Raw genomic sequence first — 57,671 nt, 5'->3', positions numbered from 1 at the left:
CATATCCAGCAGCATACGCACGGAATTGCCCGGCCCCACCTGCGTCAGCGGGTCGCCAAAGACCATCCACGGCGGCACGGGGGGCGCACCCTGCTGCCACCCCGCGACCTGACGGGCGGGCGTGGGGCAGGCCATGCGCCGCACCACCATGACCACACCCCCCACCACAGCCACCAGCAGGCACAGCCGCGCGGGATGCAGCACCGCCGCCCCGTCGGGCGACGCCAGCGCGACATTGTCCCCGGCCCCTGCCGTCCCTGCGCCCGCCAGAAGCCCCAGCCAGTATCCCGGCCAGACGGACACGCACAGCACCGGCAGGGCCGCCAGCACGATGGCCGCCATGTCCCGCCCCGACGGATCAGCAGCACCCGCCCCGCGCGGCGTGCGTGGCCTGCCGCACAGCATGACCGCCACGATGCGCACAAGCGCCAGCATGCGCACCGCCCACCCGATCCCTAGTGCCAGCAGTGCGAGCAGCAACGGCAGGTCCCCGCCCAGCCCCCCGCCACGCGGCATGGCCGCCAGCAGGCGCAGCAGCATCCAGATTATGGAGAAACCCAGCAGCGGCGGCAGTCCGCTTTCCGCCAGCAGCCCGATGGAAAACAGGGCCGACAGGCGCGGCATCAGCACACCCAGACCACCCAGACGGGTCAATATCAGGGCACCGGCCTCGCGTTCCATCACATCCATCGCACGCGCCATGAACATCCATGTCAGCAGCATGCCAGCCACCAGCATGAACGTACGGCTGGCGCAGACGGCCATGGCGGGCAGGTCATCGGCACGGGCCAGCAGCCCCAGCCCCGCCAGCACGATCACCAGCGCCCCCGTGCCCCCCATCAGTCCCGTCATGACCCTGCGCCCGTCCCCCGCACACAGCGCCCGCCACGAAGCCGTCATGTACAGCAGGCAGCCGGCGACGATCAGCACGCCACCCCACCGCATGTCCCCCACCATGCCGCCAGCAGGCAAATGCCGCCACAGCGCCATGGCCGCGACCATCGCGGCAATATCCGCCATATGGAAGGGACGCAGGCCACGCGGCGACACGCGCAGCGAAAAGGACAGGCCCAGCAGCCCCCGCGTGGCAACCCAGCACAGCCCGGGCAGCAGCCAGCCCGCCGGACGCGGAAACAGCAGCACCGCCGCCATGAGCAGCAGGGCAATCAGGTCCGGCGCCTGCCGCGCCATATCATCGTGCGGGCCATCCCTGCGTGCGATCAGGATCCATCCCGCCCCCACGCAGGACAGGGGTGGCCCGCCGATCACGGCAAGTGCCGCCCCCGCGCAGGCCGCAGCACCGCGCGCGCCGGACGCCGCCACCCCGACAATGCCCAGCGGCACCAGCAGGGCAACATCATGCACGTCACCTGAAAAACCGGGCCATGGCGCAATGCCGCCCGGCAATTCCAGCCCGAGGCAGGACAGGATGGCCATGATGCACAGCGCCACCCACCCGCAGCGCAGGACAGGCACCATCGTGGCCATCTGCCGTAAACCACAGGCTGGCGGCACGCTGGCCACCGCTAGCAGCAGCACGGTCACGACAAGGATGACAGGAATGATGACAGCCCTCCCGCTTGCGCCCGGAAGGCCGGGCGGGTCAGATCATGGCCAGCGGCTCCTTGCGGCGCGGCGGCGCTATGGCTTCATCAATCTCCGCCAGATCATCGCGCGTCAAGGTGATCTCGGTTGCTGCGAAGTTTTCATGCTGGTGACGCGGGCTGCCCGCCTTGGGAATGGCCAGCACGTTTTCCTGTCGCAGCACCCATGCCAGCGCAATCTGCGCCGTCGTGGCCGGCCCGAGGGACGTGCTGTGCCGCTTTGCTATGCGCCTGAGCACCGGCGCGCGCAGCAGGTCACCCCCCTGCCCCAGCGGGGAATAGGCCATGGTCACGACGCCTGCATCACGGTCACGCTGCAGCAGGTCGAATTCCACGCCACGGTAATCAAGGCTGTACAGCACCTGGTTTGCGGCGCACGGCGTGCTGGCCGGTGTGCTTTCGACCTCCATCATGCCATCAGCATCGAAGTTGGATACGCCCCAGCTCCGGATCAGGCCCGCATCAATCAGGTCACTGAATCCCGCCAGCGTTTCCTCCAGCGGCACGCTGCCGGGCCAGTGCAGCAGGTAAAGGTCAAGGAAATCGGTGCCCAGCCGTTTGAGTGATGCTTCACACGCCCGGCGCACGCCCGTACGCGATGCGTTGGAGGGCACGACCTTGCTGACAAGGAACACGTCGTCGCGCCGTCCCCTTATCGCCTCGCCCACCAGTTTTTCGGAACGGCCGGAGCCATACATTTCCGCCGTGTCCACCACGCGGATCCCCGCGTCGAGACCTGCGTGAATGCTCTTTATCTCATCCGCGCGGCGGCTGTCGCTGTCCCCCATGTTCCATGTGCCCATGCCCAGCGCGGGCACCGTGGTTTCATTGGGGAAAGTAACCGTCTTCATTACGCAACCTGCCTTTCGTCCATGCCGCCACCCCGCAGCGGGGCCTGCGGCTATTTACGACGCGCCCAGCCTCTGGGCTGCTGTTGCCAGTAGCTCAGGTCATGACCACCATCACGCCATGCCACCCAGCGTCTGCGCGCACTGGCGACGGCGGCCTCATCATGGCCATCAAACAGGTCGAACACCCGTTCGAAAGGGGACAGGTCGGCAACTTCCACCCCGTCAAGCAGGAAGGCGAAGGTCGCACCGTTGGGCATGTCCTGACCATCCGTCAGCCAGATCGGCTGCCATGGCCCATGCCCCATGGCCTGTGTGCCATGGGGAAGCCACAGCGGGTCGGTCGACCGCCACAGCCCGTCATCAAGCTCCTGCACCCGTTCTGCCGTGGCGCAGCGGACCACCGCCCGCTTTCCCGCCGCAAGCGTCCGGCCCAGCAGCGCGGGCAGGACCGCCAGCGCCGGTGAACGCGTCAGGTGATAGAAGCCGATCTGCGCCATGGAGTTCCCTGTTCCGATCCGGCCTGCCGCGCGGGGCAGGCATTACCCTTCGTAATACGTGCCGACCATGCGATCGAGCAGGCGCACGCCAAAGCCGGTCGCCCCCCGGGGCGCATGCGACGTCGCCTTGGACGTAAACGCCGTGCCCGCGATGTCCAGATGCGCCCACGGCACGTCGTTCACAAAGCATTCAAGGAACTTGGCCGCCGTGATCGACCCGCCGGGACGCCCGCCGATGTTCTTGAGGTCAGCAATGTCCGAACGCAGCAGTTCAAGGTAGCTGGCGTCCATGGGCATGCGCCACAGCTTCTCGCCCGTCTGTTCCCCCGTGGTCGCCAGATGGCCTGCCAGGCCGTCATTGTTGGAGAACAGGCCCGCGCGCTCGACACCCAGGCTGACCACGATCGCCCCGGTCAGGGTGGCAAGGTTGACCATGATGCGCGGCTTGAAGCGGTCCTGCGTGTACCATAGCACGTCCGCCAGCACGAGACGGCCTTCGGCATCGGTGTTCAGCACTTCGACCGTCTGGCCCGCTGCCGTGCGCACCACGTCGCCCGGACGCTGCGCATTGCCCGACAGCATGTTTTCCACCAGCCCCACGACACCGACGGCGTTCACCTTCGCCTTGCGGCCCGCAAGTGCCGCCATGGTGCCGACCACTGCGGCGGCTCCCGCCATGTCGGTTTTCATTTCATCCATGCCGGCCGCCGGCTTGATCGAGATGCCGCCCGAATCAAAGGTCACGCCCTTCCCGACGAAGGCCACCGGCGCGGTCCCGTCCGTGCCGCCATTCCAGCGCATGATGACCGTGCGCGGCGGCGCGTCACTGCCCTGCGCCACCCCCAGCAGGGCGCCAAACCCCAGCTTGTGCATGGCGTCGCGGTCCAGCACCTCCACTTCCACCCCAAGGTCACGCAGGGCGAGAATGCGCTGTTCGAACTCCGGCGGGCGCAGCATGTTCGCGGGTTCGGATACAAGGTCACGGCACAGGAACACCCCGCGCGCCACCGCCGAAAGCGGCTGCCATGCCGCCTGTGCCGCGGCAGGATCGGCGCAGGCCACGGTCACGGCTGTCAGCGGGCCCGCATCGCCCTTGCGCGGCTGGGTACGGTACGAATCGAAACGGTAGCTGCCCAGCACGACACCCAGCGCCACATGGGCGGTCAGGTCGGGGGCGATGCCATCGGCCACGACCACGCCGGACGTACCCGCATCGGACAGGGCGCGGGCGGCCGCCACACCGGCCTGTTCTGCCACGGTGCCATCCAGCGCGTCCACGGCACCCAGCCCCACCAGGATCACGCGGTCATATCCCGCCCCGGGCGCCAGCACGACACAGGTTTTCGCGGCGTCGAAGCCGAATCCTGTGGCTTTCGCAGCCCGGGTCAGCGCGCCGCCCACCGCGGCGTCCAGCGTAGCAAGGGCACCCGCGGGCGCCCCGCCGGATACGGCAAGGATGGCAATGGTGCCACTGGCGGGCAGGCTTGCGTCGGAAAAGGCGATATCGAGCATATGGATCACGGTGCTCCGCTTCGAAGGTGTTGGGCAGACAGGATAAATTCCTGCACCAGCACGCCGCGCCCCGGACCGACACCACCCTGTCCGCGGCCATCGGCACCGATAAGGACATGACGGCGCGCCGTGAGTAAGCTAATGCGAACAGCATGAATACGCCATCCATGCCAGCATATGAGGACGGATTCCTTCTGGATCTGGCCCTGCGCCTTGCCAGTGAAGCCGCCGACCTGATCCGCACCATCCGCGCGCGCGGGTTCGCAACCAAGGTCAAGACCGACAGTTCCCCCGTGACCGAGGCCGACCACGCGGCGGAAAAGCATATCCTTGCGGGCCTGCGTACCCATGCCCCCGCCATTCCCGTCGTGGCGGAGGAGGAGGTCGCAGCCGGCATCATGACAGATACCGGGCGCGAGTTCTGGCTGGTGGACCCGCTGGATGGCACGCGGGAATTCGCGGCCGGGCGGGACGATTTCACCGTCAATATCGGCCTTGTGCGCGATGGGCGGCCGGTGCTGGGGGCCGTCGCACTTCCGGCCTATCACCAGCTTTATGGCGCAGGCGCGGGACGCGGGGCCTTCCGCATCGACGCCAGTGGCACGCAGGCCATCCATGTCCGCACACCTCCGGCGGAGGGGCTGACGGTGCTGGCGTCGCGCCATTACGCCGATGACCCGCGCCTGAAGGAATTCCTGGGCGGACAGGCCATCGCGCATCTGGGCAATATCGGCTCGGCGGCCAAATTCATCCGCGTGGCCGAAGGCGTGGCCGACCTCTATCCCCGCCTTGGCACCACCATGGAATGGGATACCGCCGCACCGCAGGCTGTTGTCGAAGCCGCTGGCGGGTCCATCACCACGCCCGATGGCAAGGTGCTGGGCTATGGCAAGCCCGGCTTCCGCAACCCGCATTTCCTGTGTCGCGGCGCGGCCTGATCCGGGGCCATGCACACACGCCTGTTGCATAACGACCCGCAGGGACTCGCCACTGCCGCCGCCATGCTGCGCGCGGGCGGACTGGTCGCCTTCGGGACGGAAACGGTTTACGGCCTTGGGGCGGATGCGGGCAATGATACGGCCGTCGCCGCCATCTATACCGCCAAGGGGCGGCCGGGCATCAACCCGCTGATCAGCCATTTCGCCAGCGCGGACGCTGCTTTTGAACAGGTTGAGGCCACGCCGCTGGCGCGCAGGCTGGCCGACCGGTTCTGGCCCGGTCCGCTGACAATGGTGCTGCCACGCGGAACGCATTGCGGCATATCCACCATCGCCACCGCCGGCCTGCCGACCGCCGCCGTACGGGTGCCTGCGGGGCAGACCACGCAGGCCCTGCTGGCGGCGTGCGGGTTTCCGGTCGTGGCCCCTTCGGCCAACCCGTCGGGCCGGGTCAGCCCGTCCGATGCGCAGCACGTGCTGGCGGGGCTGGATGGCCGCATTGACGCGGTCCTTGACTGCGGTCCATGCCGCGTGGGCGTGGAAAGCACGATCATCGACCTGTCCCGCGATGTCCCTGTCCTGCTGCGTCCCGGCGGCATCACGCTGGAGGCGCTGGAAGCGGCATGCGGCATGAAGCTGGCCCTGCCCGCGGGCAGCAATGACGCCCGTCCCACCGCCCCCGGCCAGCTGTCATCGCATTACGCGCCCGGCCTGCCGGTCCGTCTGGATGCCCGCAGCGTGGCCCCCGACGAGGCGCTTCTGGCGTTCGGCCCGCCCCTGCCCGGCAGCGCGCTGGTGTGGAACCTGAGTGCCACGGGTGATTTGCATGAAGCGGCCGCCCGCCTCTTCGCGGGGCTGCGGTTTCTTGATATGGAAGGTCACCGCCGGGGACTGGTCGGGATTGCGGTACAGCCTGTGCCCGGACACGGGCTGGGCCGTGCGATCCGTGACCGCCTGATCCGCGCGGCCTGCCCGCGACCGTAAAATAGTTTCAACCGCATGATCCGACCCCGGTGCCCCTGAGATGAGCGACACAATCGACCCCAAGGAACTGAAAATCCTTTCGGACATCCTCGCACTCGTGCTGGAGGAGCATGCAGGCCAGTCGGAAAATGCGCTGGCCGCCATCCGCGCGCGCGCGCAGAAAAATCAGGTAACCGGCGGGGCGCTGAAAAACCTGTTTGCCGCCATCGCCCCCAATCCCCCCAAAAAGGCCGCCGCGAAACCGCGCGCCCCCCGCGCGACAAAAGCCAGCGCCGCCGCCGCGAAAGAGATTCAGGAATCGCACCAGCGCATTTCCCAGCTGACGGAAAGCATCCGCAGGCTGGATACGGAAATACGCGACCTGAAAGTTGACAATTCGGCGCTGCGCGCGGAACTGAACCAGACGCGGCAGGCCCGCGCCGAAACGCAGGCCGTCCTGTCATCGGTGGTGCAGTCCCGTCCCCCCGTACGCCGTTCGGGCCTGCTGGTGGCGGCGGCGGTGGGCGCGCTGACCGGTTTCGTGCTGACCGAGACATGGCACCTGTTCATGTCCCCCAGCCCGGCGCAGGCCAGCGCCACCTACCCGCCCGTGCATCATCAGGGGCAGACCTACCTGCCACCGCCCTCCTTACCCTTTCATTCAGGAAGCATGCCGTCATGACCGTTCCCCCCCCAACCGCACCGGCACGGCAGGACCTGATCGCCCGTTTTACCGACATGCTGGGGCCCGTGGGCGTGATTACGGGTGAAACCGACACCGCATCCTACTGCACCGACTGGCGCAACCTGTACCACGGCCGCGCGCTGGCGGTGCTGCGTCCAGCCAATACGGAAGAACTGTCACAGCTTGTCCGGTTCTGCAGTGAACACGGCATCCCCATGGTGCCACAGGGCGGCAATACCAGCATGGTGGGCGGCGCCACACCGGATGACAGCGGGCACGAGGTCGTGGTCTGCCTGTCGCGCATGAACCATATCCGTGGCATCGACCCCCATGACCTGACCATGGAAGTCGAAGCCGGCGTCACACTGAAGGCGGCGCAGGACGCGGCGTGGGATGCGGGGTTCATGCTGCCGCTCTCCATCTCGTCCGAAGGGTCGGCGCAGATTGGCGGCGTGCTGGCGACGAATGCGGGCGGCAACAACACGCTGCGCTACGGCAATGCGCGTGAACTGGTGCTGGGGCTGGAGGCGGTCATGCCCGATGGCGGCGTGTTCCATGGCCTGCGCCGCCTGCGCAAGGACAATACGGGGTATGCCCTGCGCCAGCTTCTGATCGGGTCCGAAGGCACGCTGGGGTTCATCACCACCGCCATCCTGCAACTTCACCCGCAGCCCCGCGCTATCGAGGCCGCACTGTGTGCCGTGGACGACGCCGATGCCGCGCTGAAGCTGCTGGGGCTGCTGCGCGCGCGCGATCCCGCCCTGCTGCAGGCGTTCGAGTTCATGTCCGGCACCGGCATGGACCTTGTCATCGACCTGATCCCGGGTGCTGCCCTGCCGCTGGGTGAGCGCGCACCCGCCTATGTGCTGCTGGAACTGGCGACCCCGCGTCCCGATGCCGATCTGCGTGAATATGCCGAGGAAGTGCTGGGCGAAGCCCTGGAGGAAGGCATCATCACCGATGCCGTCATTGCCGAAAGCGAAGGCCAGCGCGCCGGTCTGTGGAAACTGCGCGAGGAACATGCCGAAGCCCAGCGGCGCGCGGGGGCCAGCGTCAAGAATGACGTATCGGTGCCCGTGACCCACGTGCCCGAACTGATCGCACGCGCCAGTGCCGCATGCGAAAAGCTGATTCCGGGCTGCCGTCCCGCCCCGTTCGGCCACATGGGCGATGGCAACATCCACTTCAATGTCGTCCAGCCCGAAGGCATGGCGGCGGATGCCTTTCTGGCCCGCAGCCACGACATAATGGACACGGTGGCGGCGATCGTGAAGGATCTGGACGGTTCATTTTCGGCCGAACATGGCGTGGGGCAGCTCAAGCCCTACATGATGCCGTCATGGCGGGGCGGGGCGGAGCTGGAGGCCATGCGCCATATCAAGGCCGCCCTTGACCCCCGGAATGTCATGAACCCCGGAAAGGTGCTGCCGCCTGTCACATCCGGGACATGACGCCGGGCGCGTCCACACGGCCGGCATCTGAGCGTACCTGTCCCCGCCGCATGAGGGGATCACCCCTTTTGCACGGGCGGGAACAGGGTTAGACAGGGGCATGCCTGCCGTCCGCCCTGTCCCTGACCGCCTTGCGCCGCGCCTGTCGATTCTGGACAGCTACATGCTGCGCCAGCTCCTGCTGGCGCTGGTGGCGACCACGGGCGCTCTCGTGACACTGATCTGGCTGACGCAGTCCCTGCACTTCGTGTCGCTGGTGGTGGGGCGCGGGCTGTCGCTGCGCGTGTTCTTGGAACTGACCAGCCTGCTGATCCCTTCCTTCATCGCGGTCATCCTGCCGATTACCACGTTCGTGGTGGTGCAGTTCGTCTATCAGCGCCTGGGCACCGACCGGGAACTGACGGTCATGCAGGCCGCTGGCCTGTCGCCCGCCATGATGGCGCGACCGGGCCTGGCCTGCGCCGCCATTGCGACAGCCACGTGCCTGGTGCTGAATGTCTGGATCGTGCCGGTTTCCTACCACGCCTTCCGGCAGTATGAATTCCAGATCCGCAACCGCATGGCCGCCTTTCTGGTGCAGGATGGTGTGTTTACGCAGGTGTCGGACAACATGACCGTGTACATCCGCGCGCGCGACAAGGACGGCACGCTGCATGGCATCATGGTGGAAGACGACCGCACCCCCGGCGCCGAAGCCACCATACTGGCGGAAGAAGGCAATCTGGTCATCCTCAACGACCAGCCGCGCGTGGTCCTGTTCAACGGATCGCGGCAGGAAATCGACAGCCATACCGGGCGGCTGAACGTGCTGACCTTCACCCGCAACACGATCGACCTGTCCAGTCCGCACACCGCGCATACGCGCCTGCCCGATGCCAATGAACTGCCGATTTCACAGCTTCTGCACCCGGACATGCGCCAGTATTCGCGCAGGGACGAAAGCAAGATGTTCATCGAGGCCTGGCGCCGGCTGAGCAGCCCCTTCTGCGCCTTTTCCTTTGCCATGATCGGACTGGTGGGGGCCATGGGCGGCAGCTATTCCCGGCAGGCCAGCATCATCCGGCCTGTCCTGGCCATCCTTGCCGTTGTCGCGGTACAGGCGCTGACGCTGCTGGTGCAGAACCTTGCATCGCGCAACCTGCAGCTCATGCCACTCATGTGGATCTGTTCGATCGGCCCGGGCGTGATCTGCGCGGGCGTCCTGTTCTGGCCGGAATTCCGCGCCGATCGTGAAGCCCGGGCGATTACGGGCGCCACACGGTCATGAAGCTTGCCTTTACGCTGTCGCTGTACATCGCCCGTCAGTTTACCTACGCCACCCTGTCGGTGATCGCCTTCCTGACCGGGCTGATCACCATGTTCGACTTCATCGACCTGCTGCGCCGGGTTTCAACCCGGCCCAATGTGCCGACATCGCTGGTCAGTGAAATCGCCTTCCTGCACATTCCCTTTGCCTGTCTTGAAATCCTGCCCTTTGGCGTGCTGCTGGGGGGGATCATCTGTTTCTGGCGTCTGGCGCGGTCATCGGAACTGGTGGTGGCGCGGGCGGCGGGCATTTCGGCGTGGCAGTTCCTGGCGGGGCCGGTCACCTGCGCGGTGCTGATCGGGACAGTGGCCACGACCTGCATTTCCCCCCTGTCATCCGTCATGTACCGCCGGGCGGAAATGCTGGACCGGCAGTACCTGCGCGACAATAATGGCAAGTCCCTCAACCTCAGCGGTGGCACCCTGTGGCTGCGGCAGGGGGATAACGGATTGGTGGACCATGGGGTGGACATCATCCATGCGCGGCATGTCAGGCTGACGGGGAACGTGCTGCATATCGGCGGCATCACCATTTTCCGGCTTGGCCCGGATGACGGCCTGCTGACCCGTATCGAGGCCGATAGCGGTTATCTGGGCAAGGACCGCTGGGTTCTGGAATCCGCCCGGCAGCTGCGCCCTGATGAACTGCCGGTCGATATGGGGCACCTGACGCTGCATGCCGACCTGACGCTGGCGGGGGTGGAAGAAAGCTTCGCCTCCCCCGATACGCTGTCCGTCTGGGCGCTGCCGGGGTTCATCCGCCAGCTGAACCGGTCGGGATTTTCCACCATCCGCCACCGGCTGCATTTCCAGACGCTGCTCACGCTGCCAGTCCTGTCCGGTACCATGGCGCTGGTGGCGGCCGGGTTTTCCATGCGGCCCGCGCGGCGGGGCGGGGTCATCCGCATGATCAGTTTTGGCGTGGCGGCGGGTTTCGCGTTGTTTGCGCTATCTAAAATTGCCGCGCAGTTTGGTGAAACGGGTACGTTGCCCCCCCTTCTGGCCGCCTGGGCCCCCACCGGGGCCGGGCTTTGTCTTGCAGTCACGCTACTTCTTCATCTAGAGGACGGTTAATGGACCGTCCCGCCCCTTCCACGCGCGCGCCGTCACTGACACGGCTTACTGCCGTTCTGCGGCAGTTTCCGCGCGGGTTGCTGCTTTCAGCCACCATGCTGGGGGGCATGATGTGCGCGCTGGGCCCGCGTGATGCCCATGCCGACGCCCCGCCCGACGGGCCGCGGCGCAGCATGCCCATCCACGCCCCCAAGAGCCAGCCACAGTCGCCCGCCAACTTTTCCGGCACGGTGTCCAATACCGACCCGATGACATTCCAGGCCGACCATGTGGCCTATGACAGCCGCAACGGCATTGCGACTTGGACCGGCAATGTCCAGCTCTGGCAGAATGACCAGATCATGCGCGCCGACAAGGTGGTCTATGACCGCAATACCGGGGTGGCGTCCGCCCGGGGCAACGTGGCCATGGTGGAACCGGACGGCACGGTGCTGTTTACGGAATATGCCGAACTGAGCAACGGCATGCGCGACGGCATCATGACCCGCATGTATGCCCGCATGGAAGATAATGCGCGCATGGCGGCCAATGGCATGCGGCGCACCGGTGCCAAGGTCAATGACCTGACGCGCGTGGTCTATACGGCGTGCGAAATCTGTGCCCGCCACCCCGAACGCGCGCCGTTCTGGCAGTTGCGCGCGTATGACGCCACGCATGACCTGCAGCACAAGCGACTGGAATTCCGTGACGCCTTCGTGGATTTTTTCGGGGTGCCGATCTTCTACCTGCCCGCCTTCTCCATGACCGACCCGTCGGTACGGCGCCAGAGCGGCTTCCTGACCCCCGGCTTCACACCGCATGACCGTTATCTGGGCACGTATGTCACCATTCCCTATTACTGGGTCATTGACCGGCAGTCCGATGTCACGCTGCAGGGACTGTTTTCCACCCGCACCGGGCCGGAGCTTACGGCAAACTACCGCCGCTATTTCAGCAACGCGCGCCTGAACCTGACCGGTGGCATCGCGTATGACACGCATCGCGACATCGATTACATCAACACCTTCGGCCAGAACGTGGACAGCGCCGACAACCACGGCATACAGGGCTATATCTTCGCCAACGGCCAGGTTTCGATAAACCGGACATGGCGGGCGGGCGCCAACATCCGCTGGGCCAGTTCGCCCAACTTCATGCGTGACTACCGCGTCAGCGGATACGGGCAGGACACGCTCAATTCCAACATCTACCTGGAAGGGTTCGGGACGGGATCGTATTCGCGCATTGATGCCGAAGGGTATCAGGGCATGAACCAGGGCATCATCCATAACCAGGACCTGCCATGGGTGCTGCCGCGCTATACCTACAGCTATTTCGGGCAGCCCGACGCACTGGGCGGGCGGTTCAGCCTCGATACGACCGATTTCTACGTCTATCGTGAAAACGGGACATCGGACCAGCGCGGGCAGCTTTCGCTCAACTGGGACCGGCCGTTCCACAATTCGCTGGGGCAGATATGGAACCTGACGCTGCATGTTGAATCCGCCATCCACCGCGCGACCGAACTGAACCAGCAGCCCAACTATGCCCGCACCACCCGCGCACAGGTGGAGGGGCAGGTCCTGCCCACCGTGGGGCTGAAGATGAACTGGCCGTTCCTGCGCAGCTTCAACCACAATACCGGCACCCAGATCCTTGAACCCATCGTGCAGTTCCTGGCTGCGCCGAACACGGGTAACAGCACGTCACGCAACATTCCCAACGAAGACAGCCTGTCCTACGAATTTACGGATTCCACGCTGTTCGCGCTCAACCGCTATGCCGGCACGGACCGGCTGGATGGTGGCCTGCGCGCCAATGTCGGGCTGCACAACAACTGGACATGGAACGGCCATCAGATTGACGTGCTGATCGGTGAAAGCTTCCAGGAACATGTCGACCACAACCGCATCCCCTATTCCGGGCTGAGCCACCACCTGTCGGATGTGGTCATGGGCACGCATATGGTGCCCAACCAGTTCTTTGATTTTGATGGCAAGATGCGCCTCGACCCCTATGGCGGCAAGGTGGACTTCGCCGATGCGCTGGGCAGCGCGGGCTTCCGCCATTTCCGTGTGACGGGTGGCTATCTGTTCGAACCGGTCACGCCCTATTATTATTATGTCAGGCAGCCGTATGACACGGCAGCGCCCGATATTTACTACAAGCCGGTCAGCGAGCTTACGGTCGGGGCTGCCTCCAACTGGGACAACTGGCACATTGCCGCCTACCTGCGCCGCAGCCTGTCGCGCAAGGAAAGCGTGGCGGTGGGTGGCGACGCCGGTTACCAGAACGACTGTTTCGGGCTGGATGTCATGTATCTCAAGCAGTACACCACGATTGGTGGCCAACAGAGCAATTCAACCGTAATGTTCTCCCTTACGTTCAAAACCATCGGTACATTTGGTATTAATGGCTGACCTGATGCGCGAAAGACTGAGCCGGATGTCCTTCTTCCCCATGCCCCGTGGCGCTGTTTCCTTCCCCGCACCGAACCACGGCCGCGTGGGACGCACGCTGGCTGCGGCCCTGCTGGCCTGTGCAGCACTGGTCGGCCACGAACACGGTGCCGCCGCCAAATCCGCGCGCGCCATTGCCCAGCAGGCGCAGGCGGCGGAAGATCAGGATGCGATCATCGCCACCGTCAACGGCGCGGTGCTGACCAAGCGCGATGTCGATACGCGCGGGCGGCTGTTCGCGCTGTCATCGGGGCTGGATGTCAGCGATGACGTGATGCAGCGGCTGCGACCGCAGATCGTGCGGCAGCTGATTGATGAAAAACTGCGCATGCAGGAAATGCTCGACCGCCACATCAACGTGCCCATCCAGCAGATCGGGGATGCAATCGCCAATATTGAACAGCGCAATGGCATGCCCCAGAACGCCCTGCGCAACAAGCTGGCGGAAGACGGCGTCTCGCTGACCACGCTGATTGACCAGATCCGCGTACAGATCGGCTGGTCGCAGGTCCTGCGTCAGGAAACGGCCGAGCACGGCCGCATCACCGCATCTGAAATCGAGCAGCGTATGGCCGCGCTGAAGCGCGAGGACGGCAAGCCGGAATACATGATCAGTGAGATTTTCGTGCCGGTGGAAGACCCGCGCCATACGGAAAACGAACTGAAATTCACCGAAACCATCATTCAGGAACTGCGTGAGGGCGCGCCCTTCCCCATTGTCGCCGCCCAGTTCTCGCAGGGGCAGAGCGCGCTGGACGGCGGTATGATGGGCTGGACACAGGAAGACGGCCTTGACCCCCAGGTGGTGGACGTGGCGCGCAAGATGCCCGATGGCGCCATTTCAAACCCCATCCGCGTCGCGGGTGGATACGTGATCGCCACCATTGCGGAACGGCGGACGGTCGGCCACCAGATGGCGACGATCCTGACCATCCGGCAGGTCTTCTTCCCCTTTGATGAGCCACTGAACCCTGAAAACCCCACCGACCAGCAGAAATCGACACTGGACACCGCCACGGCATTCGCCAATGAAGCCAAGAACTGTGACCAGATGGAAGCCGAGAACAAGAAACTGGGGGAAAAGCACCCCAGTGATCCCGGCGAACTCATGATGAACCACCTCAACCCCCAGATGCGCGAGATACTCGAGCCCCTGATGCCGGGCAAGACCAGCAAGCCCCTAGTGTCGATGGATGGCATTCTGGTGCTGATGGTCTGCACCCGTGAAGAACGCAACATCGCCATCCAGACCCCCAGCCAGATCGCCGACCACCTGATGAACGAACGCGTGGAACAGACATCGCGCCAGCTGAACCGCGACCTGCAGCGTCGTGCGATCATCGACATGCGTTCCAAGACCTGATCGGTCATGACCATGACCGGATGCCCGTCGGGGCTTGAACCCCTGCGTGAAACCATTGCGCGCCACGAACTGGACGCACGCAAGGCGCTGGGCCAGCACTTCCTGCTGGACCCGGGCATTACGGCGCGCATCGCGTCGCTGGCAGGTAATCTGTCGGGCCAGCATGTTGTGGAGGTCGGTCCCGGCCCCGGTGGTCTGACCCGCGCGCTGCTGGATACCGATGCCGCCAGCATCGTGGCGGTGGAAGTGGATACACGGGCGGTTGCCGTCATTACGGAACTGGCCGCCCATGCGCCCGACCGTCTGCAGGTGATCGAAGCCGATGCCATGCGGTGCGACCTGACCACGCTGTGCCCCGCCCCGCGACAGGTCATCGCCAACCTGCCCTACAATGTCGGCACGCCCCTGCTGGTGGGGTGGCTGCGGCAGGCGGCGGAGTGGTCGCGGCTGACGCTCATGTTCCAGCAGGAAGTGGCCGAACGCATCTGTGCCGCCCCCGGTTCGGCCCATTACGGCAGGCTGGGCGTGCTGGCGCAATGGACGTGCCGCTGCGGGGTGCTCATGCATATTCCGCCTGGCGCGTTTTCCCCGCCGCCCAAGGTACATTCCGCCGTGGTTGGCCTGATCCCGCATGCAGACCAGCCCGATGCCGCACTGTTCCGCGCCATGGAACAGGTGACGGCGGCAGCATTTGGCCAGCGGCGCAAGATGCTGCGCGGGGCGCTGAAAGCCATCGGGGGAGAAGCGTTGCTGGATGAGGCCGGAATTGAAGGCAGCCGCCGGGCCGAGACGCTGGATATTGCCGAATTCGACCGCCTTGCCCGCCTTCATGCCCTCAGGGCCGCAACACTGTCCTGATCTGGCAGACCCACGGGCTGCGGGGCATACATGTAATCCCGCGACAGGGGCACGGCGTCGATTTCACGCACCATCTGCAGCTGGAAGTTCAGGTGCCCCTGCACGCGGAAGGCCAGTTCGGATACCACAAGATAGAATTCGAACATGCGGCAGAACCGTTCATCATAGAGCAATGCGACCTGCCGACGCCTTGCCGCGAACCGGCGGCGCCAGTGGGCAATGGTGCGCGCGTAATGCAGGCGCCAGATCTCGCAGTCCGTCAGCCATAGCCCGGCGCGCTCCACGGCGCTGACGGCCTCGCTGACCGCCGGTGAATAGCCGCCAGGGAAGATATAGCGGTCAATCCACGGGTTGGTGACGCCCGGCCCTTCCCTGCGCCCGATGGAATGCAGCACCATGACCCCATGGGGGTGCAGGGCAGCGCGCATGGTATCAAAAAACGCCGGATAATGGGCCACGCCCACATGTTCGAACATGCCGATGGAAATGATCCGGTCGTACTGCCTGCTGACGGCACGGTAATCCAGCAGTTCAAACCGCACGCGCCCGTCCAGCCCCGCCGCACGCGCACGCTGGCGCGCGATATGCAGCTGTTCCACCGACAGCGTGATGCCCGTGACCTGCGCATCGTAATCACGCGCCAGCGTCAGGGCCATGCCGCCCCACCCGCACCCGACATCCAGCACGGTCATGCCGGGACGTGACAGATGCAGCTTGGCCGCTAGATGGTGTTTCTTGGCCGCCTGCGCCTGCGCCAGCGTTTCGGTGCCCGTGGGGAAATAACCGCAGGAATACTGCATGTCCGCATCAAGGAAGAGACGGTACAGCCTGCTGTCCAGGTCATAATGATGCGCCACGTTCCGCCGGGCGCGCCGCAGGGTGTTATTCTGCAGCCATGTCCGCGCGATATAGCGCAGGGAACCGAAAATCCGCTCCCCCGCCGGGCTACGCCGCATGACATTGAGCATGAGCACGTGCATCAGATCATACAGCGTGCAGTCAACGGGGCGCAGCCTGCCCGCCATATAGGCTTCCCCCACCTTCAGCGCGGGATCAAGCAGCAGGGCGCGCACCGTTTCCCCATCCGCGATCCACATGCCCGCCCGTGGTCCGGGGCCGCCCACATACGCACGCCTGTCGCCCCCGGGATAATGGACATCCAGCCGCCCCAGGGTCACGAAGTGCGCAAAGGCCCGATCCAGCAATAGAGATGCCATCGCCCGCTCCCTCAACGCATGTGCGCCCGGCAAAAAGCCTGATGCACCCGCCCCGGAAACGGCAAAAGCCCGGAAGAGTTTCCTCTTCCGGGCTTTTGTAACCAGCCAGTCACCCCGGGGGCAACGGATCAGGTCAATCAGACAGCCGGGGTTTCCTCGACGGCGGTTTCTTCCGAAACCTCGCCTTCGGTTACCACGCCTTCTTCGGCCAGAACCTGCTCGTCGTCCTGATCGACGCCAATTTCTTCACCGCGTGCCTGACGTTCCGCTTCTTCTTCGGAACGGGCGACGTTCACGGTGACCTGCATGTTCACTTCCGGATGCAGGGCGACGCTGACTTCATACAGGCCAAGCTGCTTGATCGGCTCGGGCAGGATGACCTGGTTGCGGCTGATGGTCAGGCCGGCCTTGGTCGCTGCTTCCGCGATGTCACGCGTCGTAACGGAGCCATACAGGCTGCCGCTGTCACCAGCCTGACGGATCAGGATGACGGACAGGCCGTGCATACGCTCGGACAGGCGTTCGGCCTCCTCGCGGTTCTTGAGGTTCTGGGCCTCAAGCTGTGCACGTTCACGTTCGAAACGCTCGCGGTTGTGTGCGTTGGCGCGGATCGCCTTGCCCTGGGGCAGCAGGAAGTTACGGGCATAGCCCGGCTTCACCGTGACGATCTCGCCCATCTGGCCCAGCTTCTCGACGCGCTGGAGCAGGATGAGTTCTACTGCGGACATGTTTCTGCCTCCCTCAGCTTACAATGTAGGGCAGCAGGGCCAGGAAACGGGCGCGCTTGATGGCCTGGGCCAGTTCACGCTGCTTCTTGGCGGACACTGCCGTGATGCGGCTGGGAACGATCTTGCCACGCTCGGACAGGAAGCGGCTCAGCAGGCGCACGTCCTTGTAGTCGATCTTCGGCGCGTTGGGGCCGGAGAACGGGCAGGACTTGCGACGACGGTAGAACGGGCGACGCGCACCAACCGCAACGCGGCGGGCGGCGGGATTGATCTCGGTTGATTCGGACATCAGCTCTTACTCCGCTTCGGCAGTGGCGGTGGCGTTGGCGCGCTGCTGTTCTTCACGCTCGTTACGGGCGCGGAACTCTTCGCGGTCATCGAAATTGCGACGCGTGCCACGACCGCTTTCGAAACGGCCAGAGGGCTTGGGCCCACGGAAGCCACGCTCACGCTCGTCACCCTTGCGCGACAGGATGACGGACGGTGCTTCGTCAATCTCATCCACACGCAGGGTCAGCACGCGCAGAACGTCTTCGTTCAGGCTGAGCTGACGCTCGATTTCCTTGATGGCGCTGGAAGCCCCATCAAGACCCAGAAGCATGTAATGCCCCTTGCGGTTCTTCGTGATGCGGTACGCCAGCGTGCGCAGGCCCCAGTATTCACGCTTCTTGACGGAACCGGATTCCGCTTCAAGCTGGGCTGCGATGCCATCGGCAATGGCTTCGACCTGCTGCTGCGACACGTCATTACGTACAATCAGCACGGTTTCATACAACGGCATTGGAACTCCCTTCGGATCAGTTCAACCCCGGCATGGACGGACACGGTCCGCCATGTTGCCATGAAGGCACGGGTATAGCCGGGGACGATGCCACGCACCCGGCAGGGAAGAGGCGGTTTGAAACACAAACCCGCCAGACAGACAAGGAAAAAGTCAGTCAATCACCGTTTTTATCGGCTCCAGCCACGTAAAGACCGGTGTGGGACGGACATCCTGCGGGCGGTCATGGCGGAATCCGGTCACGGCCTTCACCACTTCCAGCGGAACATCCAGCATGCTGCCCGGGCCGCGCGGGTCCACCATTCCGCGCTGCACTGCGGCAAAGGCCCGCTTGTGCAGTTCGGGCACCGCGTCCGGCGCATCACCTTCTATATCCAGATCAAGATAATCGTTGTTGCGCCCGTCATGCTGGACGATCCAGATTTCTTCACCATTTTCATAGCCCGCCGCCTGGCTGACCGGATCGACCGTCGCGACATCGCACGTGATCAATCTGCCCTCACGGCACAGGGTCTTGCGATCATAATTGGAAATCAGGCCACTGTCGTTATTGGTGCGGATGACAAACCAGCCATTGGGCAGGTCCGCGATGGCATATGGCGCCTCATCATTCGGGTCCGGCTCGCCTGTATCACGCATGCCAAGGGCATCCAGCAGCGCAGCACGGTCAACACCATGAAATTTGTAAAAAGACAGATCGAAATCCATGCTCCCCCTCCTTCGGGTATGGGAGGGGAAATGGTTACGATTTCGTGTTATAACAGTTCTTGAAATCAAGATTCTGTGTACTAATGCCGATCTTTCTTCAGTCCAGACGCAGGCGATCCGGCACGTTCAGCCCCAGTGCGTCCGGAATGGTCCAGATTTCATGCAGGGTGCGCACCTTGCGAAAACCGGCCTTCTGGTAGTTGGGTAATGCACGCGGATGATCGGCAGAACATGTATTGACCCGCAGCACTGCCGGATTCATGGCCCACGCGCGCGCCACCATCTGGTGCAGGAATATCCGTCCGACGCCACGGCCGATCCATGCGGGCAGCAGACCGAAATAGGCAATGTTGATATCGGGACCGTAGCGGCTGTCGAGTTCGCAGAACCCTGCTGGCGCATCGCCATCATACAGCACATGCACGCCAATGCCGGGACTGGACAGAAGGACGGCCAGATCCGCATCGGACATGACCCGGCGCAGCCACCAGCAATACTCCCTACCCACCGCATCATACAGCCCGCGATACCACATGACACCGGGGCGGAAGGTCTGCCGGATGCTGAAACCATGCGGCAGGGCGGGCGGGATGCCGGGGGGTGGACGGTCCATGCACAGGAACGTCACATCCACCCCGGCCCGTGTTCCATCACCGCCCGGCCCATCCTGGGGGGCGGGGCATGGAACCTCAGTTATCATCAAGGAAGGAACGCAGCTTGCGGCTCCGGCTGGGGTGCTTGAGCTTGCGCAGGGCCTTGGCCTCGATCTGGCGGATACGTTCGCGCGTCACGTTGAACTGCTGACCCACTTCTTCCAGCGTGTGGTCGGTGTTCATGCCGATGCCAAAGCGCATGCGCAGCACGCGTTCTTCACGTGGAGTCAGCGAGGACAGAACCCGCGTCGTGGCCTCACGCAGGTTGGTCTGGATCGCGGCATCCAGCGGGATGACGGCGGCCTTGTCCTCGATGAAGTCGCCAAGATGGCTGTCTTCCTCATCCCCGATCGGGGTTTCGAGCGAGATCGGCTCCTTCGCGATCTTCAGCACCTTGCGCACCTTTTCCAGCGGCATGCCCAGCTTTTCGGCCAGTTCCTCAGGCGCGGGTTCACGCCCGATCTCATGCAGCATCTGGCGCGAGGTGCGGACCAGCTTGTTGATCGTCTCGATCATGTGGACCGGGATACGGATGGTCCGCGCCTGATCGGCGATGGAACGCGTAATGGCCTGCCGGATCCACCACGTGGCGTAGGTGGAGAACTTGTAGCCACGGCGGTATTCGAATTTGTCCACCGCCTTCATCAGGCCAATATTGCCTTCCTGAATCAGATCAAGGAACTGCAGGCCGCGATTGGTGTATTTCTTGGCGATCGAGATCACCAGCCGCAGGTTGGCCTCGATCATTTCCTTCTTGGCGCGCGCCGAATCCCGCTCCCCCCGCGACACGGTGGCGTAGACGCGACGGAATTCACCCACCGGCAGGCCGGTTTCCTGCGTCAGGTCGGCCACCTGGTTGCGCAGGCGGATCACTGTCTCGCCATGCTTGGCCAGGAAGTTCTTCCACGATTTGGCCGGCAGGGTGGCAACCATGTCCATCCAGCCGGGATCCAGTTCGCGGCCTCGGTATTTCAGCAGGAAGTCATCGCGTGACACGCGGGTGCTTTCCGCCAGTCGCAGCATACGCCCTTCCAGACCGTTCAGGCGCTGGAAGATTTCCTTCAGGTGTTCGACCAGCACCTCGATCCGCGCATTGTGCAGGTGGACCTGCTGCACCTTGCCCACCAGTTCCATGCGCAGGCGTTCATAGCGGCTTTCGTCATCGACGGAGATTTCCGCGCCCGCCGTGAACTTTTCCAGCCGTTCGGCCTGCACCTTGTGCAGGGCTGCGTACAGCGCCTCGACTTCCTCGAACTGCTCAAGGATTTCCGGCTTCAGCTTTTCCTCAAGCGCGGACAGCGACAGGCCGGCCCCTTCGCCTTCGCCCTCACCTTCGCCTTCGGTTTCCTCGGCCTCTTCGTTTTCAGCGCCTTCGCTTTCGCCAAAGGCCTCGTCGCCTTCCGCCGCCTCGGCGGGATCGTTGCCGCCGGACTGCATGGCCTCGAGGTCCACGATGTCACGCAGCAGCATTTCCCCGGCCTTGAGCCGTTCATGCCACGAAATGATGGCGCGGAAGGTCAGCGGGCTTTCGCACAGCCCGCCGATCATCTCGTCACGCCCGGCCTCGATGCGCTTGGCGATCGCGATTTCGCCCTCGCGCGACAGCAGTTCGACCGACCCCATTTCGCGCAGGTACATACGCACCGGGTCATCGGTGCGGCCCAGGCTTTCGGTATCGACGTTACCGGCGGCGGGTTCCTCGCTCTCGGTCTCTTCCTCGGCGGTATCGTCGCTCTTGGTTTCGGTGGCGGCCGGCGTTTCGGTCTCGTCGTTGTCTTCGTTTTCGACAACCTGCATGCCCATTTCCGACAGGGCCGCCATCACGTCCTCGATCTGCTCGGAGGACATCTGGTCCTGCGGCAGGACGGCATTGAGTTCGTCGAACGTGATGTAACCGCGTTCCTTACCGCGGGCGATCAGTTTCTTGACGGCGCCGGACCGGGTGTCCAGCAGGGTCGTATCGTTATCCTGGTCCCCCGAAGCCGTGTCCGTACCCGTGGCTGTCTTTGTCGCCATGCCCGATCAATCCCTACCCAGCAAATCCGTTTACGCACGCGCACACACCCTGCCCGCGCACAGCGGCCGCCCCCTTTCCGCCCGCCGGTATAGAGCGGGACAGGATACGGCCAATCATACCGTTTTCATCTGCTTTTGTCTGGTGCAGGTGGTCGATAACATGGCCGAAGTCAAGGGTTGGGGCGGTCCATTTCATGCAATCGGTCAATTTTCCGCCTCATTCGTCAAGGTCAGCCCCACCCCGGCGCAGGGTATCAAGCGCCAGCAGCCTGGTGCGCAGGCTGGCCCATGCGGCCTCATCCAGATCGCCTGCGCACATCCGTTCCGTATCCGCGCGGATTTCGGCGGCAAAGCGTTCAACATTCAACAAAGCGTAAAAGTGCCACCACTCATGCCGGGGGTCGGTGCCGAACAGGTCGTCATCACCATGCCCGCCCGCGCGCCGCCCGCGCGTCGCCCGCACGCGCTGGCACACATCGTCCAGACCGGCAGCGGACAGGAAGGCCGCCAGTTCACCCGGCGGCGGCAGTTCGCCACGCGCGTCATACAGGTCCAGCAGTTCCTCGCGCAGCGCGGCAAGGTCGGCGGGCAGTTCAAGGCGGCAATAGGCGTCCTGCACCTCATCCAGCACGCCGGGCTGTTCCAGTATGATCGCGCTGAGGATGCACTGGCGCTGCAGGTCCGCATTCATGGTGGCGACGGGGGACGTGGCCACGCTGGCCTTTTTCACACCTCCCCGTGCGCCGGAACGACGGAACGCCTGAAAAAAACTGTCCAGCAGGGTGGAACGGTATTCGGACGCCAGCGCCTTGTCGGGAATCAGGGCTGCCACATCCACCAGCCTGCGCCGCAGGGCCGCACGCTGTTCGGGGCCGGGGTTGCGCACGCCCTCGCTCAGCAGGTCGAACAGGACCTGCCCCATCGGGCGCGCGCCAGTGATCAGGGCCGCCATGGCGGCCGGGCCATCACGCCGCACAAGACTGTCGGGGTCCTCGCCTTCGGGCAGGACGCAGAACCGCAGGGTATGGTCCACGTTCAGCAGCGGCAGCGCGGTTTCCGCCGCCTTCACCGCCGCGCGCTGTCCCGCCGCATCCCCATCGAAACACAGCACCGGGGCCGGGGCGACCTGCCACAGGGCGTCAAGCTGTTCGGATGTCAGCGCCGTGCCAAGGGGGGCGACCGCGCCACGGAAGCCTGCCTGGTGCAGGGCGATCACGTCCATGTAGCCTTCGACCACCAGCAGGTCCGCTTCCGGCCCCGTGCCACGCACGGCCTCCCGCGCGCGGTCGAGGCCGAACAGCACCCGCCGCTTGGAGAAAATGGCGGTTTCCGGGCCATTGAGGTATTTGGGCTGGCCATCGCCCAATATGCGCCCGCCAAAGGACACCAGCCGCCCGCGCCGGTCGCGGATGGGAAAGGTCACGCGGTTGAAGAACAGCTCGCGCGATGGCGTGCCGTCATCATCCGCGCGCATCACGCCTGCGTCGCGCAGCATGACGGGCGTGATGTCCAGCGCCGCCATTTCCGCAACCAGCCCGCCACGCCCCTCCCCCGACCAGCCAAGGCCGAAGGCGGCAATGGTTTCGTCCGTCAGGCCACGCCCCTGCAGGTAGGCCAGCCCTTCGCGCCCCTCCGGCTGGTACAGCCTGCGCTGCCATGACGCCTGCACCGCTTCCAGCACCTCGCCCAGCGTGCGGGCGCGTTCGGCCTGCTCACGCTGGTTGCGGTCGGGCTTTGGCATCTCCATCCCGGCGGCGGTGGCCAGTTCCTCCACCGCTTCGGGGAAGGAACGGCCCTCGCTCTGCATCACGAAGGTGATGACATCGCCATGCGCCTGACAGCCAAAGCAGTGGTAATGGTCGTCATAGACATAGAACGATGGCGTCTTTTCCCCGTGGAAGGGGCAGCATGCCTTCCAGTTCTTTCCCGAGCGCACCAGCTTCGTCCGTCGCCCGATGATGGGGGCGATGGGCGTGCGGGCACGCAGTTCGTCAAGGAATGCGGGATCAAGCGCCATCGGGGCGTATGCCTCCCGCCTCAGGCGGCAAGCTGCGCGCGCACCACGGCGGACGCGCGCGCGGGGTCAAGGGCGGCACCAAACAGCTGCTTCAGCGCCGCCATCACCTTGCCCATGTCCTTCATGGAGGTGGCGTCGGTGCGTTCGATGGCTTCGCGCACGGCGGCCTCGATGGTGGCATCGTCAAGGTCGGGCGGCAGGTAGGCGCGGATGATCGCGATTTCGGCGTTTTCCTTGTCCGCCAGTTCCGGGCGGCCGCCCTTGGCATACATCGCCGCCGATTCCGTGCGGGACTTGATCATGCCACGCAGCATGGAGATCACGGCTTCATCGCTGACCTGGTCCTCGCCCTTGGCACGGCCCGCAATATCGACATCCTTCAGCTTTGCGGTGATCATGCGGATGGTGCCGACCTTTTCGCTCTGGCCTGCCTTCATGGCTGTCTTCAGGTCATCGGTGAAACGTGCGCGCAGGGACATGGCTGTCAACTCCTCTGCCCGGCGGGCGGGGCGGGATGCCCCGACCGTGCCGGGAATAATTTTCCCATCATCTCATTTGATCGGCATGTGGGAATTTTCTTCCCAATTACCAGAGACGCTGTTAGGCAATACTCCCGGAAGGGACATCATCCAATGCCGATGACGATAGAAAGTATTATCGAACGCCTTGGCGGCGCCGAACAGGCAGCCCGGCTGACAGGCGTCAGCACCGAGGCCATTCGCAAATGGCGGCAGGCCCGCGCCATTCCGCCCAAGCACTGGACCACCGTGCTGCGCGCGACCGGACTGTCACTGTCCGACCTGCAACCCGACACAGAATCCGACCGACCGGAGCCCATGATGAGCACGTCAAACCCGATCGCACCGGCCGACAGGCCCGAAGCCGCGACAGCCGCCCTGATCCTGGCGGATGGCACCATTCTGTGGGGGCGCGGATTCGGCGCGTACGGCACGGACCGCGCACTGGGCGAAATCTGCTTTTCCACCGGCATGACCGGGTACCAGGAAACGCTGACCGACCCGTCCTTCGCGGGGCAGATCATCACCTTCACCTTTCCCCATATCGGCAATACCGGCACCACGCCGGAAGATGATGAGGCCGCACGCGTGCATGCCCGCGCGCTGGTGGTCAAGGAAGACCTGACCGCGCCGGCCAACTGGCGTTCGACCGAATCGCTGGATGCATGGCTGAAGGCACAGGGCGTTCCGGGCATATGCGGCATCGACACCCGTGCGATTACGCGCCGCATCCGCGAAGGCGGCCCGCAGACGGCCATCGTGGCCTACCCCGCCGATGGGAAGTTCGACATTCCTGCCCTGCTGGCGCAGGTACGCGCATGGCCCGGGCTGGAGGGCATGGACCTTGCGGGCGAAGTCACCTGCGCCAAGGCCTATTCATGGGCCGAAGGCGTGTGGCAGTGGCCGCACGGCACCGCCGCACTGCCTGAAAAGCGCCGGAAGGTGGTTGCGGTCGATTACGGGGCCAAGCGCAACATCCTGCGCTGCCTTGCCACCGCCGGCTGCGACGTGACGGTGGTGCCCGCCACGACGACGGCGGAGGATATCCTCGCCCTCGACCCCGCGGGCGTGTTCCTGTCCAACGGGCCGGGTGATCCGGCGGCGACGGCGAAATACGCGGTCCCCGCCATCCGCGGCGTACTGGAAGCGGGCAAGCCGGTATTCGGTATCTGCCTTGGCCATCAGCTTCTGGCGCTGGCGCTGGGGGCCACGACCTACAAGCTGGCGCGCGGCCACCGTGGCGCCAACCAGCCAGTCAAGGACCTGGCGACGGGCAAGGTGGAAATCACCAGCCAGAACCATGGCTTTGCGGTGGATGACAAATCCCTGCCTGATGACGTACGCGCCACCCATACCAGCCTGTTTGACGGATCGAATGAAGGCATCGCCACCAGCCGTTACCCGGCATTTTCGGTGCAGTACCACCCCGAAGCCAGCCCCGGCCCGTCCGACAGCCATTACCTGTTCCGCCGTTTTGTCGATCTGATCGACACCACAACCAAGACCGCGTGAAAGCCGACCCATGCCAAAACGGACAGACATACGCTCCATCCTGATCATCGGCGCCGGCCCGATCGTTATCGGCCAGGCGTGCGAATTCGATTATTCCGGCGCACAGGCGTGCAAGGCGCTGAAGGAAGAGGGCTACCGCGTCATTCTGGTCAACTCCAACCCCGCCACGATCATGACCGATCCGGGGCTGGCGGACGCGACCTATATCGAGCCGATCACCCCAGAATTCGTCGAACGCATCATACTGCGTGAAAAGCCCGACGCCGTGTTGCCCACCATGGGCGGCCAGACCGCGCTGAACACGGCCATGGCGCTGGACAAATCGGGGTTCCTGAAAAAGCACAATGTCGAACTGATCGGCGCCAATGCCGAAGTGATCGACCGTGCCGAGGACCGGCAGAAATTCCGCGAGGCGATGGATGAAATCGGCATCGAAAGCCCGCGCAGCCTGATCGCCCATTCGCTGGAAGACGCGCGCAGCGCGCTGGCCACCGTCGGCCTGCCCGCGGTCATCCGCCCGTCATTCACCATGGGTGGATCGGGTGGTGGCATCGCCTACAACAGGGAGGAATTCGACCGCATCGTCTCCTCCGGGCTGGATGCCTCCCCCACCACGGAAGTCCTGATCGAGGAATCCGTGCTGGGCTGGAAGGAGTACGAGATGGAAGTCGTGCGCGACAGCGCCGACAACTGCATCATCATCTGCTCCATTGAAAACATCGACCCGATGGGCGTGCATACCGGCGATTCCATCACCGTCGCCCCCGCGCTGACGCTGACGGACAAGGAATACCAGCGCCTGCGTGACATGTCGCTGGCATGCCTGCGCAAGATTGGCGTGGAAACCGGCGGGTCGAACGTGCAGTTCGGCATCAATCCCGTCGATGGCCGTGTTGTCGTGATCGAAATGAACCCGCGCGTATCGCGGTCCTCCGCCCTTGCATCCAAGGCGACAGGCTTCCCGATCGCGAAGGTCGCGGCCAAGCTGGCGGTGGGCTACACGCTGGATGAACTGACCAACGACATTACCGGCAGCACGCCTGCGTCGTTCGAGCCGACGATTGACTACGTCGTGGTCAAGATCCCCCGGTTTACGTTCGAGAAATTCCCCGGCACCCCTGCCCTGCTGTCCACCAGCATGAAGTCGGTTGGCGAGGCGATGGCCATTGGCCGTTCCTTCCCCGAGGCGCTGCAGAAGGGCCTGCGGTCAATGGAAATCGGGCTGGCGGGCCTGGACCCGGTGGAAGCACCGGGCGATGGCGGCCCCGACGCCTTCCGCGCCGCCCTGTCGCAGCCGCGCCCCGAACGCATCCTGATGGCGGCGCAGGCCCTGCGCGCGGGGCTGAGCGTGGAAGACATCCACGACGCCTGCCGCTTCGAGCCGTGGTTCCTGCGCGAACTGGCCAAGATCGTTGCGGCCGAACACGCTGTGGTGCGTGATGGCCTGCCGGAAGATGCCGACAGCCTGCGCACACTCAAGGCAATGGGCTTTTCCGATATCCAGCTTGCGCGCCTGTCGGGCACCAATGCGGACGAAATCGCGAAGCTGCGCGAAAACCGGGGCGTGCTGCCAGTTTACAAGCGCATCGATACCTGTGCGGGTGAGTTCGCATCCCCCACGCCGTACATGTATTCGTCCTATGAAGGCGGATATGGCGTGCCGGAATGCGAAAGCCGCCCAACCGACCGCAAGAAGATCGTCATTCTTGGCGGCGGGCCAAACCGCATCGGACAGGGGATCGAGTTCGACTACTGCTGCGTCCATGCCGCCTACGCCCTGCGCGAGGCCGGGTTCGAGACGATCATGGTCAACTGCAACCCCGAAACCGTCTCGACCGACTACGACACGTCGGACCGCCTGTATTTCGAACCGCTGACGGGCGAAGACGTGATCGCCCTGATCCGTCGCGAACAGGAAAACGGCACCGTGCTGGGCTGCATTGTCCAGTATGGCGGGCAGACCCCGCTCAAGCTGTCCCGCGCGCTGGAAGCCGCCGGCATCCCGCTGCTGGGCACACCGGCGGACGCGATCGACCGGGCGGAGGACCGCGAACGCTTCCAGGCCATGCTGCACAGGCTGGGCCTGCGCCAGCCCGCCAACGGCATCGCCCGCAGCCCGGCGGAAGCCGAGGCGGTGGCAGAAAAGATCGGCTATCCCGTGGTGGTCCGCCCGTCCTACGTGCTGGGCGGACGCGCGATGGAAATCGTGCATGACCGCGCCAGCCTGCAGCGCTACATGCGCGTGGCACTGCAACTGGCGGGTGCGGAAGTGGCCAATGGCCCCGTGCTGATCGACCATTACCTGAACGATGCGATCGAGGCGGATGTGGACTGCATCGCCGATGGCAGCGAGGTGTATGTCGCCGGCGTCATGGAACATATCGAGGAAGCGGGCATCCATTCCGGTGACAGCGCATGTTCGCTGCCGCCCTACACCCTGTCGCCCGCCATCGTGACCGAACTGAAAAGCCAGACCGAGGCCATGGCCCGCGAACTGGGCATTGTCGGCCTGATGAACGTGCAGTACGCGATCAAGGGGCAGGAAATCTTCGTGCTGGAAGTCAACCCGCGCGCCTCGCGCACCGTGCCGTTCGTGGCCAAGGCCACGGGGGTTCCGGTCGCCAAGATCGGCGCGCGTGTCATGGCGGGCGCGAAGCTGGGCGAATTCCGCCTGGACGACCGCGCTGTCGCCCCGCATGTGGCGGTGAAGGAGGCGGTCTTCCCGTTCAACCGCTTCCCCGATGTCGATACGATCCTCGGCCCGGAAATGCGCTCCACCGGCGAGGTCATGGGCCTCGACGCCTCGTTCGAACGCGCCTTTGCCAAGTCACAGCTTGCCGCAGGCGTGAAGCTGCCGCTGTCGGGTACGGTGTTCCTGTCGGTGCGCGACAGCGACAAGCCCGCGGTCAAGTCCATTGGCCGCCTGCTGTCGGACATGGGTTTCCGCATCGTAGCGACACGCGGCACGGCAAAGTGCCTGCGTGAAGCGGGCGTGAACGTGGATGTGGTGAACAAGGTGCTGGAAGGCCGCCCGAACTGTGTCGACGCCATCCGCTCGGGCGATGTCCAGATGGTCATCAACACCGCACAGGGTGCGCAGGCCGTCAGCGACAGCTTCGACATCCGCCGCTCCGCGCTGACGCATGGCATTCCGCATTACACCACCATCGCGGGCGCGCGCGCCGCGACCCATGCCATTGCGGCCATGCGCGAGGGGGTTCTTGAAGTCGCGCCCCTTCAATCCTATTTTAAGGGATCATTCTGAGCGTATCGTACCAAAACGGGTGGCCACCGGTCCCAAAACCGGCGGCCACCCGCGTTGCATTGGTGCGATGGGCCCGGAGACGGCAACCAACAGTCAGTTGTGGAAACTGACCTTCACCTCGGGGACAAACCTTGCAGAAATTTCCGATGACAGGCCCCGGCCTGGAACGGCTTGAAGACGAACTGCGCAAGCTCAAGAGTGAAGAACGCCCCGCGATCATTCGCGCGATCGCCGAAGCGCGGAGCCATGGCGATCTTTCGGAAAACGCGGAATACCACGCAGCCCGCGAACGCCAGTCCTTTACCGAAGGCCGCATTCAGGAACTGGAGGAAATCGTCTCCTCCGCCGAAGTGATCGACCCTGCCTCCCTGTCAGGCGACCAGGTAAAATTCGGCGCACGCGTCAAACTGGTGGATGAAGAAACCGACAAGGAAGCGACCTACCAGATCGTGGGCGTGTACGAAGCCGACATCAAGCAGGGGCTTCTGTCCATTTCCTCGCCGCTTGCCAAATCACTGATCGGCAAAAGCATTGGTGACACCGTGTCCGTCCCCGCCCCCGGCGGCGACCGGACGTACGAAATCCTGGAAGTCATCTACCGCTAGGCGCACCCGACCGTGATCACGCTTGAAGACATCACCGCCGCCGCACAGCGGATAAAGGGGCGCGTGCTGCATACGCCCACCGTGCCGTGCCAGACACTTTCACGCGCGACCGGCGCGGATATCGTGCTCAAGCTCGATAACCTGCAGGCTGTCGGTTCATTCAAGGAACGCGGGGCCGCCAACAAGCTGGCCCTGCTGACCCCGCGCGAACGTGAACGGGGCGTCATTACCGTTTCGGCCGGCAACCATGCACAGGGCGTTGCCCGTCATGCTTCCCTGCTGGGTATTGACGCGGTGATCGTCATGCCGCGCTTCACGCCCGTGGCCAAGGTCACGCGCACCGCCGCATGGGGGGCGACCGTGGTGCTGGAAGGCGACAACTTCGCCGAGGCGACGGCCCACGCCAACATGCTGTGCCAGCGCGAGGGGCGGGTGTTCGTCCACCCGTATGACGATCCCGAAGTCATGGCCGGACAGGGTACCTTTGCCCTTGAACTGTTCGAGGATGCAGGGCCGCTGGATACCTTCGTCTGCCCCATTGGCGGTGGCGGCCTGCTGTCGGGCTGCGCGGTCGCGGGGCGTGCGCTGCAGCCCGACATGGATATCGTAGGCGTGCAGGTGGAAAACTATTCCTCCCTCGCCGGTTTCCCCGGTGATGAGGTACTGCCGCCGGGCGGGGCCACCATAGCCGAGGGCATCGCGGTGCTGCAGATCGGTCGGCAGCCGCTGGAAGTCATTCGCGAACTGGTATCGAATGTGCTGGTCGTGCCCGAAAGTGCGATCGAGACCGCGATCACCATGCTGGCGGAAGGGGCCAAGCAGGTCAGCGAGGGCGCGGGCGCAACAGCCCTTGCCGCCGTGCTGACCTACCCCGAACTGTTCCGTGGCAAGCGGGTGGCGCTGCCGGTGACGGGTGGCAATATCGACAGCCGCATTCTGGCCAATACGCTGCTGCGTTCGCTGCTGCGTGACGGGCGGCTTCTGTGCCTGAAAATGGAAATACCCGACCGCCCCGGCGTGCTGGCCGATATTTCGCGCAAGATCAGCGATGAAGGCGGCAACATCATTGAGGTCTCGCACCAGCGCCTGTTTACGACGCCCAGCGTGCAGGCCGCCGAGCTTGAAGTCATGATCGAGGCCCGTGATCCCGACCATGCCCGCGCGCTGGAAGCGGAACTGGCCAAGACCTATATCGTGCGCCGCGCCTGAATCTGCGGGTTCAGGCAATACCACGACATAAAAAAACCTGCGGGGCACATACCCCGCAGGTTTTTTGAATTTGACAGACAATTAAACGTTTTCGGGTATCGGCTTTTTTAAAGAGCGGCATTCTTTAAATGCTTTTGAAAAAAAGCTTTACCAAAAACTTTTATTATTTTGTCCCGAACAGACGGTCGCCCGCATCCCCAAGGCCGGGGCGGATATAACCATGTTCATCCAGTCCCCGGTCAATGGCGCAGGTCACGATGCGCACATCCGGGTGGGCCTTGCGCAGGCACGCGATCCCTTCGGGGGATGCCAGCAGGCAGACAAAGACCATGCGCGCGCAGCCCGCCTGCTTCAGCCGGTCGATTGCAGCAACGGCGCTGTGCCCCGTCGCCAGCATGGGATCGACCACCAGGCAGATGCGGTTGCCGACATCATCAGGCAGCTTCAGATAATATTCGACCGGTTCCAGCGTTTCAGGGTCACGGTACAGCCCGACATGGCCGATCCGTGCCGAAGGCACCAGATCCAGCAGCCCGTCAAGAATACCGTTTCCCGCCCGGAGGATGGAAATCAGGCACAGCTTCTTGCCCGCAAGCCGCCATGCCTGCATGCGTTCCATGGGGGTGTCGATTTCCACGGGTTCCAGCGGCAGATCCCGCATGGCCTCATACCCGATCAGCAGGCTGAGTTCGCGCGCAAGGTTCCGGAATTCACCGGTCGAGGTCTGGCGTTCGCGCATGAGTGTCAGCTTGTGCTGCACCAGCGGGTGGCTGACGACAATCACGTCATCATCATGCGTGGCGGATGCCTGGGTCATATCTGTTCCTTCAATGCCATTTCATTTCCGTGATAAGGTAGCGCCATCACGCGGGACGAAAGTCAATGCCAGTCCGTTCATGCAATAGCGCAGACCGGTCGGCGGCGGCCCGTCGGGAAACACATGACCCAGATGGCCATGGCAGTGGCCGCAGTGCACTTCCGTCCGGGTCATGCCGTGGCTGGTGTCGGTCGTGGTGCCCACGGCACCCGGAATCGCCTCAAAAAATGAGGGCCACCCACTTCCGCTTTCGTATTTCGCACCGGAACGGAACAGCGGCGTCCCGCATCCCGCGCAACGATATTCTCCGGCACGCTTTTCATTGTTCAGCGGGCTGGAACCGGGGCGCTCGGTCCCGTGTTCGCGCAAGATGCGCAGCTGTTCCGGGGTCAGGCAGCCACACTGCGCCCCACTGGTGTTGGCGGTATCGGTCATGACGATTTCCTTCCTCCGGCAGACAGGCATTTCATGCCTGCTTTTTTTAGGGCATCATGCCACCCAAAATAAAACAGGGAGACAATAACCCATGAACGACCAGGCACGCGCACACAAGGCACCCCGTCCCGTCATGCTGGCCATCCTTGATGGCTTCGGCTGGCGCGAGGACCCGGCGGACAACGCCGTCCGGTCCGCCCATACCCCCACATTCGACAGGCTGTGGCAGGCGGGGCCGCATGCCTTCCTAAAAACCTGTGGGGAGGACGTCGGCCTGCCGCAAGGGCAGATGGGCAATTCCGAGGTCGGTCACCTGAATATCGGCGCGGGCCGGGTGGTGATGCAGGAACTGCCGCGCATTTCTACCGGCCTTGCGGACGGGTCGGTCGCACGTGGCGCGGTCATGCAGGATTTCATTGCCGCGCTGAAAAAAAGCGGTGGCACCTGCCATCTGCTCGGCCTTGTCTCCCCCGGCGGGGTCCATGCCCATCAGGACCATGCCATAGCCCTTGCCCGCATCGTGCGCGAAGCCGGTGTGCCCGTGACATTCCATATCTTTACCGACGGTCGGGACACCGCCCCGCAGTCCGGGCATGGCTATGTCAGCCATGTGCTGTCCGCCCTGCCCGATGGCGTGCGTATCGGCACCGTATCCGGCCGGTATTACGCCATGGACCGTGACCGCCGCTGGGACCGGGTGGAAAAAACCTACAATGCCATTGTCGCGGGGGCGGGTCCGCGGGCGGGCGACGCGCTGGAGGTACTGGACCGCGCCTATGAAGCAGGCATAACGGATGAATTCGTAATCCCTACCGTGATCGGGGAATATGGCGGCATGCGCGACGGGGATGGCGTGCTCAGCTTCAATTTCCGCGCCGATCGTATCCGGCAGCTGCTCGATGCCCTGCTGGAACCGAATTTCGAAGGCTTCCGGCGCACCAGGCTGGTCAACCTTGCCGCCGTGACCGGCATGACACGCTACAGCGACCGGCTGGCGGAACTGATAACCGTGCTGTTCCCGCCGCAGGAACTGCATGACCTGCTGGGCGATGTGGTATCGGCCGCCGGCCTGAAGCAGATCCGCATGGCCGAGACCGAGAAATATCCCCACGTCACTTATTTCCTCAATGGCGGACGCGAAGGCGAACTGCCGGGCGAGGATCGGGTGATGGTTCCCTCCCCCAAGGTCGCGACCTATGACCTGCAGCCCGAAATGTCCGCGCCGGAACTGACCGACCGCGCGGTCGAGGCCATAAAAAGCGGTAAATACGACCTGATCGTGCTGAACTTCGCCAATGCCGACATGGTGGGCCATACTGGCGTGCTGTCGGCCGCGATCAAGGCGGTCGAGGCCGTGGACCACGGGCTGGGCCGCATTGCGGACGCCATTCACCATATGGGCGGCGCGCTGCTGGTCACGGCAGATCACGGCAATGCCGAAACCATGTTCGACCCCGAAACCAACGGCCCGCACACGGCCCATACGCTCAATGTGGTACCGGTCGTCCTGACCGGGGTGAAGGGGGCGGCACTGCATGACGGTCGCCTGGCCGACCTTGCGCCCACGCTGTTGCAGCTTATGGGCCTGCCCCAGCCTGCGGCCATGACCGGCCGCTCCCTGCTGGATGGGGCCACGCCATCCTGACATCCGGCCTCCTGACCCTGACGACCCGCTGGCGTGGCCGGGTCGCCTGCGGGGCCGTTCTGGCCTGCTGCATGGCGACAGCGGCATGGGGTGCGTCCACGCTCCATACGCCAGCCGCGACGACACCCGCCCATACCGCCACCCATGTGCCCACCGCGCGCGAACAGCGCATACGCCAGCAGCTGGAAGCCGCGCGGAGCGCGCGTGAAAACCTGATCGCGCGCCAGCAGCAGCAGGCGCACGATCTGGAAGAACGCCGCAAGGTGGAACAGGAAGCCCGCGAACAGGCCCGTCAGGATGCGCAGAAAGCCGCCAGCCTGTCCGCCGCTACGGTCGACGCGACCGCCCGCCTGCAGCGCACCGAACAGCAGGCCGCCGATCTGGACAGCCGCATTACCGACCTGCACACCGAACAGGCCGCCCTGCGCCAGCAGCTTGCCCGCGAGATCGCGCGCCTGTCGCCCCTGCTGCCGCTGGCGGAACGCCTGTCGCTTTATCCTGCCGACACGCTTCTGGCCGTACCCCTGCCTGCCGACCGCGCGGTTACCGGGCTGCTGGTGGTGCATGGCATGATGGGGGATATCGCCAACCAGACACGCGCCATCCATGACCGCCGCACCCGGCTTACGCAACTGGACGGCGAACTGGCCCAGCAGCAGCAGCAGATGCGTCAGGTCGTCAGCGAACGCGAAAGCCAGCGCGACACGGTCAACCGCGCGGCCCATGCGGCGCTGGAGGCGCAGCAGCGCTCCAACGCCGCCGCCGCCAGCGCGGCACAGGCCGTCGAGGATGCGGCACGCCGGGCGTCCAGCGTGCAGGACGCCATCGCCCGGATCGAGGCGACGGAAGAACAGGCGGAAAAAAATCTGGAAGAAGCCGCCCGCGCCGCCGAACGCGCCCACAACATGCAGGCAGCCGCCGCCGCCCGCAGGCAGGCGCATGAAATGGCCACGGGCGCAGGCCCCGGTATTACGCCCGCCACCAGCGCCAGCGCAGGCGCGCCCGTGGCGGGCACGGTACTGACGGCATGGGGCCACCCCACCGAAAGTGGCCCGTCGACAGGCATTACCTATGCGCCGCCATCACGTGCGACCGTGCGCGCCCCCTGCACGGGCCGTATTGATTTCGCGGGCGCGTTCCGCACCTATGGCCAGATGATGATCCTTGATTGCGGCAAGCATTACCGTTTCGTCCTGGCGGGGCTGGGGGAAATCGCAGTGGCGGCGGGCCAGCAGGTCAGCCATGGTGCTGCGGTGGGACAGATGCCGCAATGGAGTGGTGGCGGCAGCAGGCCCACCCTGTTCGTGCAATTGCGCCACGGGGGCAGCACCGTCAATCCGGCCCCCTATCTGTGATTTCGGTGCGAGACGGTTTTATCCCCATGCAGGTTCGGTATATGCTGCCTGCCCGTGACGAACGAGCAAGATCACGTTACAACGCAACACGAAGAGTACATGCAGGCCAGCCAGATCATGATGGCGGGCATCCAGGAGACAACGACGCATGAAGTTCCGTAATGGCTTGCTGATCGGTTGCGCCTTTCTTGCAGGGATCGCGGCAGCCCCGCAGATCGCACGTTATTCAGCCAGCGGATGGGACCATATCGCTCCCATGGCCCATGCGGCGGATGCTGTCGCAAAGGATGACAATTCCCCCCATGAGATCGAACAGCTCATGTTCCTGTTCGGTTATGTACTGGAAAAAGTGAAGGCCAATTATGTCGAGCCCGTCTCGACCCGCGACCTGATCACCAATTCACTCAACGGAATGCTCAGCGGGCTGGACCCGCACAGTTCCTACATGACGGAAAAGCAGTTTTCCGACCTGCAGGTCCAGACCAAGGGATCGTTTGGCGGCCTGGGGCTGGAAGTACAGGGCGAGGACGGGCATGTGCGTGTGGTCTCCCCCATTGACGACACGCCCGCCGCCCGCGCGGGCATCAAGCCCGGTGATTTCATTGTTGCGATCGACGGCAAGAATATCGACGGTCAGCCGCTGGATCAGGTCGTGACCCAGATGCGCGGCAAGCCCGACACCCGCATCACGCTGACGCTGATCCGTGAAAAGGCGCCCAAGCCCGTCATCGTCACGCTGACCCGCGCCATCATCCCGCTGCAGGTCATCAAGTCCGCGCTGTATGACAATATCGGTTATATCCGAATCGCGCAGTTCAACGAGGAAACGCAGTCCGGCCTGCTGGCCGCGTACAAGAAGCTGCAGGCCCAGACACATAACAAAATGGCTGGCCTGGTCATCGACCTGCGGTCCGATCCGGGCGGGCTGCTGACGCAGGCCATCGACGTAGGGTCCGACTTTGTCCGCAGTGGGGAAATCGTCTCCACCCGCGCGCGTCACCCACAGGACAGCCAGCGCTGGGATGCCCATAACACCGACATTACCAATGGCCTGCCGATTGTCGTGCTGATCAATGGCGGGTCGGCCTCGGCCAGTGAAATCGTGGCTGGCGCGCTGCAGGATCACCAGCGTGCGGTGCTGCTGGGTGAAAAAACCTTTGGCAAGGGATCGGTGCAGACGATCCTGCCCATCCCCGGCGAAGGTGCGATCCGCCTGACCACGGCGCGGTACTACACGCCGTCGGGCCGCTCCATCCAGGGGCTGGGCATCATACCCGACATCCCCGTGCGCGAAGCGCATGACGACGCGGGCTACAGCATCCACGAAGCGGATCTGGCGCACATCATCAAGAACCGTGGCGGCAATACCGCGCAGCCGCCCTCGCGCACCGACCTGCCCGCCATAGCCAAGTCCATCCCGGCGCAGCCGCCCGCCAACTGGCCCACATTCGATCCGACAAAGCCCTCGACCGATTTCCAGCTTCAGGAAGGGCTGCGGGTCGTCCGCTCCATGGCGGGCCTACCGGTTCCGGCTGAACCGCCGATTCATGACGACAAGACGCAGGCGACTGCCGTGCCGTCCGCATCCGTCCCGCCCAAGGCCGCAGCGCCTGCCGCCCCTGCGGGCACGCCGGCGACACCGACAACGCCCGCCACCCCATCCGCCCCGGCGGAAAAGGAAAGCCCGGCGACACCGCCTGCCGCCCCTTCGGCACCGGCGCCCGCCACACCCGCCCGCCCCTGATCCAGCCGGAAGCCTGCCATGACTGACCTGCCCTACCGTCCCAATGTGGGGGCGCTGCTGTTCAACCGACAGGGCAAGGTGCTTGTCGCACGCCGCACCGACATGGACGGCGCGGGCAGTCCCCCGGATCAGGGCGTGTGGCAGTGCCCGCAGGGCGGCATAGATGAAGGGGAAGACCCGCAGACCGCCGTCCTGCGCGAGCTACATGAGGAAATCGGCACCAATGCCGCCGAAATCATGGGCACCTATCCCGAATGGCTCAGCTACGACCTGCCCGCGCACCTGATTGGCAGGGCGCTGGGCGGTCGTTACCGGGGCCAGACGCAGAAGTGGTTTGCCCTGCGCTTTACGGGTCAGGATTCCGATATCCGGCTGGATACGCACATGCCTGCGGAATTCGATATGTGGAAATGGGTCCCGCTGGCCCAGTTGCCGCTGCTGAATGTCGGCATCAAGAAAGACATCTACACGACGCTTGCGGCGTATTTCGCCCCTTACGCCATTGCTGCCTGAGGCATAAGCCCCGCGTGCACGAGGGCGGTCATGGTTTTGCCCCGCAACAGGGGGGCAAGGTCAAGCCCGGCCATGTCCCCTGCCCCGATCCAGCGCAGTTCCGCAATTTCGGCCGCGGCATCCGGCGTGCCGTGCAACTGCCCGGTCCAGATGCGGGCCTGCACGGTAAAGCCGGGTTCGTTGGCCGCCACGTCGGTAAAATCGCCAGACAGTTCCGTCCCCGGCGTCAGGGCACAGCCCAGTTCCTCGCGTATTTCACGTATCAGTGCCTGTTCGGGACGTTCCCCTGCATCGGGCTTGCCACCGGGCAGCATGAAGGCCGTCGTGCCGCGCTTGCGCACGACCAGCAGGCGTTCGCGCACGATAATGGCCGCACACACAACCCGGATGATACCTGACATGACGACTGATCCCCCTGCTACCCTCAGAAAATTGGTAAAAAGATAAAAGTTCCTGTGTGCTGTCTTTATACCTGATCGGCAGCACCCCTCGATACGATTCCAAAAAAACAGAAGCAGGAACTTTTATTATTTATCAATTACTCGCCCTGAACCACTCCGTTACTTATCTTCACCCTTGAGCGGCGACATGAGAAAGCAGAAGGGTACGACAAGCATGCAGCCTATGCCAAGGATCATGAAGACCTCGTTATAGGCCAGGATGGCGACCTGACGCTGGAATTCCTTGTACAGCCGTCCCATGGCCACATTATTCAGCGCCCCCTGCGCATACCCGCGCATGACGGCCACCGCGCGACCATGGGCCAGATATTCGTTGAACGGCTGGTGATAGGGCGTCATCCAGTGGACCATCTGGTTCTGATGCGCCTGACGCAGTTCGGTCACCAGCGCCGTGGCCCCCGAAATACTCAGTGACCCCAGGACGTTACGTGCCATGCTGAACAGGGCCGACCCATCGGCATTCAGTTCGCGTGGAAGCGTGGCATAGGTAATGGTGGAAATCGGGACGAACAGGAAGGCCATCGTACCGGTCTGGCTCATGCGGAACAGGACCAGATGGCGGAAATCCAGATCGGGTACCAGTTGCGCCGACCACAGCATGGACACCCCCATGAGGAAGAAGCCGAACGCGATGATGTAGCGCAGCTGGATATATTTCATCCCGATCCCCACCAGTGGGATCAGCACAATCACCACCATGCCGCCGGGCGACAGGATCAGGCCGGACAGGGTGGCGGTATAACCCATGATCTGCTGCGAAAACTGCGGAACGATAATGGCCGAGGAATACAGCAGCGCCCCCACCGCGCCCATAAGCCCGGTGCCCACCGCAAAATTGCGGTCCTTGAACACACGCAGGTCCACCGCCGGATTTTTCGCCCGCAACAGCCAGACAACCGCGCCCCCAATGCCAAGGAAGGCAAGGATGGCCATGATGACGATCATACGCGAACCGAACCAGTCCTCGTCCTCACCGCGGTCAACCGCCACTTCCAGGCAGCCGAAGCCAATGGTGATCAGACCGATGCCCACGAAGTCCAGCGGTGCCTTCTGCTTGCGCGCCCATGGCGGGTCCTCGACCATGATCGACACCGCAATGGTGGCCAGCATGCCGACCGGCACGTTGATGAAGAACACCCACCGCCAGGAATAGTTATCGGTAATCCACCCCCCCAGCGACGGGCCAAGCACCGGCGCCACGACGGTGGCGATGGCGGTCAGGCCGAAGGCGGCGGCCCGTTTGTCGGGCGGGAAGGTGTCAAGGATGATGGACTGCTGGTTGGGCTGCAGCCCGCCCCCGAAGAACCCCTGCATCAGCCGGAACAGGATCAGTTCGGGCAGGCTGGTGGAAATGCCGCACAGGAACGACGACAGCGAAAACATGGAAATACAGATCAGGAAGTAGTGCCTGCGCCCGAACAGCTTGCCCAGCCAGCCCGAGATCGTCAGCACGATCCCGTTCGCCACCAGGTAGGATGTCAGCGTCCATGTCGCATCATCATACGTGGATGACAGGTTCCCCGCGATATGCGGCAGCGCCACGTTGACGATGGTAGTGTCCAGAATTTCCATGAAGGCGGCCACCGTCACAACCACGGCGATCAGCCATGGATTGTGTTTCGGTTTCCAGTTCGTGCCATCGGCTGCCCCGGTGGATGCTGCCTGCGCGCTCATTCCGTGTGGACCGTCGGTTCAACCGACAGGCCGATCGACAGCGGCAGGTCCTGTCGCAGCCCTTCATCAATCAGGATCTTGACCGGCACGCGCTGCACGATCTTCACATAATTGCCCGTGGCATTTTCCGGCGGGAAGGCGCTGAAGGTCGCCCCCGTGCCCAGCTGCAGCGAATCAACATGCCCCTTCAGCTTCAGAAACGGATAGGCGTCGATCGCGATATCCACCTTCTGGCCCGGGCGCATGTGGGTCAGCTGTGTTTCCTTGTAGTTCGCCACAACCCATATTTCGGGTTCGACCACGGACACCACGGTCTGGCCTGCCGTGACATAGGTGCCACGTTCGATGTTACGCTGTGAAATCCAGCCATCATGCGGGGCGCGGATCTGCGTCCATTCCACGTTCAGTTCCGCCTCGCGCAGCTTGGCTTCCGCCTGCGCAAGCTGGGCCTGCTGTTCGGTCACGCGGGCTTCGGTGCTGGAAATATTGGGAATGACCGGCAGGGCGGTTTCAAGGTTGCCCTGTGCCTCGAGCACCTTCGCCTTCGCCGCATTGAGGGCCGCAGTGGCGTAATCGATATTCTGCTGCGATGTCGCCTCGCGGGTCACGCCATGCTGGCGGCGATAATCGGTTTCCGCGCGGAACTGCTGGGCCTGCGCTTCCACCAGCTGGCCCTGCGCCACCATCAGGTGACCGGGGAAGTTCTTTTTCGCCACTTCCGCCAGCAGGCTGTAGTTGCGGACCTGCGCACGCGCGATATCCACGGCTGCTGCCGCCTGATCGCGTTGGGCGCGCCAGTTGCGGTCATCAATGCGGGCAATGATATCACCCTGGTGAACGAACTGATTATCGTTCACCAGCAGTTCGGTCACATAGCCGGATACATGGGGAGCCACCGCCACGGCGCGACCGGCGGTAAAGGCGTCATCCGTCTCGACTTCATTGCGGTGCAGGAACCAGTACAGCCCGGCCAGAACGGCCACCACCACCAGAACGCCGATCAGGATCACCTTGCGCCGGGGGGAAGCCTTTTCCTTTTCCTGTTCGTGCCCTTTATCCTGTGCGGTCTGTCCGTCTTCAGGTGCCTTGCCTTCGTCCGCGGCCATCTGCTTCCCTCATCATCACTTTGATTGCAGCCCCTGATCCTGTCATCCACGCATTGACCGAACGGGTCGGTCAATCCATGACACGAAGCTTGCAACACTTCAACCGCCATCACCGGCCCGGATGCACATTCAGCGCAGTTTACAGCGTAAAGGCCTGATTGCGCACCATGCGGGCATACAGGCCATCTTCATCCATCAGCGCATCATGCGTGCCACATTCCACCGCGCGGCCCTGCGCCATAACCACGACAAGATCGGCTGACCGGACGGTGGACAGGCGGTGGGCCACCACAATGGTCGTGCGCCCCTGACGCAGGTGCGTCAGGGCGTTCTGGACAATGGCTTCGCTTTCGCTGTCCAGCGCGCTGGTCGCTTCATCCAGCAGCAGCACACGCGGATTGCGCAGCAGCGCGCGCGCCAGCGCCACGCGCTGCCGCTGCCCGCCCGACAGGCGCTGCCCACCGGGCCCGACCACGGTGTCATATCCGCGCGGCAGGGCCCGAATGAACTCGTCCGCCGCCGCCGCGCGGGCGGCAGTGCGGACCTGTTCGTCACTGGCCTGCGGGTTGCCCATGCGGATGTTGTCCATGACCGACAGGTCAAACAGCAGCGTGTCCTGACTGACATAGGCAATGGCATCGCGCAGTTGCGACAGGACCAGACGACGCAGGTCCACGCCATCCAGCGTGATGCGCCCGCCCGATACATCATGCAGGCGCGGGATCAGCGACAGGGCGGTGGATTTTCCCGCCCCCGACGGACCGACAAGGGCCACGGTCAGGCCGGGGCGTGCCACGAAATCCAGCCCCTCCAGCCCCATGCGGCCATCGGGGTAACGGAACGTCACCTGTTCAAATCGCAGGTCGCCCCCACCGGGCGGCAGGTCGATCGCATCGGGCGCCTGTGCCACGGCTACGGGCTCATCAATCACGTCAAACACGCGCTGCAGGCCGCCTAGCCCCTCCTGCAATGCGATATTGAGCGTACCCAGCGCACGCAGCGGCCGTGCCGCCAGCAGAAGGGCCGCGACAAACCCCGAAAAATCGCCCAGCGTGGCACCTCCCTGCGTCGCCCGCCACCCGGCAAAGCCCAGCACGGCCGCCACCGCGATCCCACCCAGTACCTCCAGCATCGGGTCCACGCGCGCACGGCCCCGGGCAATTCGCAGCAGGCCCGCATGCAACCCGTCCAGCACATGCGCCGCCCGGCGCTCTTCCGCCCCTTCCAGCCGATAGACGCGGATCGTGCGCGACTGGCTGAAGCTTTCGGTCAGCATCGCGCTCGTCTCGCCCACCTGTTCGTGCACGCCACCGGACTCGCGTCGCAGGCGCTTGCCCAGCCTGCGCACCGGCATGGCCGCGATGGGATACAGCACGGCTGCAATCAGGCTGAGTTCCCAGTCCATGTAGAGCATGGAGGCAATCAGCCCCACCACCGTCACAGCGTCACCAAGGGCGTTGGTTGCGCGGATCATCGCCTCACGAATCGCGACCGCGTCGGTGGTGAAACGGGCGGCAATCTGGGCCGGGGCCTCGGTTTCGATGCGGGAGATGTCGGCATGGACCAGATGGTGGAACATGCGCTGCTGCAGGCCGCGTATGACCAGCAGCACCAGCGACTGCACCGCGATCGACTGCCCGTACTGCGATATGGCCTTCGCCACCGTGATCACCACCACCAGCAGCGGCACCTGGTACAGGATGCGCGGGTCATGATCGGCAAACATGTCCAGCGCACGCTGGATGACCAGCGGATACAGCGCACTGAAAATGGCCATGAGCGCGGTCAGCACCATGACAGCCAGTATGCGCAGCTTGTGGCAGGCCAGTTCATCATGCCACAGCCGTCGCATCAGGCTGCGTGACGACACCATATCCGTGGGTGTGGCCTGCCTGTCGGGCGTGGGCGGTTTAATCGCGTTCATCAATCGGGCTATAGCCGCATGGCTGCCCAAAACAAAGGGCCGCGACACACGGTTACAAATTATGTCGCGTCGGCAGGACCGTCCCGCAATACCGCGTTCATACGCGCCACACAGTCCGCATGGCCTGCGGTGCAGCCATTTTCCAGCCACCACTGCCGCACCTGCGCCAGCACACGACCCACCATGGCCCCCGATGCCCGCCCGGTGGCCATGATATCGCGCCCCGCCAGCGGAAAGACCGGCTTTTCCATACCATCCAGCCGGGCGCGCAGGGCGTCCCATGCCGCGTCCCGGCGTCCGGCACGGCCGGCCTGACGCAGCCATGTGCGCCACAGCAGATCACGCAGCGCATGATCGGCCAGCATGGGCGCCAGCACGTCGTCCCCCATGCCGGGCAGGGGCACGGGGTCCGCACGTGTCTGTGCCAGCGCCATGGTGTCGGCACGCGACAGCTTCAGCCGCCGCGCCACCTCCCGCACGTCACCCGATACCAGGGCGGCAAGGCGCAGCACCGCATCCGCTGGCGCGCCACACGACAGCAGGCGGGCAAGGCGGCCAATGTCGTAGCCTTCGGGCAGGACATGGCCCAGCACGCCGCTGTCGTGCATCTGGACCAGCGTGCGTGTCACGTGCGGCCCGACCAGGATACGGCGCAGTTCCGACCACACCCGTTCCACCGACAGGCGGTCGATCATGCCGGACAGGGCAGTGATGGCCGCAATGGCGTCGGGGTCGGGCGCGGCGCCGCCATAACGGGCCTGAAACCTGAAAAAACGCAGAATGCGCAGCGCATCTTCCACAATGCGCTGCCGGGCATTTCCCACGAAGCGGATACGCCCTGCCGCAAGGTCGGCCTGCCCGCCAAAATAGTCGTGCACGACGCCTGCGCTGTCGCACGACATGGCATTTATGGTGAAATCCCGCCGGGCCGCGTCCTCACGCCAGTCATGGGTCCAGGCCACGGTGGCGTGGCGGCCGTCGGTTTCCTCATCACGGCGCAGGGTCGTGATCTCGAACGGGTGGCCGTCCAGCACGGCGGTGACCGTGCCGTGCGACAGGCCCGTGGGCACCACCCGTATCCCCGCCTGTTTCAGGCGCGCCATGACCTCATCGGGTGCGTGCGGGGTGGCAAGGTCGATATCCGACACCCCGCGCCCGCACAGCAGGTCGCGCACCGCGCCGCCCACCAGCCGCGCATCGGGCAGGATGCCCCATATCCGCGCAAGGTGCCCTGATATGTCGGGCATGTCGCGCCGCAGGCCATCAAGCGGGCCGGTGCCCGTCATGGGCAGGTATCATCCGGCATGACGGACAGGGGGAAAAACGCATGCTGGCTCCATACCCCCAGGCAGGGCACGCCGCGGCAGTTGCCTTCCACCGCCAGCGCCGCCAGTTCGTAATAGACAGGGCGCGCGATCCTGGCCTCGATCGGCAGCGCGCCGTCCCCGTCGCGCACATGCAGGTAGGGCACCGGCCCCGTGCCGCAGCCCTCGCACGGCACGTCCCATGCACAGCGAATCGGGTGCTTCGGTCCCGCGCAGATCACCTGGTCCACATTGGTGCGGAATGACAGCACCTGCCCCCGCCCACAGCCATGCCATTCCAGATGGGTCGCGACGAAGGGCGCGTCCTCCACCTCGATCGTGCCCTGCTCGACCGGGGTCTGCAGGCGGTAGCCACCCTGCGCATCACGCCGCAGGGTGGATGCGAACAGGCAGACCATCGTCTTGCGGCGAATGGGGGAGCCACGGTACAGCCATGTCCCGTCCCGCCGGATCAGAAACGGCAGCGCGCCGCATGTGCCCGCCGTCCGCCCCATGGAAAGGGAGGGCATGGTCTCACCTGTCTCGAAATCGTCCATCAATTGCGTTAACCCGACACTATGGAAGCTGCTGGACTTGATATAGGGATCAACACCGGCTTGATGAAACCCCCGGACCTGTCAGACTGTTGGAATGATGACCATGGATGATACCTCACCCCTCCATGCGGCGCCGCAGGCGGGCATGACATCCCCCTCCGTCCCTACGGGCGAACAGATCGCAGCCCAGGCCGAACGCATGGGCGGCCGCCTGCGTGACGCACGCGCGGAAATCGGCCGTGTCATACTGGGACAGGACCGGGTGATCGACCTTGTGCTGACCGCCATCCTGTCGGGTGGGCACGCACTGCTGGTGGGTGCGCCGGGACTGGGCAAGACGCTGCTGGTCACAACGCTGGGTCACGTCATGGGCATGGATGCGCGGCGCGTGCAGTTCACGCCCGACCTCATGCCATCGGATATTCTGGGCAGCGAGATACTGGATGAGGACGACAGCGGCCGCCGCAGCTTCCGCTTCGTGGCGGGGCCGGTATTCTGCCAGCTGCTGATGGCCGATGAAATCAACCGCGCCAGCCCCCGCACCCAGTCCGCCCTGCTGCAGGCCATGCAGGAACACGAGGTCGCCATCGCGGGCACCAACCACCTGCTGCCCCGCCCCTTTCATGTTCTGGCCACCCAGAACCCGATCGAGCAGGAAGGCACCTATCCCCTGCCTGAGGCACAGCTTGACCGTTTCCTTATGCAGGTGACGCTGGATTTCCCCGATGCCGGTGCCGAACGCGCCATGCTGCTGGCCACCACCGGCACCACCACGGCCACGGCCCGGCCCGTTCTGGCGGCGGCCGACGTGCTGGCAGCACAGGATCTGGTGCGCGCGCTGCCGGTGGGCGAACAGGTGGTGGATGCGATCGTGCGGCTTGTCCGCGCGGCCCGACCGGAAACGACCGATGACCCGACCATACGCGAAGCCGTGGCATGGGGCCCCGGCCCACGCGCGGCACAGGCGCTGATGCTGGCCACCCGGGCGCGCGCCCTGCTGGATGGCCGCCTTTCCCCCACAATCGAGGACGTGGCCGCACTGGCCCACCCGGTCCTTGCCCACCGCATGGCGCTATCCTTTACCGCACGGGCGGAAAATGTCCGTCTGGCAACGCTGATCGACACACTGGTCGGACGGATTGGCTGACGTTGCGGTCTCCCCTGTCCTTTCTCACGCGGCTGTCCGGCCGGCCCAGACCGGGGCCTGAACGGGCGGCGTCCCCGTCGGGGCCTGCGGGTGGTGGCAGTCCCTTCCTGCCGCGCCACCCGGTTGCAGCAACGGCACTGGCGGATTCACTGGCCAGCCGCCTGCCCACCCTGATCGTGGCGGCGCGACGGATCGCGCAGAACGCAGGCGGTGGTCCCCACCCCCGGCGCAAGGCAGGTGTGGGCGAGGAATTCTGGCAGTACCGCCCCGCCACACCGGGCGAGGCCGCGACCCATATCGACTGGCGGCAGTCGGCGCGGGGGGACAGGGCCTTCGTGCGCGAACATGAAGCCCAGACCCCGCATACCATATGCATCTGGTGCGATAACAGTGCATCCATGCGCTGGCGGTCTGCTGACAGCCTGCCGCTGAAGGCCGAACGCGCCTTTCTGCTGGCACTGGCCTGCGCCGCAATGCTGCTGCGGCAGGGGGAGGACATCCGCCTGCTGGGCACGACCGGCGCGCCACCGCTGCGCCTGCGGGGCCGACAGGCGCTGGAACGGATGGCGCAGGCACTGATTGCCGCCCTGCGCGCAACGGTGGATGAGCCCGCCCTGCCGCTGGCCGCCGCCATTCCCGCGCGCAGCCGGGTACTGCTGTTTGGCGACGGGCTGTATCCCGCGCCACAACTGTCGGCCTTCCTGCGCGCAGCGACCGCGCGGCAGGCGACCTGCACGCTGGTCGAAATAATCGATCCGGCGGAGACCAGCCTTCCATATGAAGGCCATACACGCTTTACCGGGCTGGAGGACGAAACAACCGTGCTGCTGAATGGCGATGCCACGCTGCGCCACGAGTACAGTGCGGTCTGGGCGCGCCATCAGGATCAGCTGCGCACGGTGTGCCAGGCAGCGGGCTGCCCGCCCGTGCCGCACCTGACGGACCAGCCCCCCGAACAGGCACTACTGGCGCTACATGCCCTGCCGGGCATGGGGAACAGGCCATGATGCTGCTCGCGCCATGGATGCTGCTGGGCCTGCTGGCGCTGCCGGTGGTGTGGTGGCTGCTGCATGCCCTGCCCCCCGCGCCGCGCGTGCAGTCCTTTCCGCCCATGGCCCTGCTGCGTGCACTCAATGCGCCGCCGCCGGACGCGACCTCCGCCCCGCTCTGGCGGCTGCTGCTGCGCTGTGCTGCCGTGGGGCTGCTGGTTCTGGGGCTGGCGCAGCCGGTCTTTCCGCGCGGGCAGGCCGGCATTGCCGATGCCGACTGCCTGATCGTGCTGGATAACGGCTGGGCCGCGGCGGGTACATGGCCACAGCGCATCCACGCGCTGGACGGGCTGCTGGATCACCTGTCGCGCACCGGGCATGGCGCGCGCCTGCTGCTGACGGCGCGCGGTGACGCGCTGGATCCCGTCATGGTCCAGCCCATGCAGTCGGCACAGGTGCTGCGCGGCATGCTTGACCCGCTCCTGCCCCGCGCATGGCCGGTTGACCGCGCCGCCGCCACACAGGCGCTGGCGCAACTGGCGCAGCAGGGCTGGCACGGACCGGTCATCTATATTGCTGACGGACTGGCCACCCCGGCGGATGCCGCATTTGGCGCCGCACTGGCCAGAATCGGACCGGTACGGGACATGTACCTGCCCGGTTCGGATATTACCCTGCTTGCACCGCCCGGCCGGGGCGAAAGCAGCCTTGCCACCCGCATCCGCGCCGTGCCACGTCCCCAGCCGCGCACATGGCAGCTGCGGCTTGAAACCGCGGCGGGCGGCACGCTGGGTCTTGTGCCCGTGACCCTGCCCGCGGGACAGGACCATGTGGACGCCGCCCCCGACCTGCCGGCGGAACTACGCAGCAAGGTCGATCACCTGTCGCTGGATGGCGTGAACGGGCCGGGCGGGATACGCCTGCTGGATGAACGCGAACGCCAGCGCCCCGTGGGGCTGATCGCCAGCACGTCATCCGACACGCCGCTCATGGGCAGCCTGTTCTACCTGCGCCGGGCGCTGCAGCCCACCGCCGAACTGCGCGAAGGGGACCTGGATACGCTGCTGGCCCGACCGCTGTCGGTCATCATCGCGCCTGACGGCACGCTGGGCAGCCCGGACAGCCGCAGGAAAGTGGAAGCATGGGTACGCAGTGGCGGCACACTTATCCGTTTTGCCGGCCCCCTGCTGGTCCAGTCCGGGGATAATACCGACCCCACACCCAAGCCTGCGGACACGCTGCTGCCTGTTCCGCTGATGGGGGGCGAGCGGGTGCTGGGCGGCACCATGTCATGGAGCAGGCCGGAACACCTTGCCCCCTTCCCCGCATCTTCCCCGTTCCATGACCTTGACATCCCCGGCGATGTCACGGTGTCGCGTCAGGTTCTGGCGCAGCCCTCCACCGATCTGGACAGCCATAGCTGGGCGCGGCTGACCGATGGCACACCACTGGTCACGCATGCCGCCCTTGGCGCCGGGCAGGTCGTGCTGTTCCATGTCACCAGTACGGCGGAATGGTCCAACCTGCCGCTGTCGGGGCTGTTCGTCAGCATGCTGCAGCACCTGATTGATGAAGCTTCGGGCATCGAGACACCAGCGGGCCGTACCCTGCTGGCCCCCTACATGACGCTGGATGGCGACGGCGCGCTGGTCACGCCACCGGCGGGTGCGCAGGCCCTGCGGGCCGATGCCTTTGGCCATACCGCCCCGACACCGGAACACCCGCCGGGACTGTATGGGCCGCGCAACAGCCGCCGTGCGCTCAATCCGGGCGATGATCCGGCCCCGCTTGCCCCGCAGGCAGCCATCGGCACGGCATCCGACCTGCGCGGTCAGGTGCCTGACCTTGCCATCGGGCCGGTGCTCATGGTCATGGCCGCACTGCTGCTGATCGTGGATGGGGTGGCAAGCGTGATGCAGCGCGGGCGCAAATGGGGCCGCCGGGCGACCGTGGCAATGCTGCTGGCCTGCACGCTGCATGAGCCCGCCCATGCGGCGGAGGACATTCCCCCCGACGTACCCCGCGCGGCGCTGGAAACCCGGCTGGCCTATATCGTGACCGGACATGCGGATATCGATGATGTCTCGAAAGAAGGGCTGCAGGGACTGTCGGATTACGTCAATGCCCGGACCTCCGCCGTGCTGGGCCATCCTGATGGCGTCGTGCCGGAACATGATGACCTGTCGTACTATCCGCTCATCTACTGGCCCGTGACGGCGGACGCCACCACCACGCCCGCGCGCACGGCGGCACTGAACACCTACATGCGCCATGGCGGCATCCTGATGATCGACACGCAGGGACAGGACCCCGCCACGGCACCCGACACCGCCAGCAGCTATACCGGGTCCGCCCCCGGAACGGCGGCGGCGTTGCGGCGCATGACGGCGGGGCTGGATATCCCCCCGCTGACCCGGCTGGATACCCACCATGTGCTGTCGCGCACGTTCTACCTGCTGCACGATTTTCCCGGTCGCTATGACGGCATGCCGGTATGGGTCGCGCAGGAAGGCGACAGCACGAATGACGGCGTCAGTCCCGTCATCATCGGCAGCAATGACTGGGCACATGCATGGGCGGTGGATGATGGCGGCAACACACCGTATGCCCCCGTTCCCGATGGCGCGGAACAGCGCGTGGTGGCCTACCGGTTCGGGGTCAATGCCGTGATTTACGCGCTGACTGGCAATTACAAGGCGGATCAGGTGCATGTGCCCGCCCTGCTGAAACGGCTGGGGGAATGATGGGCATGCCCGACCTGTCACGCCACATGATGGCATTCAGCCCGCAGGTGCCGCCATGGTGCATCGACATCCTGCTGGCCATGGCTGTGGCCCTCGCGGTCATGGGAGTTGTGCGACGGGTGCGCGGCAGCGTGTGGCGGCTGCTGGCGGCGCTGGGCCTCATCGCGTGGCTGTGCAACCCGCAGCGCATTACCGAAACATGGCACCCTCTGCCTGAAACCGCGCTGATCATGGTGGACCAGTCGGCATCCATGTCCGAGCGCAACCGCGACGAGATGGCGCGCAACACCGCCGAACGCCTGCAGGCGGAGATGAACCGCGTGCCGGGGCTTGTGCCGCGCATCGTGACCCTGCGCGAAGCCCAGCATGGGGGCACGCGGCTGTTTGGTGCATTGCGGCAGGCGGCGGATATCCCGCCCTCGCGCCTTGCGGGTGCGGTGCTGGTGACCGACGGGGAAGACCATGACATTCCCGCAAGTGTTCCCGACATGCTCGACCCCGATGACGGACATGGCCACCGCACGATGCTGCCGCTGCATGTCCTGCTGACCGGCAGTGGGGAGGAAACGGATCGCCACCTGCGCGTGCTCCAGGCGCCGCCCTTCGCCATTGTCGGCAAGGACGTGACCATCCGTGTCGAGATTGATGACCAGGGCGCGCATCCCGCCCCCGGCGCCACCACCCAGCTGACCCTGACGCAGGGGGATGGCACGACCTTCTCCCGTCCCGTGCAGATCGGGCAGCCACAGGACATCACCCTGCCGGTCACCCATCCGGGCGAGATGCTGGTGGGCCTGTCGGCGCCTGAACTGCCTGGCGAGGTTTCGACACGCAACAATCATGATGTCATCCGCATCAACGGCGTGCGCGACCGGCTGCGCGTACTGCTGGTATCGGGCACCCCCAACCAGGGCGAACGGGTCTGGCGGCGACTACTGAAGGCCGACCCGTCGGTTGATCTGGTCCACTTCACCATCCTGCGCCCGCCCGATCGCGATGACGGCACGCCGCTGTCGGACCTGGCTTTGATCGCCTTCCCGGTGAATGAACTGTTCCAGCAGAAAATCGACCAGTTCGACCTCATCATCCTCGACGGGTTCGAAAACCGGGGCATCCTGCCTGAAGCCTACCTGCGCAATATCGTCAACCACATCCGCGCGGGCGGCGGGCTGCTGCTGATCGGGGGACCGGAATTCCTGACCCCCGGGTCCCTGCAGGACACGCCGCTATCGGATATCCTGCCGGCTCACGTGGCGTCCACCGACGGCATGACCGTGCGCCGGTTCCGGCCTGACCTGACGGAAACCGGCATGCGTCATCCCGTGACCTCCGGCCTGCCGGGCGCGCCCGACCACGCGGGCGGCCAGCCGGGATGGGGGCCGTGGTACCGCAGCCTGCATACGGATACGGCGGGCGGCGAAGTGCTGATGACAGGCCCGGACCAGCAGCCCCTGCTGGTCCTTGACCACGCGGGCAAGGGACGCGTGGCCTTCCTGCTGTCGGACCAGGCGTGGCTGTGGTCGCATGGCGAAGGTGGCGGGGGGCCGCAATCCGAACTGCTGCGGCGCATTTCACACTGGCTGATGAAGGAGCCGGAGCTGGAGGAAAACCAGCTTGAGGCCGAAATCTCGGCAGGCCAGATGACCATTACCCGCCGTTCGGTCACTGCCGGGCCGCCACCGGTTGTCCATGTGATCGCCCCCGATGGCACCACGCAGTCCATAACGCTGGAACCCGCGGGCAATACGGGACTGACCCGCGCACGCCTGCCCGCACGGCAGGAAGGGATATGGACCGTGCGTGACGATGCGGGACATGAAGCCTTTGCCGCCCCGCGCGCCGAAGACCCGGTCGAGTTTGCCGACCTGCGGGCAACGGCGTCCCTGCTGGCCCCCATGGCCGCGGCGACGGGGGGCGGCGTGCACTGGCTGGGCGATAACCCGCAGGCACCGTCCCTGCCGCAGGTTGTCATGGAGGACGGACGGGTGACCTCGACCGCGGACCGGTTTGCCTTCCCCGCACGCAACGCGCACAGCGTATCGGGACAGCAGGCCACGTCCATGCTGCCAGCCTGGGCGGTGGGGCTGTTCGTGCTGGTCATGCTGCTTGTGGCATGGTGGCGCGAAAGCCGTTCCTGACAGAAAGATGATTAGGCATCGCATCCGCCGTCATTTTGCGGTAATCACCAGAACGGTCGGGTGGCATATGGCAGTTTCGCATGCCCGGACGAACGCTCACTCTCGGGACAGGACATGATTTCCAGATCCGGTATTTATCTTCTTGTCGCAACCCTGTTCGCAGGCGTCCCTTCCGTATGCATGCCCATCCATATGGCCCATGCGCAGGATGCCGACGAAGCGGAAGCCGAGGGCGAAGCCGCCGAAGCTGCGAAAAAGGCTGAGGCCCGCCGTGCAGCCAAGGCCGCGGCCCCGCCTGCGGCCCTGCCCGGTGCGGAATCCAGCGAAGAGGAACACGGCCACGCCAGCGCCGACATGAATCCGACCGACGCACTGTTTGACGCCATCAACCGTGGCAGCCTTGGTGCGGCGAAGGAAGCCCTGAACCGGGGCGCGGACATGACGGGCCATAACGTGCTGGGGCAGACGCCGCTGGACATGGCGATCGACCTGAACCGCAATGATATTACCTTCCTGCTACTGTCCATGCGCACTTTCTCGGATTCAGACCCGCATTTTGCATCCAACAACCTTGCGGAAGGCGAGGATGACACCCCGCCGCTGACCATGCCGCACCATGCCTCCACCACCGCCAGCGCCGACAGGCGGTATGATGCGTCCGGCGGCCATGCCGATCCGTCCATCGGGTTCCTCGGCTTTGGCGGCAGCTAAGGGACTGGCTGAAATACACGGCTGATAAAAAAGAATAAAACTTTCCAGGTGTTGTCTTTTTGCGAAAAGACGATGGTTCGGGGCGCTTTCTGCAAAGGCGTCCCCAATACCTGGCCTGCTATTATTGCCGGATGCGTCCCGGACGGACGTTTCAGGCCATCCCTCCAGAATCCATTCCGGGCGCGGGTCGTGCTTAAGAAATGTCGTCAGTTCCCGCCCGGCGAATTCAGGTCGGCCTCCACGGCCATGATTTCCTGCACGATCCCGTCCGGGTCACATGTTCCGCGCCGCCGTGTATTGGTCAGCAGGATGAATTCGACGGTCATGGGACGTGCCGAATACCGCTGGCGGCTGACGCGATAGCGTTTGTAGCCACGGGTAAAAACCCGGACCTCCCCACGTTCGCAGTTGGCGCGCACCATATCATCCAGCGGAATGAAGCCATCGGTGCTGTAACTGGTGGCGACCCAGCGCGTATCCAGCGCGGATAACAGGTCACGGTAGGCCACCAGCGCCTGCCTGCGATGATTATAGGGGCTACGGCGCTCCGTCCGCCAGTCCTGCCGGATCGCCGATTTATCCCGCCCCGTGATCTTGGGGGCAAGGTCCGGCTGGTCCCACAGGGCGATCGTATTCAGCACATGGTAATTCGCGCCGTAAGGATGCTGGTTGTAGGGCGGGTCCACATACGTGATCGTAGCCTGTCCCACCTGCGTGGGCAGATGCGTGGCCAGTTCATGTGCGTCCATGCGCATGACCCGGTTGTCACGCCCGTTATCGATAAAGCAGGCCGGGCGCAGGTACAGGTCCGCCGCAATCCGGTACAGCGCCGTGCCGGTGCGCCCGCCCCAGCCCCGGTGAAACCCCTTGAACAGGCCGCTGGTATTACTGTTGTAACTGGCGCTGTACAGTAATGGCGCAAGCAGGCACGCCTTCTGCGCGGCATCAAGCAGGCCGTCATGTTCCCACTGCGCGATCCGTTCACGGATGGCATCAATACGCATGCCGTTCTTGCGCATATAGAACATCCGGTCACGTGCCGTGTCATACTGCACGTCATCATCGGGGCACAGGTGCCGCGTCACCCAGCCTTCCAGCGGCGGCAGGGCATTCAGTTCGGCCATGACCTGCGCATAATCGCGCCCCCCCGCGAACCGGGGTGGAGCGGACGTGGCCACATGGCAGCGGTTCAGGACCTCGCTATACGGTTCCCAGTCATTGGTCAGCACGCGAAAACCAAGCCGCTTGGCCAGACGCGACACAACGCCGGTCCCGGCAAACAGGTCCACGAAATCGGTCTGCCCGGGATATTCCCCCGTGGCCGCGATCGCCTGCGCGATCAGCCCCAGCAGTTTACGCTTGTTCCCGATATAGGGGATAAGCTGACTGAACAGGTAATCATCAGTCTGCAGGGCGGAATGGCGGCCCGCGTTCCATTCCATCGCGGACAGGGCATGTGGCCCGGCAAGATCGGGGCGCCGGTTCATGCTGCCGCTTCCCTGAATGGTTTGTCCTGCCCCACCGCCATCGGTCAGGAGGCGACGGCTGCCTGCTCCGCCCGGATTTCACCGCGCAGCACATCAAGCTGAGTCAGTTCGCCCTCGCGCTCGAAATACCAGAAGGTCCAGCCATTGCATGATGGCGCGTTGGTCAGCAGCGCACCCATTTTATGGATCGACCCCCGGTGCCGTCCACTGACCAGCGTACCATCGGGCGATACGGTGGCGCGCACCCGCTTCTGCCGATCCATGAGCACGGTGCCCGCAGGCACCATGCCCCGTTCCACCAGCAGGCCAAAGGGCACGCGCGGGCTTTCACGGCGGGCAGGCGTGGTCAGCACACTGTCCAGCGGCACGGGTTTTTCCCGGCGGGCGCGGCCGATCGCGGCCTCGGCATAATCGGGATGACGTTCAATGCCAATAAAGCGCCGCCGCAGCCTGCGCGCCATGGCGGTGGTGGTGCCGGTGCCCGTAAAGGGGTCCAGCACCACGTCATCGACGTTGGTCGAGGCCACCAGCACGCGATGCAGAAGGCTCTCGGGTTTCTGGGTAGGATGCAGCTTCAGGCCATGCTCGTTACGCAGCCGTTCGCCGCCGGTGCACAGCGGCAGGTACCAGTCGGAGCGCATCTGCACATCATCATTCAGCGCCTTCATCGCCTGATAGTTGAAGCGATAGCGGCTGTCCGGTCCCCTTGCCGCCCAGATCAGCGTTTCATGTGCGTTGGTGAAACGGCGACCACGGAAATTGGGCATGGGGTTGGACTTGCGCCAGATCACGTCATTGAGGATCCAGAACCCCAGATCCTGCAGGATCGCGCCAATACGGAAAATATTATGGTATGACCCGATTACCCATATCGTGCCGTCCTTGCGCAGCACGCGCCGCGCTTCACTCAGCCACGCGCGGGTAAATTCGTCATAGGCCTTCAGGTCACTGAACTTGTCCCAGTCGTCATCCACCCCATCGACCACACTGTCATCGGGCCGACGCAGCTCGCCCTTCAACTGCAGGTTGTAGGGCGGGTCCGCGAAGACACAGTCGATCGACCCCGCGGGCAGGGTCTGCATCATCTCGACACAGTCGCCCCGCAGCACCTGGTCCAGGGGCAATTCCATCATAACCGCACCGCTCATGAATTGTTCAGCATGATGGCTGCTCCGCGCTTTGGGGTGAATAAGGGGAAACCGACGCCTGCACGATCCGGCGCACCGTGCCGAATGCCGCGCGATGGTGGGGGCTGATGCCATCCGCCATCAGGGCCGCACGGTGAATGGGGGTGCCATAGCCCGCGTTGCGATCCCAGCCATAGCTGGGCCAGCGCTGCGCCAGTCGCGTCATCAGCCGGTCCCGGATGACCTTGGCCACGACGGAGGCCGCCGAGATGGACAGGCTGATCGCATCCCCCCCCACGACGCATCGCGCCGGACACCCGAAATCGGGCGCGGCGTTTCCATCAACCAGAACCAGTTCAGGGGATTGCGGCAGGCGACCGACCGCACGCTGCATGGCAACCCATGACGCGCGCAGGATATTATACCGTTCGATTTCAGAAACAGATGCAGCACCCACCCCGATCAGGACACCAGGCGTGGCGTGCAGCACATCATAAAGCTGCTGCCTGACTGCGGGCTTCAGCTTCTTTGAATCATCCAGCCTGTCCGCAAGCACGCCCGGCACGCCGGAAAGGAACATGACCGCCGCAGCGACGACAGGTCCGGCCAACGGGCCACGACCTACCTCATCCACACCGGCGACCCGTCCCCCATGGGCGTTTTCAAGCGCGTAATCGGGCATCCATTCCTTCCTGATCGTATGCGAATCGAACCGTTCCGGCCCGATTCGCATCGAATTTCCGTTCTGGAAGGATGGAAACCATTTTTATGCAGGGTTGCGCAAGATGCTGTGGACTCATCGAGTCCCTTAAAATGAAAAAAAAAACGACTCGACCCGGTTCAGCCCTTGCGACGGGGCATGAAAATCATCCCGACAATGGTGCCCAGCGCAGCTGCGATCCCCAGCGAAAACAGCGGGCGTTCGCGTACGAACGTGACCGCACGTTCAACCTTGCCCTCGCCTTCTTCATACAGGTCGGCGAATTCCTGACGTGCCATGCCCGCAAGCTGGTCCACCTTGCCTTCCGCCTGCATGCCCATGTTGCCCGTCAGGCCACCAGCAGCATCCTTCAGGCGGCCCACGCCTTCGTCCATGATGCCTTCGGCCTTGTTCTCGATGGGCGTTGCCTTGTCTTCCGACATGATTCGTACTCCGTTATATCGCTGATGTGTAGCGCAGGCCTGTAACGCCACGATGGCGCTTACGGTTCCGTACCGCGTATATCATGCATGATCATGCCCCCCTTGACGACCGCTTCCCCCACATTGCCCCCACCTTCCCCCCGCATGGAGTCACCCTCCACCGCGCGCAAGCGTATCATGGCCCTGATCGTCGCCAGCCTGATGATGATGGAACAGATTGATGGCACGGCCCTGACCACGGCACTGCCCGCCATGGCGGGGGATTTCCATGTCGACATTCCCCAGACCAGCATCGCGCTGACGGTCTACATGCTGGGCCTTGCCGCCCTGATCCCGGCATCGGGCCATGTGGCCGAACGCTTCGGCAGCCGGACCACGCTGCGCTGCGCCGTCGTGCTGTTCCTGTCCGGTTCGCTGCTGTGCGGGTGGGCGCCCAATCTTGTGGTGCTGGCACTGGCGCGACTGGTGCAGGGCGCGGGCGGCGCCATGATGGTCCCGGTCGGTCGGCTGGTGATCCTGCAGAACGTGCCCAAGTCGGAACTGCTGGCCGCCATGGCATGGGTCATGCTGCCCGCCACCATCGGCCCCATGGCCGGGCCGGTGCTGGGGGGCGTGCTGACATCATGGCTGTCGTGGCGGTGGATCTTCTACATCAACATCCCGCTCGGCCTGCTGGCCATTGTGCTGACGGGACGGTTCATTCCCCAGATCCGTGCGGTCCGTCCACCCCCCTTTGACCTGCGGGGCAACATCCTGTCCGCGACCGGGCTGGCGGGGCTGATCTTCGGCATGGAAATGCTGACCCATCCGGGCTTTCCACCCGTCATATCCTTCGGGCTGCTGCTGCTGGCCCCGCTGTGCGCCGGGGCCTACCTGCGCCATGCGCGGGGAGTAATGCACCCGGTGCTGGACCTGTCGCTGCTGCGGGTGGCGACCTTCCGCATTTCGGTCCTTGCCGGGGGACTGACCCGCATTGCCACCGCCGGGATCATCTTTCTCCTGCCATCGCTGCTGCAGACACGCTTTGGCGCCAGCGCCGCCCAGAGCGGGCTGATCACCTTCATCGCCCCGGTTGGCGCGCTGGTCATGCGGTTCGCGGCCCCCCGCATTTACCGTGGCCGGGGCTTCCGCACCGTGATGTGCGTGGCCAGCCTTGTGCTGCCGGCCGTATGCCTGCTGCTGGCCGGGTTCCGACCGGGCATGCCCATGGGGTGGCTGCTGGGGCTGCTGGCCATGAACGGGATGGGGCAGACGCTGCTTTACACCGGCTACAACACCATCGCGTATGCTGACATGCCAAAGCCACGCATGGGAACGGCAACCAGCCTGTATTCCACCTGCCAGCAGGTCATGCTGACAATGGGCATATGCCTTGCCGCCGGGATGCTGGCCGCATGCCACTCGGTACTGCCCGTGAAATGGCAGGGGCAGGATTACAGTCTGACATTCATGGCGTGCGCGCTGGTCGCATCAATGGCGCTGCCGATCCTGCTGCGACTTTCCGCCGATGCCGGGGCCACCGTAAGCGGGCATGAACACATTGAAAACACCGGAAAGAAACGATATTGAAACGTTCGGCAGTTTCCCTCTTTCCCACCGCGCAGACAATGTTACATTCCCTAACTTAGACAGTTTCGCAGCCGTGTTAATACTGCAACTGGGCGAATCAGAAACCTTGCCCCATCACGCATGACCCGGTCCTACAAGAGCAGGACATCCGTCCGACAACAGGCAGAAAACCGACCGCATGGATACAACCCCTCCCCCGCCCCCCACTTCAGGTCCCGGCACGCCCCCCGGGGGAAGCTCCCGGCGCGGGCGGCGCATCCTTTATCTGGCGAGCGGGGCGCTGGCGGTTGTGCTTGGTGTCGCCTTCCTTCGC

General features: G+C 64.6%; 48 protein-coding genes (1 of these 48 running past the window's edge). 23 read left to right on the top strand and 25 right to left on the bottom strand.

Annotated features, from left to right (window positions below; genetic code table 11):
* The 4 genes in view from CFR80_RS02130 to CFR80_RS02115 are tightly spaced (at most 58 nt apart) and all read right to left on the bottom strand, a layout consistent with a single transcriptional unit that may run on beyond the window.
* Nucleotides 1–1,545 carry the 5' portion of a hypothetical protein gene (locus CFR80_RS02130; RefSeq protein ID WP_232275507.1) on the bottom strand. Its footprint begins 192 nt before the window's first position, so the window shows 1,545 of its 1,737 coding nt (coding positions 1–1,545); it begins with the start codon at nt 1,543–1,545; its stop codon lies beyond the left edge, outside the window.
* Nucleotides 1,546–1,603: 58 nt separating this feature from the next.
* Nucleotides 1,604–2,455: an aldo/keto reductase gene (locus CFR80_RS02125; RefSeq protein ID WP_010512826.1), complete on the bottom strand. Its 852-nt coding sequence runs from the start codon at nt 2,453–2,455 to the stop codon at nt 1,604–1,606.
* A 50-nt stretch (nt 2,456–2,505) separates the two neighbouring features.
* Nucleotides 2,506–2,952, bottom strand: a complete 447-nt coding sequence (locus tag CFR80_RS02120; RefSeq protein ID WP_010512825.1) for a DNA polymerase III subunit chi — start codon at nt 2,950–2,952, stop codon at nt 2,506–2,508.
* A gap of 42 nt (nt 2,953–2,994) precedes the next feature.
* The gene (locus tag CFR80_RS02115; protein ID WP_010512824.1) at nt 2,995–4,464 is read right to left on the bottom strand and encodes a leucyl aminopeptidase; all 1,470 of its coding nucleotides are present in this window, start codon (nt 4,462–4,464) and stop codon (nt 2,995–2,997) included.
* Nucleotides 4,465–4,616: 152 nt separating this feature from the next.
* On the opposite strand from CFR80_RS02115, the gene cysQ reads away from it, so the two are divergent.
* From cysQ to rsmA, 9 genes are all read left to right on the top strand, one after another.
* Nucleotides 4,617–5,402: a 3'(2'),5'-bisphosphate nucleotidase CysQ gene (gene cysQ, locus CFR80_RS02110; protein ID WP_010512821.1), complete on the top strand. Its 786-nt coding sequence runs from the start codon at nt 4,617–4,619 to the stop codon at nt 5,400–5,402.
* Between the two features lie 9 nt (nt 5,403–5,411).
* Nucleotides 5,412–6,386: an L-threonylcarbamoyladenylate synthase gene (locus CFR80_RS02105; RefSeq protein ID WP_010512820.1), complete on the top strand. Its 975-nt coding sequence runs from the start codon at nt 5,412–5,414 to the stop codon at nt 6,384–6,386.
* A gap of 40 nt (nt 6,387–6,426) precedes the next feature.
* Nucleotides 6,427–7,047 (top strand): hypothetical protein, encoded by a 621-nt coding sequence (locus tag CFR80_RS02100; RefSeq protein WP_010512819.1) that lies wholly within the window; start codon nt 6,427–6,429, stop codon nt 7,045–7,047.
* Entirely contained in the window at nt 7,044–8,501 is a 1,458-nt protein-coding gene (locus tag CFR80_RS02095; protein WP_010512818.1) for an FAD-binding oxidoreductase, read from the top strand. Before CFR80_RS02100 ends, CFR80_RS02095 begins: the two co-directional genes overlap by 4 nt.
* Before the next feature lie 100 nt (nt 8,502–8,601).
* Complete coding sequence (gene lptF / locus CFR80_RS02090) at nt 8,602–9,768, top strand: LPS export ABC transporter permease LptF (protein ID WP_010512817.1); 1,167 nt, start codon at nt 8,602–8,604, stop codon at nt 9,766–9,768.
* The gene (gene lptG, locus CFR80_RS02085; RefSeq protein WP_010512816.1) at nt 9,765–10,880 is read left to right on the top strand and encodes an LPS export ABC transporter permease LptG; all 1,116 of its coding nucleotides are present in this window, start codon (nt 9,765–9,767) and stop codon (nt 10,878–10,880) included. Before lptF ends, lptG begins: the two co-directional genes overlap by 4 nt.
* Entirely contained in the window at nt 10,880–13,279 is a 2,400-nt protein-coding gene (locus CFR80_RS02080; RefSeq protein WP_010512814.1) for an LPS-assembly protein LptD, read from the top strand. The genes lptG and CFR80_RS02080 overlap by 1 nt, the downstream gene beginning before the upstream one ends.
* Complete coding sequence (locus CFR80_RS02075) at nt 13,272–14,681, top strand: peptidylprolyl isomerase (protein ID WP_010512813.1); 1,410 nt, start codon at nt 13,272–13,274, stop codon at nt 14,679–14,681. Before CFR80_RS02080 ends, CFR80_RS02075 begins: the two co-directional genes overlap by 8 nt.
* A 6-nt stretch (nt 14,682–14,687) precedes the next feature.
* A complete protein-coding gene (gene rsmA / locus CFR80_RS02070; protein ID WP_010512812.1) occupies nt 14,688–15,539 on the top strand; it encodes a 16S rRNA (adenine(1518)-N(6)/adenine(1519)-N(6))-dimethyltransferase RsmA in 852 nt (283 codons plus the stop codon).
* On the opposite strand, the gene CFR80_RS02065 is transcribed toward rsmA, so the two are convergent.
* The 9 genes from CFR80_RS02065 to CFR80_RS02020 all read right to left on the bottom strand — a co-directional run bounded on the left by CFR80_RS02065 (nt 15,509) and on the right by CFR80_RS02020 (nt 24,138).
* Nucleotides 15,509–16,756: an SAM-dependent methyltransferase gene (locus tag CFR80_RS02065; protein WP_029329198.1), complete on the bottom strand. Its 1,248-nt coding sequence runs from the start codon at nt 16,754–16,756 to the stop codon at nt 15,509–15,511. The two genes, rsmA and CFR80_RS02065, sit on opposite strands and share 31 nt — an antisense overlap.
* 137 nt (nt 16,757–16,893) lie before the next feature.
* A complete protein-coding gene (gene rplI / locus CFR80_RS02060; protein ID WP_010512810.1) occupies nt 16,894–17,484 on the bottom strand; it encodes a 50S ribosomal protein L9 in 591 nt (196 codons plus the stop codon).
* Between the two features lie 13 nt (nt 17,485–17,497).
* Complete coding sequence (gene rpsR / locus CFR80_RS02055; RefSeq protein ID WP_007399693.1) at nt 17,498–17,773, bottom strand: 30S ribosomal protein S18; 276 nt, start codon at nt 17,771–17,773, stop codon at nt 17,498–17,500.
* A 6-nt stretch (nt 17,774–17,779) separates the two neighbouring features.
* On the bottom strand, nt 17,780–18,265 hold the full coding sequence (gene rpsF / locus CFR80_RS02050; protein ID WP_010512809.1) for a 30S ribosomal protein S6: 486 nt from the start codon (nt 18,263–18,265) through the stop codon (nt 17,780–17,782).
* A 153-nt stretch (nt 18,266–18,418) separates the two neighbouring features.
* Nucleotides 18,419–18,973, bottom strand: a complete 555-nt coding sequence (locus CFR80_RS02045) for a hypothetical protein (RefSeq protein WP_010512807.1) — start codon at nt 18,971–18,973, stop codon at nt 18,419–18,421.
* Between the two features lie 97 nt (nt 18,974–19,070).
* Entirely contained in the window at nt 19,071–19,673 is a 603-nt protein-coding gene (locus CFR80_RS02040; RefSeq protein WP_232275524.1) for a GNAT family N-acetyltransferase, read from the bottom strand.
* Nucleotides 19,663–21,642, bottom strand: coding sequence for an RNA polymerase sigma factor RpoD (gene rpoD, locus CFR80_RS02035; protein WP_110507062.1), 1,980 nt, complete (start codon nt 21,640–21,642; stop codon nt 19,663–19,665). The genes CFR80_RS02040 and rpoD overlap by 11 nt, the downstream gene beginning before the upstream one ends.
* 217 nt (nt 21,643–21,859) lie before the next feature.
* Entirely contained in the window at nt 21,860–23,659 is a 1,800-nt protein-coding gene (gene dnaG / locus CFR80_RS02025) for a DNA primase (protein ID WP_010512803.1), read from the bottom strand.
* A gap of 20 nt (nt 23,660–23,679) precedes the next feature.
* Nucleotides 23,680–24,138, bottom strand: coding sequence for a GatB/YqeY domain-containing protein (locus tag CFR80_RS02020; RefSeq protein WP_010512802.1), 459 nt, complete (start codon nt 24,136–24,138; stop codon nt 23,680–23,682).
* A 153-nt stretch (nt 24,139–24,291) separates the two neighbouring features.
* Here CFR80_RS02020 and carA point away from each other — a divergent pair, with 153 nt between their 5' ends.
* The 4 genes from carA (at nt 24,292) to CFR80_RS02000 (ending at nt 30,768) form a co-directional block, all read left to right on the top strand.
* Nucleotides 24,292–25,689 carry a glutamine-hydrolyzing carbamoyl-phosphate synthase small subunit gene (gene carA, locus CFR80_RS02015; RefSeq protein WP_010512801.1) on the top strand — a complete coding sequence of 466 codons (1,398 nt, stop codon included), beginning with the start codon at nt 24,292–24,294 and terminating at the stop codon, nt 25,687–25,689.
* A gap of 10 nt (nt 25,690–25,699) precedes the next feature.
* Nucleotides 25,700–28,954: a carbamoyl-phosphate synthase large subunit gene (carB, locus tag CFR80_RS02010; protein ID WP_010512800.1), complete on the top strand. Its 3,255-nt coding sequence runs from the start codon at nt 25,700–25,702 to the stop codon at nt 28,952–28,954.
* 131 nt (nt 28,955–29,085) lie between these two features.
* A complete protein-coding gene (greA, locus tag CFR80_RS02005) occupies nt 29,086–29,559 on the top strand; it encodes a transcription elongation factor GreA (RefSeq protein WP_029329197.1) in 474 nt (157 codons plus the stop codon).
* Nucleotides 29,560–29,571: 12 nt separating this feature from the next.
* A complete protein-coding gene (locus tag CFR80_RS02000) occupies nt 29,572–30,768 on the top strand; it encodes a threonine ammonia-lyase (protein WP_048855664.1) in 1,197 nt (398 codons plus the stop codon).
* Between the two features lie 163 nt (nt 30,769–30,931).
* On the opposite strand, the gene upp is transcribed toward CFR80_RS02000, so the two are convergent.
* Both upp and msrB read right to left on the bottom strand, forming a co-directional pair.
* Nucleotides 30,932–31,585 (bottom strand): uracil phosphoribosyltransferase, encoded by a 654-nt coding sequence (gene upp / locus CFR80_RS01995; protein WP_010512796.1) that lies wholly within the window; start codon nt 31,583–31,585, stop codon nt 30,932–30,934.
* A 21-nt stretch (nt 31,586–31,606) separates the two neighbouring features.
* Nucleotides 31,607–32,020: a peptide-methionine (R)-S-oxide reductase MsrB gene (gene msrB / locus CFR80_RS01990; RefSeq protein ID WP_010512795.1), complete on the bottom strand. Its 414-nt coding sequence runs from the start codon at nt 32,018–32,020 to the stop codon at nt 31,607–31,609.
* A gap of 91 nt (nt 32,021–32,111) precedes the next feature.
* Here msrB and gpmI point away from each other — a divergent pair, with 91 nt between their 5' ends.
* The 4 genes from gpmI (at nt 32,112) to CFR80_RS01970 (ending at nt 37,277) form a co-directional block, all read left to right on the top strand.
* Entirely contained in the window at nt 32,112–33,665 is a 1,554-nt protein-coding gene (gpmI, locus tag CFR80_RS01985; protein WP_110507061.1) for a 2,3-bisphosphoglycerate-independent phosphoglycerate mutase, read from the top strand.
* A gap of 71 nt (nt 33,666–33,736) precedes the next feature.
* The gene (locus CFR80_RS01980; RefSeq protein WP_110507060.1) at nt 33,737–35,020 is read left to right on the top strand and encodes a murein hydrolase activator EnvC family protein; all 1,284 of its coding nucleotides are present in this window, start codon (nt 33,737–33,739) and stop codon (nt 35,018–35,020) included.
* A 148-nt stretch (nt 35,021–35,168) separates the two neighbouring features.
* The gene (locus CFR80_RS01975; protein ID WP_010512792.1) at nt 35,169–36,764 is read left to right on the top strand and encodes a S41 family peptidase; all 1,596 of its coding nucleotides are present in this window, start codon (nt 35,169–35,171) and stop codon (nt 36,762–36,764) included.
* A gap of 18 nt (nt 36,765–36,782) precedes the next feature.
* Nucleotides 36,783–37,277: an RNA pyrophosphohydrolase gene (locus CFR80_RS01970; RefSeq protein ID WP_010512790.1), complete on the top strand. Its 495-nt coding sequence runs from the start codon at nt 36,783–36,785 to the stop codon at nt 37,275–37,277.
* Here the strand turns inward: CFR80_RS01970 and CFR80_RS01965 are convergent.
* From CFR80_RS01965 to CFR80_RS01940, 6 genes are all read right to left on the bottom strand, one after another.
* Nucleotides 37,259–37,678 (bottom strand): NUDIX hydrolase, encoded by a 420-nt coding sequence (locus CFR80_RS01965; RefSeq protein WP_010512789.1) that lies wholly within the window; start codon nt 37,676–37,678, stop codon nt 37,259–37,261. The genes CFR80_RS01970 and CFR80_RS01965 overlap by 19 nt on opposite strands.
* Before the next feature lie 159 nt (nt 37,679–37,837).
* The gene (locus tag CFR80_RS01960; protein WP_110507059.1) at nt 37,838–39,412 is read right to left on the bottom strand and encodes a DHA2 family efflux MFS transporter permease subunit; all 1,575 of its coding nucleotides are present in this window, start codon (nt 39,410–39,412) and stop codon (nt 37,838–37,840) included.
* On the bottom strand, nt 39,409–40,518 hold the full coding sequence (locus CFR80_RS01955; protein ID WP_010512787.1) for an HlyD family secretion protein: 1,110 nt from the start codon (nt 40,516–40,518) through the stop codon (nt 39,409–39,411). Before CFR80_RS01955 ends, CFR80_RS01960 begins: the two co-directional genes overlap by 4 nt.
* Before the next feature lie 139 nt (nt 40,519–40,657).
* On the bottom strand, nt 40,658–42,442 hold the full coding sequence (locus tag CFR80_RS01950) for an ABC transporter ATP-binding protein (protein WP_010512786.1): 1,785 nt from the start codon (nt 42,440–42,442) through the stop codon (nt 40,658–40,660).
* Nucleotides 42,443–42,501: 59 nt separating this feature from the next.
* Entirely contained in the window at nt 42,502–43,728 is a 1,227-nt protein-coding gene (locus tag CFR80_RS01945) for a CCA tRNA nucleotidyltransferase (RefSeq protein WP_010512785.1), read from the bottom strand.
* Nucleotides 43,725–44,303, bottom strand: a complete 579-nt coding sequence (locus CFR80_RS01940; protein ID WP_010512784.1) for a DUF1285 domain-containing protein — start codon at nt 44,301–44,303, stop codon at nt 43,725–43,727. The genes CFR80_RS01945 and CFR80_RS01940 overlap by 4 nt, the downstream gene beginning before the upstream one ends.
* A gap of 94 nt (nt 44,304–44,397) precedes the next feature.
* Here CFR80_RS01940 and CFR80_RS01935 point away from each other — a divergent pair, with 94 nt between their 5' ends.
* The 5 genes from CFR80_RS01935 (at nt 44,398) to CFR80_RS01915 (ending at nt 52,032) form a co-directional block, all read left to right on the top strand.
* A complete protein-coding gene (locus CFR80_RS01935; protein ID WP_082071084.1) occupies nt 44,398–45,450 on the top strand; it encodes an AAA family ATPase in 1,053 nt (350 codons plus the stop codon).
* Between the two features lie 2 nt (nt 45,451–45,452).
* On the top strand, nt 45,453–46,457 hold the full coding sequence (locus CFR80_RS01930) for a DUF58 domain-containing protein (protein WP_010516515.1): 1,005 nt from the start codon (nt 45,453–45,455) through the stop codon (nt 46,455–46,457).
* Nucleotides 46,454–49,183, top strand: a complete 2,730-nt coding sequence (locus CFR80_RS01925; protein WP_010516518.1) for a DUF4159 domain-containing protein — start codon at nt 46,454–46,456, stop codon at nt 49,181–49,183. The genes CFR80_RS01930 and CFR80_RS01925 overlap by 4 nt, the downstream gene beginning before the upstream one ends.
* Complete coding sequence (locus tag CFR80_RS01920) at nt 49,180–51,321, top strand: VWA domain-containing protein (protein WP_010516520.1); 2,142 nt, start codon at nt 49,180–49,182, stop codon at nt 51,319–51,321. The genes CFR80_RS01925 and CFR80_RS01920 overlap by 4 nt, the downstream gene beginning before the upstream one ends.
* A gap of 114 nt (nt 51,322–51,435) precedes the next feature.
* The gene (locus tag CFR80_RS01915) at nt 51,436–52,032 is read left to right on the top strand and encodes an ankyrin repeat domain-containing protein (RefSeq protein ID WP_010516522.1); all 597 of its coding nucleotides are present in this window, start codon (nt 51,436–51,438) and stop codon (nt 52,030–52,032) included.
* A gap of 206 nt (nt 52,033–52,238) precedes the next feature.
* On the opposite strand, the gene CFR80_RS01910 is transcribed toward CFR80_RS01915, so the two are convergent.
* The 4 genes from CFR80_RS01910 to CFR80_RS01895 form a co-directional block, all read right to left on the bottom strand.
* A complete protein-coding gene (locus CFR80_RS01910; protein ID WP_010516523.1) occupies nt 52,239–53,519 on the bottom strand; it encodes a DNA adenine methylase in 1,281 nt (426 codons plus the stop codon).
* A gap of 44 nt (nt 53,520–53,563) precedes the next feature.
* Nucleotides 53,564–54,667: a site-specific DNA-methyltransferase gene (locus tag CFR80_RS01905; RefSeq protein ID WP_010516524.1), complete on the bottom strand. Its 1,104-nt coding sequence runs from the start codon at nt 54,665–54,667 to the stop codon at nt 53,564–53,566.
* A gap of 7 nt (nt 54,668–54,674) precedes the next feature.
* Nucleotides 54,675–55,379 carry a ribonuclease HII gene (locus tag CFR80_RS01900; protein ID WP_010516525.1) on the bottom strand — a complete coding sequence of 235 codons (705 nt, stop codon included), beginning with the start codon at nt 55,377–55,379 and terminating at the stop codon, nt 54,675–54,677.
* A 107-nt stretch (nt 55,380–55,486) separates the two neighbouring features.
* On the bottom strand, nt 55,487–55,789 hold the full coding sequence (locus tag CFR80_RS01895) for a CsbD family protein (protein WP_010516526.1): 303 nt from the start codon (nt 55,787–55,789) through the stop codon (nt 55,487–55,489).
* 177 nt (nt 55,790–55,966) lie between these two features.
* Between CFR80_RS01895 and CFR80_RS01890 the strand changes: the two genes are divergently transcribed.
* Nucleotides 55,967–57,358, top strand: coding sequence for an MFS transporter (locus tag CFR80_RS01890; RefSeq protein ID WP_010516527.1), 1,392 nt, complete (start codon nt 55,967–55,969; stop codon nt 57,356–57,358).
* Nucleotides 57,359–57,671 lie beyond the last annotated feature (313 nt).

It is taken from the genome of Komagataeibacter oboediens, from assembly GCF_003207815.1.
GTDB classification, from domain to species: domain Bacteria; phylum Pseudomonadota; class Alphaproteobacteria; order Acetobacterales; family Acetobacteraceae; genus Komagataeibacter; species Komagataeibacter oboediens.
This window is presented reverse-complemented; position numbering and strand designations above follow the sequence as displayed.

What these genes read in the sequence shown, in the direction of transcription:
- CFR80_RS02125 (WP_010512826.1), bottom strand. Translation starts at nt 2,455, where the DNA reads ATGAAGACGGTTACTTTCCCCAATGAAACCACGGTGCCCGCGCTGGGC.
- CFR80_RS01950 (WP_010512786.1), bottom strand. Translation starts at nt 42,442, where the DNA reads ATGAACGCGATTAAACCGCCCACGCCCGACAGGCAGGCCACACCCACG.
- CFR80_RS01960 (WP_110507059.1), bottom strand. Translation starts at nt 39,412, where the DNA reads ATGAGCGCGCAGGCAGCATCCACCGGGGCAGCCGATGGCACGAACTGG.
- lptG (WP_010512816.1), top strand. Translation starts at nt 9,765, where the DNA reads ATGAAGCTTGCCTTTACGCTGTCGCTGTACATCGCCCGTCAGTTTACC.
- CFR80_RS01940 (WP_010512784.1), bottom strand. Translation starts at nt 44,303, where the DNA reads ATGGACGATTTCGAGACAGGTGAGACCATGCCCTCCCTTTCCATGGGG.
- rplI (WP_010512810.1), bottom strand. Translation starts at nt 17,484, where the DNA reads ATGTCCGCAGTAGAACTCATCCTGCTCCAGCGCGTCGAGAAGCTGGGC.
- rpoD (WP_110507062.1), bottom strand. Translation starts at nt 21,642, where the DNA reads ATGGCGACAAAGACAGCCACGGGTACGGACACGGCTTCGGGGGACCAG.
- CFR80_RS02105 (WP_010512820.1), top strand. Translation starts at nt 5,412, where the DNA reads ATGCACACACGCCTGTTGCATAACGACCCGCAGGGACTCGCCACTGCC.
- CFR80_RS01965 (WP_010512789.1), bottom strand. Translation starts at nt 37,678, where the DNA reads ATGTCAGGTATCATCCGGGTTGTGTGTGCGGCCATTATCGTGCGCGAA.
- lptF (WP_010512817.1), top strand. Translation starts at nt 8,602, where the DNA reads ATGCCTGCCGTCCGCCCTGTCCCTGACCGCCTTGCGCCGCGCCTGTCG.
- CFR80_RS02100 (WP_010512819.1), top strand. Translation starts at nt 6,427, where the DNA reads ATGAGCGACACAATCGACCCCAAGGAACTGAAAATCCTTTCGGACATC.
- rpsF (WP_010512809.1), bottom strand. Translation starts at nt 18,265, where the DNA reads ATGCCGTTGTATGAAACCGTGCTGATTGTACGTAATGACGTGTCGCAG.
- CFR80_RS01955 (WP_010512787.1), bottom strand. Translation starts at nt 40,518, where the DNA reads ATGGCCGCGGACGAAGGCAAGGCACCTGAAGACGGACAGACCGCACAG.
- CFR80_RS01920 (WP_010516520.1), top strand. Translation starts at nt 49,180, where the DNA reads ATGATGGGCATGCCCGACCTGTCACGCCACATGATGGCATTCAGCCCG.
- CFR80_RS02040 (WP_232275524.1), bottom strand. Translation starts at nt 19,673, where the DNA reads ATGATAACTGAGGTTCCATGCCCCGCCCCCCAGGATGGGCCGGGCGGT.
- CFR80_RS02045 (WP_010512807.1), bottom strand. Translation starts at nt 18,973, where the DNA reads ATGGATTTCGATCTGTCTTTTTACAAATTTCATGGTGTTGACCGTGCT.
- dnaG (WP_010512803.1), bottom strand. Translation starts at nt 23,659, where the DNA reads ATGGCGCTTGATCCCGCATTCCTTGACGAACTGCGTGCCCGCACGCCC.
- CFR80_RS01890 (WP_010516527.1), top strand. Translation starts at nt 55,967, where the DNA reads ATGGCCCTGATCGTCGCCAGCCTGATGATGATGGAACAGATTGATGGC.
- CFR80_RS02120 (WP_010512825.1), bottom strand. Translation starts at nt 2,952, where the DNA reads ATGGCGCAGATCGGCTTCTATCACCTGACGCGTTCACCGGCGCTGGCG.
- CFR80_RS01905 (WP_010516524.1), bottom strand. Translation starts at nt 54,667, where the DNA reads ATGAGCGGTGCGGTTATGATGGAATTGCCCCTGGACCAGGTGCTGCGG.
- carA (WP_010512801.1), top strand. Translation starts at nt 24,292, where the DNA reads ATGCCGATGACGATAGAAAGTATTATCGAACGCCTTGGCGGCGCCGAA.
- CFR80_RS01895 (WP_010516526.1), bottom strand. Translation starts at nt 55,789, where the DNA reads ATGTCGGAAGACAAGGCAACGCCCATCGAGAACAAGGCCGAAGGCATC.
- CFR80_RS01910 (WP_010516523.1), bottom strand. Translation starts at nt 53,519, where the DNA reads ATGAACCGGCGCCCCGATCTTGCCGGGCCACATGCCCTGTCCGCGATG.
- carB (WP_010512800.1), top strand. Translation starts at nt 25,700, where the DNA reads ATGCCAAAACGGACAGACATACGCTCCATCCTGATCATCGGCGCCGGC.
- CFR80_RS02075 (WP_010512813.1), top strand. Translation starts at nt 13,272, where the DNA reads ATGGCTGACCTGATGCGCGAAAGACTGAGCCGGATGTCCTTCTTCCCC.
- rsmA (WP_010512812.1), top strand. Translation starts at nt 14,688, where the DNA reads ATGACCATGACCGGATGCCCGTCGGGGCTTGAACCCCTGCGTGAAACC.
- CFR80_RS02065 (WP_029329198.1), bottom strand. Translation starts at nt 16,756, where the DNA reads ATGGCATCTCTATTGCTGGATCGGGCCTTTGCGCACTTCGTGACCCTG.
- cysQ (WP_010512821.1), top strand. Translation starts at nt 4,617, where the DNA reads ATGAATACGCCATCCATGCCAGCATATGAGGACGGATTCCTTCTGGAT.
- CFR80_RS02020 (WP_010512802.1), bottom strand. Translation starts at nt 24,138, where the DNA reads ATGTCCCTGCGCGCACGTTTCACCGATGACCTGAAGACAGCCATGAAG.
- CFR80_RS01945 (WP_010512785.1), bottom strand. Translation starts at nt 43,728, where the DNA reads ATGACGGGCACCGGCCCGCTTGATGGCCTGCGGCGCGACATGCCCGAC.
- CFR80_RS02095 (WP_010512818.1), top strand. Translation starts at nt 7,044, where the DNA reads ATGACCGTTCCCCCCCCAACCGCACCGGCACGGCAGGACCTGATCGCC.
- CFR80_RS02080 (WP_010512814.1), top strand. Translation starts at nt 10,880, where the DNA reads ATGGACCGTCCCGCCCCTTCCACGCGCGCGCCGTCACTGACACGGCTT.
- rpsR (WP_007399693.1), bottom strand. Translation starts at nt 17,773, where the DNA reads ATGTCCGAATCAACCGAGATCAATCCCGCCGCCCGCCGCGTTGCGGTT.
- gpmI (WP_110507061.1), top strand. Translation starts at nt 32,112, where the DNA reads ATGAACGACCAGGCACGCGCACACAAGGCACCCCGTCCCGTCATGCTG.
- CFR80_RS01915 (WP_010516522.1), top strand. Translation starts at nt 51,436, where the DNA reads ATGATTTCCAGATCCGGTATTTATCTTCTTGTCGCAACCCTGTTCGCA.
- CFR80_RS01925 (WP_010516518.1), top strand. Translation starts at nt 46,454, where the DNA reads ATGATGCTGCTCGCGCCATGGATGCTGCTGGGCCTGCTGGCGCTGCCG.
- CFR80_RS01980 (WP_110507060.1), top strand. Translation starts at nt 33,737, where the DNA reads ATGGCGACAGCGGCATGGGGTGCGTCCACGCTCCATACGCCAGCCGCG.
- CFR80_RS01970 (WP_010512790.1), top strand. Translation starts at nt 36,783, where the DNA reads ATGACTGACCTGCCCTACCGTCCCAATGTGGGGGCGCTGCTGTTCAAC.
- msrB (WP_010512795.1), bottom strand. Translation starts at nt 32,020, where the DNA reads ATGACCGATACCGCCAACACCAGTGGGGCGCAGTGTGGCTGCCTGACC.
- upp (WP_010512796.1), bottom strand. Translation starts at nt 31,585, where the DNA reads ATGACCCAGGCATCCGCCACGCATGATGATGACGTGATTGTCGTCAGC.
- CFR80_RS01935 (WP_082071084.1), top strand. Translation starts at nt 44,398, where the DNA reads ATGATGACCATGGATGATACCTCACCCCTCCATGCGGCGCCGCAGGCG.
- CFR80_RS02115 (WP_010512824.1), bottom strand. Translation starts at nt 4,464, where the DNA reads ATGCTCGATATCGCCTTTTCCGACGCAAGCCTGCCCGCCAGTGGCACC.
- CFR80_RS01900 (WP_010516525.1), bottom strand. Translation starts at nt 55,379, where the DNA reads ATGCGAATCGGGCCGGAACGGTTCGATTCGCATACGATCAGGAAGGAA.
- CFR80_RS01975 (WP_010512792.1), top strand. Translation starts at nt 35,169, where the DNA reads ATGAAGTTCCGTAATGGCTTGCTGATCGGTTGCGCCTTTCTTGCAGGG.